Source organism: Methyloversatilis discipulorum (assembly GCF_000527135.1).
Classification (GTDB): Bacteria; Pseudomonadota; Gammaproteobacteria; order Burkholderiales; family Rhodocyclaceae; genus Methyloversatilis; species Methyloversatilis discipulorum.
The window spans coordinates 4,128,160-4,184,180 of the sequence record NZ_AZUP01000001.1 but is presented as its reverse complement, the minus strand read 5'-3'; the positions used below and the strand labels follow the sequence as shown (position 1 = coordinate 4,184,180).

Genomic DNA, 56,021 nt, shown 5'->3' with positions numbered 1-56,021 from the left:
TCGCCGTCGCCACCTTCGTCGGCCTGTTCTCGGGCATGCCGATCGCCTTCGCGCTCGGTGGCGTGGCCCTGCTGTTCATGCTGTTCTTCATGCCGCTGTCGTCACTGACGCTGGTGACCGAAACCATCTACGCCGAGCTCGACAACTTCACGCTGCTCACCATCCCGCTGTTCGTGCTGATGGGCGCGGCGATCGGCAAGTCGCGCGCCGGCGAGGACCTGTACGCCTCGCTCAACCGCTGGCTCTACCGCGTGCCGGGCGGCCTCGGTGTCGCCAACACGCTGGCCTGTTCGGTGTTCTCGGCGATGTGCGGCTCCAGCCCGGCCACCTGCTCAGCCATCGGCAGCTCGGGCATTCCGCAGATGCGCAGCCGCGGCTACTCGGAAGGCCTGTCCACCGGTCTGATCGCCGCCGGCGGCACGCTGGGTATCCTGATCCCGCCCAGCCTGACGCTCATCCTGTACGGTCTGGCCACCGAACAGTCGATCGGCAAGCTGTTCATGGCCGGTGTCGGGCCGGGCCTGCTGCTCACCCTGCTGTTCGCGCTCTACGTGATGTGGCGCTACAAGAAGGAGAAGGCACAGGCGCGCGCTTCGGCCGACGCCAGTGGCGACGGTTCGCACGCGCTGCTGCAGGACGAGCACTACAGCTGGGCCGAGCGCCTGGAATCACTGCCGCGCTTCGCGCCCTTCCTCGCCGTCATCGCCATCGTCATGATCGCGCTGTACGGCGGCTGGGCCACGCCGTCGGAAGTGGCCGGCATCGGCGCCTTCTTCTCGCTGCTGATGGTGATGACCATCTACAAGTGCTACCGCTGGGCCGACCTCAAGGTCATCCTGAACGGCACGGTGAAGGAGAGCTGCATGATCATGATGATCATCGGCATGTCCTTCCTCTACACCTGGGTCATGAGCAACCTGAACATCACCCAGGAAGCCGCGCAGTGGCTGGTGACGCTGCCGATCGGCAAGTGGGGCTTCTTCGTCGCGGTGTGCCTGCTGCTGCTGGTGCTCGGCTTCTTCCTGCCGCCGGTGGCCATCATCCTGATGGTGACGCCCATCATCCTGCCGGCGCTGAATACGCACGGCTTCGACCTGATCTGGTTCGGCGTCATCATGACCATCATGCTGGAGGCCGGTCTGGTCACGCCGCCGGTCGGGCTGAACCTGTTCGTCATCAACGGCATCGCACCCGACATTCCGCTGAAGGCCATCATGAAGGGCGTGCTGCCCTTCATCTGGCTCATGCTGCTGGCGGTGCTGCTGCTGTGCCTGATGCCGGGCATCGCGATGTGGCTGCCCGACCACTACCAGGGGAGCTGAAGATGGGCGCGCCCTGGAATCAACGTGCGGCGCGCCGGGCGCGCCGGCTCGAACGGCTGGCGCCGCTCACCCGCGGCCGCGAGATCGCCGCGGCCGACATCATCGCGGCGCTGGAAGCGGCGATCGAGCCGGGCGATCGCGTCTGCCTCGAAGGCAACAACCAGAAGCAGGCCGACTTCCTCGCCGGATCGCTGGCCGACTGCTCACCCGAGCGCCTGCACGATCTGCACATGGTGCAGTCGGTGCTGGCGCTGCCGGCGCACATCGACGTATTCGAGCGCGGCATCGCGAACCGGCTGGACTTCTCGTTCTCCGGCCCGCAGGCGAACCGGCTGGCGCGGCTGGTCGAGGAGCGGCGCATCGCCATCGGCGCCATCCACACCTATCTCGAACTGTTCGGCCGCTACTTCGTCGATCTCACGCCCGACGTGTGCCTGATCGCCGCCCAGGCGGCCGACGCCGACGGCAATCTCTACCTCGGCCCGAACACCGAGGACACGCCGGCCATCGTCGAAGCCACCGCCTTCCGCCACGGCATCGTCATCGCCCAGGTCAACGAGAAGCTCGACCGCCTGCCGCGCGTCGACATCCCGGCCGACTGGACCGACGCCTTCGTCGTCGCGCCGCGCCCCAACTACATCGAACCGCTGTTCACCCGCGACCCGGCGCAGATCACCGAGATCCAGGTGTTGATGGCGATGATGGCGATCAAGGGCATCTACGCCGAGTACGGCGTGCAGCGCCTGAATCACGGCATCGGTTTCGACACCGCGGCGATCGAACTGCTGCTGCCGACCTATGCCGAATCGCTGGGCCTGCGCGGCAAGATCTGCAGCCACTGGGCGCTGAATCCGCACCCGACGCTGATCCCGGCGATCGAGGCGGGCTTCGTCGAATCGGTTCACAGCTTCGGCTCCGAAGTCGGCATGGAGAACTACGTCGCCGCCCGCTCCGACGTGTTCTTCACCGGCCGCGACGGCAGCATGCGGTCCAACCGCGCCTTCTGCCAGACCGCCGGCCTGTACGCCTGCGACATGTTCATCGGCTCGACGCTGCAGATCGACCTCGCCGGCAACAGCTCGACCGCTACGCTGGGCCGCATCGCCGGCTTCGGCGGCGCGCCGAACATGGGCTCGGACGCGCGCGGGCGGCGTCACGCCAGCCCGGCCTGGCTGCGCGCCGGCCGCGAACGCGCCGGCAATGCCGTCGCCACGCGCGGCCAGAAGCTGGTGGTGCAGACGGTGGAAACCTTCCGCGAGCACATGGCGCCGGCCTTCGTCGAGCGGCTGGACGCCTGGCAGCTGATGGAAGACATGGGCATGGACCTGCCGCCCATCATGATCCACGGCGACGACGTGACCCACATCGTGACCGAGGAAGGCATCGCCAACCTGCTGCTGTGCCGCAGCGCCGCCGAACGCGAACAGGCGATACGCGGCGTCGCCGGCTACACACCGGTGGGCCGCGCGCGCGACACGCGCATGGTGGAGAACCTGCGCGACCGCGGTGTCATCCGCCGCCCCGAAGACATCGGCGTCGACAAGCGCGACGCCACACGCGACCTGCTCGCCGCACGCAGCATCAAGGACCTGGTGCGCGCATCCGGCGGCCTGTACGACCCGCCGCGCCGCTTCCGCAACTGGTGAACGGAGAACCGATATGGAACGCTTCACCCTCTCGCTGCCGAGCGCGCCCTGCGCGCGTGCCGACGCGGCCGCCGCACTGTGCGGCGTCGTGTCCTCCGGCAACCTCGAAATCCTGGTCGACCGCGGCAGCATGGCTGACCGCTGCGACATCGAAGTGAACACCTCGGCGCACGGCTTCCGCGAAACCTGGGAAGCGGTCCTCAGCGACGCCGTCGCCCGCCACGCCGCTGGCGGCCTCGCACTTGCCATCAACGACGCCGGTGCGACACCGGCCGTCGTCAGCCTGCGCCTCGATCAGGCGCTGGAAGCGCTGGAGGACCGCGCATGAGCCGCCTGCAACGACATTCGTGGTTCGAAGCCGACGCCCGCGCGCGCATCGCCGGTCTGGTCGACGCCAACAGCTTCCGCGAACTGTGCGGCCCGCACGAACGGCTCACCAGCCCGCACCTGGCCGTGCTCGACCTGCCGGTCGCCTTCGACGACGGCGTCGTGGTCGGCGAAGCCACGCTCGACGGCCGGCCGGTGCTGGTCGGCGCCCAGCAGGGCGAATTCAATGGCGGCGCCGTCGGCGAAATCCACGGTGCCAAGCTGCGCGGCCTGTTCGAGCGTGCCCGCCGCACGCGCCCGGCGGCGGTGCTGCTGGCCATCGACTCCGGCGGCGTGCGGCTGCATGAGGCCAACGCCGGCCTGATCGCCATTTCCGAACTGATGCGCGCACTGCTCGCCGCGCGTGCCGACGGCATCCCGGTCTATGGCCTGATCGGCGGCTCGTGCGGTGCCTTCGGCGGCATGGGCATCGTCGCCCGGCTGTGCGACGCGCTGGTCATGTCGGAAGAAGGCCGGCTCGGCCTGTCCGGCCCCGAAGTGATCGAGACGGTGAAGGGCGTGGACGAATTCGATTCGAAGGACCGCGCCCTGGTGTGGCGGGTGACCGGCGGCAAGCTCAGGCGCAGCCTGGGTGACGCGACGATGCTGGTGGACGACGACATCGCCGCCTTCCGCGACGCCGCGCGTTCGCTGCTCGCGCGGCCGGTGCCGGCGCGCGACCTCGCCGCGCTCGATGCCGACCAGCGCGCGCTGACGCAGCGCGCCGCACGCCACGCCGACGCGCGCGACGGGCTCGACATCTGGCGCGCACTCGGCCTGCCTGAGCCCGCACTCATTCCGATGCTCGACGCAGCCGATTTCAACCGCCTGCTCGCCCCTCTTTCGCCGACGGAGGCCGCATGAACGCCCTGCTTGACCGCCTCTTTCCGACCGGCCACACGGTCGCCTTCGACGGCCACAACCTGTCCGGCCACGCCGCATCGGCCGCCGGCCGGGTGCACGTGATCGGCACCCGCGACCGCGCCGCGCTCACCACCGACATGGCGCTCAAGCTGTCGCAGGCGGTGCTCGACGCGGTGCGCGCCGACCAGGCGAGCGGCGATCCGCGCCCCATCGTGTTCATCGCCTCGACCCAGGGTCAGGCGCTGTCGCGTCACGAAGAACTGCTCGGCCTGAACGGCTACTTCGCCCACATGGCGCGCTGCGTGGACCTCGCCCGCCGCAGCGGTCACCGGCTGGTGACGCTGATCCACGGCGAAGCGGTCAGCGGCGGCTTTCTCGCCTTCGGCCTGCTGGCCGACCGCATCTGCGCGCTGCCCGAGGCCCAGGTGAAGGTGATGGATCTGCGCGCGATGGCGCGCGTGACCAAGATCGCGCCCGAGCGGCTGGAAGCGCTGGCGCAGACCTCACCGGTGTTCGCGCCGGGCGCCGACAACTACGCACGCATGGGCGCCATCCACGCGCTGTGGTCCGACACCGACGACTGGCCGCAGGCGCTGCGGCAAGCAATTGACGAAGCCGGTGGAGAGGACCGCCGCGCCGAACTCGGCCGCGAACGCGGCGGCCGTACGCTGGCACAGCCGGTGGCCGAGCGCGTGGCCGGCGTTCCACTCGGCGCCTGACATGCACGGCCCGCGCCGTCACGATCTGGTGTGGCTGCGCGCTGGCGCGCCGGTCGAACTCGCCACCTGCTGCGCCAGCGCCGCCGCAGACGTCGAGCGCTGGCGCGCCGCCGGCCGGCCGCTGGTGGGCGCGCGCAGCGACGACCTGCCGGCCGGGCGCATCCGTCTGGGCCTGACGCTGCCCGGCACCGGCGAACGCCGCCGCGTGTCGCTGGTCGCCGCGTGCGCCGACGTCGAGCGCTGCGCACCGCCGCCGTCGCTCGATGCGCTGGTCGACACGCTGCCCGCCGCGCATCGGCCTCCACTGCACGCGCTCGCCGGTCGCTGCGTCGCCCTCGGTTTCACGCCGCGCGTCTATGGCTCGCTGCTGTGGCAGTCCTTGAGTGGCGAACCCTGTCTGCGCGCCAGCAGCGACCTCGACCTGCTGTTCGACATCGAGGACAGCGGCGCTCTGCCGGCACTGCTCACGCTGCTGCAGAACACCGACAGCCCGCTGCGCCTCGACGGCGAAGTGCGCTGCGGCATGTACGCGGTGGCCTGGCGCGAACTGGCGGCCGCGCTCGACGGTCGCGGACCGCGTCGCGTGCTGGCGAAGTCGGACGACGGCGTCGCGCTGATCGACGTCGCCGAACTGTGGACTGCGCGGAGCCGCGCCGCATGAACGCGCCGGCGCGGATCACGCCAGCCCCCGTCGCCGACTGCGAGCGCATCGGCCGGCTCGCCGTGCGCAGCCTCTTCCGCGAGGTGGCGCTGGCGCCCAAGCCCGGCCTGGTCAGCCCGGTCGACAACGGCAGCCACGACGACATGGACATGTCGACCTTCTTCCGCAGCCTGTTCGCACTGCGCCACTACTTCCGCGATATCGCCCGCGCCGGGGCGGAGGGCGCCGCCTTCGCCACGCTGCAGACGCTGGGACAAGCCGCCGAAACGCAGATGCTGGCCGCCACCGGCGGCATCAACACGCACCGCGGTGCCATCTTCAACCTCGGCCTGCTGTGCGCCGCGGCCGCTCGGCTTTCGGCACAGGGCGAACCCACCCGCGCCAAACACGTCGCCCGCACCGTCGCCAACCGCTGGGGCGCCGACATCCTCGCCGCGCGCCCCGCCGACGGCACGCCGCAGGCCGACAGTCATGGTCTCCGCGTCGCCCGCCGTCACGGCACCACGGGTGCGCGCGAACAGGCGGCCGGGGGCTTTCCGGACGTGATCGACGCCGCACTGCCGGCGCTACGCGGGGTACTCGCCGCGCCCGGCGAAGCGCACGAAACGCGCGCCGCGGTACAGGCGCTGTTCGTGCTGATCGCGCGCCTGGACGACAGCAATCTGCTGTGGCGCGGCGGCCGCCTCGGCCTCGACTACGCGCAGGGTGCGGCACGTGCCTTCATCGAAGCGGGCGGCGTGTTCGCCGACGACTGGGCGACACAGGCGCAGGCCACGCACGCGGCCTTCGTCGCCCGCCGGCTCAGCCCGGGCGGCGCGGCAGACCTGCTGGCGGTGACGCTGTTCCTGCACGAACTGGAGGGCGCGGCGTGAGGCTGGTCGTGCTGTTCAGCGGTCAGGGCGGCCAGACGGCAGAGCATCTGTCCGAACTGCGCGCCGACGCGGACACGCGCGCCCTGCTGCCGGCGCTCGACGCATTGCGCGACAACGATCTGGCCAGCAACGTCACTGCGCAGGTCGTGATCAGCGCGCTGCAGGCACTGCGCTGGCGCCGCCTCGCGCCTCGGCTGCCGAGGCCGCTGCTGTTCGCCGGCTACTCGCTGGGCGAACTGAGCGCGTTTGCGATCGCCCGCGGGCTGCCACCGAAGGACTGGTTCGATCTCGCCGCCCGACGCGCCACACTGATGGACGCCGCCACCGCGCAGCCGTCCGGCCTGCTCGCCGTGCAGGGACTGCCCGAAGCGGCGCTGCGCGCAGCGCTCGACGGCAGTGGCTGCAGCATCGCCATCCGCAACGGCGACGCCCACTTCGTTGTCGGCGGCGCAAGCGTCGCGCTGAGCGAACTCGAACACACCTTGCCCGCGCGCGGCGCCCGTCGCTGCGTGCGACTGGCTGTGCACACGCCGTCGCACACACCGCTGCTCGCCGCCGCGCGTGCGCCGCTGGCCGAAGCGCTCGCGCCGTGGGCCGACGGTCGCCTGTCCGTTCCGGTCATCGCCGGCATCGACGGCCGCGTGCAGCGCGACGCCGCCGATGCCGTCTGCGCGCTGGCGGCCCAGGTCGCACAGACCATAGACTGGTCCACCTGCATGGACACCGTGCTCGAATACGCGCCCGACGCCGTGCTCGAAATCGGCCCCTGCAACGCGCTGGCGCGCATGCTGGCCGAGCGCGCACCTGAACTGCCGGTGCGCGCGGTCGACGACTTCAGCGGCGACGCCGCAGTGGTCGACTGGCTGGAGCGGATGGTCGGGTAGGCGCGCCACGAGCGAGCCACCGCCGCTGTCGGGGTCAGATCCCGGCTCTGACGGCGGCAGGGTTGCGCTCTCGTGGGAGCGACCTTTGGTCGCGATGCGGCCTCGACGGGCCTCACGCTCCAATCAAGGCTGCCATCGCGAGCAAGCTCGCTCCCACGAGATCCCCGCTCCCGCCGCGGGTCTAGCGCCCCCTGTGGGAGCGGCCTTGGCCGCGACACGGCCACCACTGTCCGCCGGCATCGATACAGGCCCCTGTCGGGGTCAAGACCCCTCCCACAAACCCCGGCCCCTGCGACCGTACGCGCACGATTCCTCTGCAAGCCATGTAAGGTTGCTCCCTGCCTCCCGGTCTTCAGGGTTGTCAGCGCATACACGGACCATTTCGTGATACTCGGATTCAGCAAACGCAAGAGCTTCGAACAGGCGGTGCGGGCCTTCAGCCCGGATCTGTACCGCTTCGCCTGGTGGTTGTGCCGCGACAAGTTCGTCGCCGAGGACCTGGTGCAGGAGACCTTTGCCCGCGCCTGGAAGTCGTGGGACGACATCAAGGACTCCGCGGCCACCAAGAGCTGGCTCATCACCATCGTGCGCCGCGAACACGCGCGGCTCTACGAGCGCAAGCAGTTCGACTATGTCGACGTCGAACTGGAAGACCTGCAGATCGCCGCCGACCACGAACCGATAGAGCTCTTCGAAATGGAAAACCTGCTCGGCAGCCTGCCGCTGACGCTGCGCGAACCGCTGGTGCTGCAGGCGCTCGGCGGCTTCTCGTGCGCCGAAATCGCCGACATGCTGGACACCACCGAAGGCGCGGTGATGACCCGCCTGACCCGCGCCCGTCAGGCGCTGCGCAGCGCACTGACCGGCCAGCCGGCGCGGAGGGCCGAATCGTGAGCTCCCCTGACGACAAGAACATGACTTTCAACTGCATCGACTTCCGCCGCGAAAAGCTGGCCGACCCCCGCCGCCTGTCGGAAGCGGCCGAGGAACACCTGATCGCCTGCCCGGCCTGCCAGGCCTTCTCGCGCCGCGTGAACGCCGGCGAACGCATGTTGCAGCAGACGGTGGCCGTCGACGTGCCGGACGGTCTGGCCGAGCGCATCCTGGTCGGCAGCCGGGCGCGCACCCGCTCGCCGCTCAAGCTGTGGGCGCTGGCTGCCAGCATGGTGCTCAGCCTCGGACTGGGCGTGCAGTACTGGCACGCCGCGCCTGATCGAGAACATGTCGCGCTGGCGGTCGAGCACGTGATGCACGAGCCGGAGGCGCTGATGAGCACGCGGCTGATCGAACCGCAGCGCGTCGCCCAGGTACTGGAAAGCTTCGGTGCCGAGGTCAAGGTGCCGCTCACCGCGGTGCGCTACGTGAAGCTGTGCCCGGTTCCCGGCGGCACCGGCTGGCACATCGTGTTCGACACGCCGGACGGTCCGGCCACCGTGCTGCTGATGCCGCAGAAGGACAGTCGCGTGCGCACGCTGACCACGCAATACCGCGGCATGGGTGTGCATGTCGAAGCTGGCGGTCAGGGCGTGGTGGCCGTGGTGGCGCGCGACCCCGATCGGGCGCGCGGCGCCGCCGGCCTGCTGCACCAGCACGTCAGCTGGACACCGACGGCGGCGCTGAATACAGACGAGCGGGGTATCCGGCCGCGTAGCTGACACCGCAGTTTCATGGCACGACGGGGCGCAGGGTTTACAATCCTGCGTCCATTTTTTTGGCTGCCGTGCCTCGCCCGCGATGGAACTGACCCGCCTGCTGTCCCAGCTCGACAACCGGATGCTCGGAGAAATGTTCTCCGAAGACACCATCGTGCGCGGCAGCCAGTACGTGACGCGGGTCGGCGACATCGACGTGCAGGGGCCGACGCTGCGCGCGCTGGTGCGCGGCACCCGGCCGCAGCCCTACCAGGTGACGGTGCGGCTGGAGCGGCGCGAATACTTCGGCGAGCGCACGCTGGAAATCGCCACCCGCTGTTCCTGCCCGGTCGGCAACCGCTGCAAGCACGCGGTCGGCCTGCTGCTGGCGGCGAAGAAGCAGGGCGAACTGATCGAGCGCCCGCGCGCCGAGGTGCTGCGCTGGGCGCAGACGCTGCAGAAGCGCCTGAGCGAAGAACCGACGGGCGCATCGCGAAAGCGCGCCGCACCGAAGGAATCGATCGCCTATCTGATCACGCCGCGCGGCAGCCAGCCGGCCGACCTGCGCCTGCTCAAGGCCAAGCTCACCGACCGCGCCGGTCGCGACAGCACGCCTGGCGGTGACAGCCAGCCCTGGTTCAACTTCGAGCAGGCGCTGCTTAAGCCGCCCGCCTTCGTGCAGGACAACGACCTGCCGGTATTCCGCACGCTGCGCGACGCGATACGCAAACGCGCGACCAGCGTGTTCGTGCCCTTCGAACTGCGCGGCAGCGACGGCCTCGCCGTGCTGCGCGCCGCGCTCGACACGGGCCGCTGCTTCGTCCGCGCCGATGAGGGCAGCGACGACGCGCGCCCGCTGAAGCCGGGCGAAGCGCGCGCCGGTCAGCTCGAATGGCAGACCGAAAAACTCGGCGTGCGCGCCCTGCTCGCGTGCACGCCGCCGGCCGACTGGACGCTGCCGACCGACCCGCCCTGGTATCTCGACGTCGCCCGCGGGCTGGCCGGCGAAATCACCCACCCGGCGCGCGAAGCGGTGCAGGCGGTGCTCGAACTGCCGTTGCTCACCACCGCCGAACTGCCGCTGGTGGCCGAGGCGCTGGCCCAGGCCGCACCCGCGCTGCCGTCGCCGCTGGGCCGCGACGCCGCCAGCCTGCCGCTGATCGAAGAAGCACTGCGCCCGGTGCTGAAGTTCACCAGCCTGCCGGTGTGGCACGTGAAGCCGCACCGCCGCTACGACAAGGCGCTCGGCCACGCGCTGTACGACATCGCCACGGTTGCGCTCAGCTACGGCCAGGCGAAGTTCGCCGCCACCGACAGTTCCGACCTCGCGACGCTGCCCAACGGTCGCGCGGTGCGCGTGAAGCGCGACAGTGCGGCCGAACAGGCGGCGCTGGCCCTGCTCGGTGAAGTCGGCTTCGCGCCGGTACAGGCGCGCTGGCTGCAGATGTACGAATCGCTGCCGGTCGGCGCGCTCGGACTGGAGAGCGAAGAAGCCTGGGCACGCTTTTTCGGCGACGCCGCCGGTCGCCTCACGCGCGCCGGCTGGCAGATCGAGTGTCCGCCGGACTTCCGCCACCGCGTGCTGGTGGTCGATGAATGGCACGCCGAACTGGACGAGAACGAGAACGGCTGGCTCGAACTGTCGCTCGGCATCGACGTCGGCGGCCGCCGGCTCGACCTGGCACCCCTGCTGCATGCGCTGTTCAAACGCGACGGCCGCTGGCTGGACCCGATCGCGCTCGACCGCATGCGCGACGAGGACACGACCGATCTCTTCACCGCCGAAGGCGAACGCATCATCGTGCCAGCCGGCCGCATCAAGCCGCTGGCGCGCACCCTGGTCGACCTGTTCGACAGCCCCGCCGGCGGCGCGCTGCAGGTGTCGCGCATGGACGCACCGCGGCTGGCCGAAGCGCTCGACGCGAAATGGACGCGCGAGGGCTTCAAGCCAATCGAACAGTGGGTCGAACGCCTGCGCGGCATGCACGGCGTCGCGCCGGTCGACGCGCCCGAAGGTTTCGGCATCGAACTGCGGCCCTACCAGCGCGAAGGCCTGGCCTGGCTGCAGCACCTGCGCGCGCACGACCTGGGCGGCATCCTGGCCGACGACATGGGCCTGGGCAAGACCGCGCAGACACTGGCCCACCTGCTGACCGAAAAGCGCGCGGGCCGGCTCGACCGCCCGGCGCTGGTCGTGCTGCCGACCTCGCTGGTGTTCAACTGGCAGCGCGAAGCCGCCCGCTTCGCGCCCGAACTGCGCGTACTCAAGCTGCACGGCCCCGATCGCGGCGAGCGCTTCGCCCAGGTGCCCGAGCACGACGTCTGCCTCACCACCTATCCGCTGCTGTGGCGCGACCACGAAAAGCTGGCCGCGCACGACTACCACCTGCTCATCCTCGACGAAGCGCAGACGGTGAAGAACGCCGGCAGCCAGGCCGCGAAAGCGGTGCGCCTGCTGCGTGCCCGCCACCGGCTGTGCCTGACCGGCACGCCGCTGGAAAATCATCTGGGCGAACTGTGGGCGCAGTTCGACTTCCTGCTGCCCGGCTTCCTGGGCGAACAGAAGGACTTCACCCGCGGCTGGCGCACGCCGATCGAAAAGCACGGCGACCCCATCCGCCGCGAACTGCTGGCGCGCCGCGTGGCGCCCTTCATCCTGCGCCGGCGCAAGGACGACGTCGCCGCCGATCTGCCGCCGAAGACCGAAGTGCTGCGCACGGTCGAACTGACCGGCCGCCAGCGCGACCTGTACGAAACCGTGCGGGTGGCGATGGACAAGCGGGTGCGCGAAGAAATCGCCAGCCGCGGTTTCGCCCGCGCGCGCATCGTCATCCTCGACGCGCTGCTCAAGCTGCGCCAGGTGTGCTGCGACCCGCGCCTGCTGAAGTCCGACGCCGCCGCCCGCGTGAAGGAACGCGCCAAGCTCGATCTGCTGATGGACATGCTGGAAAACCTGCTGGCCGAAGGCCGCAAGGTGCTCGTGTTCTCGCAATTCACCGGCATGCTCGACCTGATCCACGAACAGCTGGTCGAGGCCGGCATCGGCTGCGTCATGCTGACCGGCGACACGCAGAACCGCGAAGCCGTCGTGCGCCGCTTCCAGGAAGGCACCGTACCGGTGTTCCTGATCAGCCTGAAGGCCGGCGGCGTCGGCCTCAACCTCACCGCCGCCGACACCGTCATCCACTACGACCCCTGGTGGAACCCCGCCGCCGAGAACCAGGCCAGCGACCGCGCCCACCGCATCGGCCAGGACAAGCCGGTCTTCGTCTACAAGCTCATCGTCGCCGGCAGCATCGAAGAACGCATCGTCGCCCTGCAGGAGAAGAAAGCCGCTCTGGCCGAAGGCATCCTCGGCAACGACGAAGCCGCGCTGGAGAAATTCGGCGAGAACGATCTGGCGGCGCTGCTGGAGCCGCTGGCGGAGTGAGCGGGATCAATCGATCCCGCTGCACGGTTCGGGCTGAAATCCTGCTGGCATCCTCTTCGCGCCTCTGGTAGCGTTCGCCGCCATGTTGTCGGCATCCGGATACGGCCATTGATCGAAGCTTCCCGGCCCACCTCGGTGCGATACGAAGCTGAGCTCCATTCGGCGCCCTCCACTATTCGAACGGGACGTCGACCTCGGGAGTAAAGGCATCACACGGGCGATAGCGAAGTCCAGTTTCGGGGAACGCATACCAACAAACAGGAAATCGATGCGATGAACGCCAAACCGAATCGCTGGGTCGCGGTGCTGCTGGGGATATTCCTGCAGCCGGGGGCCATGCTCTATGTTGCACGGCCCGGGTGGGCGCTTTTCTACTTCCTGCTCGCCCTGACAATGGGCGTGTTGGGCGCGATCTATTCCCGCGCCCAGTCCGGCGAGAACCTGATCGTGTTGATCCAGTTCGCCATCCTTCTCGCGTGCGCGGCACACGCCTACCATCTTGCGAGGACCTATCCGGACGGAAAGCGCCGTCCCGCCTATAGCCGCTGGTACGGCCTGCTCGGCGCGATGGCAGCGGTGTTCCTGATTGTCATCACTGTCCGAGCGTTCGTCGTAGAGCCCAACAGGTATCCGTCTTCGGCAATGCTCCCTACCATTCCGCGGGGCGCCCTGCTGATCACCCAGAAATGGGGTTATGGAAACTACAGCCTCTTCGGCGTAAACGTCCACCGCTCACCGATCACTTCGCCGCTCGTTCGCGGCGACATCATCGTCTTCGAATTTCCGATGGACAGATCCGTGCCCTTCGCTCAGCGCCTGATCGGCCTCCCCGGTGACAAGGTGAGCTACAAGGGCGGCCGTCTGGTGGTGAACGGCGAGGCGCTCGCCTTGCGCCAAATAGCCGACTTCATGGATCCGAAGACTTCCGAGCGGCTGCGCGCCTTCGTGGAATCACAGGGCGACATCGAATATTCGATCATCCGGCAGCAGGAAGCCCGCGACACAGCCTCGATGGTCGTCGACTTTCCGCATCGAGACCGGTGCATCTACGAAGCTGACGGGCTCACCTGCGACGTGCCGCCAGACCACTACTTCGTGATGGGCGATAACCGAGACCAGAGCGCCGACAGCAGGGTGTGGGGTTTTGTACCCGCCGACCACGTCGTCGGAAAAGTACGCTACATCGTGCGCTGAGGTGACCACCACCGAGGTCTGTCGCGACTGCGCGGCGTAGAGAAAGGCTTCGTCGCGCTGCCTGAAACGAAAGCTGCCCTGGCGGAAGGCGTTCTCGACAACGACGAAGCGGCGCTGGAGAAATTCGGCGAGACCGATCTGGCGCCCCTGCGGGGGCCGTTGGCGGAGTATGCCGCCACGAACTCAGCACATAGGCATTTCGACCAATGTCAGCCCGAGCACGGTCACCGGACAATCCGTAAGCCCGATCCCGGCTATCGCGTCTATTGCAGTCAGCGCGGAAACGTCCTGCTTCTCCTGCTGGCCGGCGGCGAAAAGTCAACGCAGCAGAAGGACATCGAACGCTCAATCCGGCTGGCCCGTGCCCAAGGAGAAGAAGCATGACCGCCTCGAAGAAGACCGCACCGCCGCAGCTGCGCACCTCGCCCTATTGCGTGGCAGAGCATCTGCGCACGCCGGAAGAAATGGCCGCCTACCTCGACGCCTGGCTCGAGGATGCCGCCGACGACGTTTCCGGAATCACCCGCGCACTTGGTGACGTCGCCCGCGCCAAAGGCATGAGTCAGGTCGCTCGCCACACCGACCTGAGCCTCGAAAGCCTGTGTCGAGGACCGAGCGAGGATGGCAACCCGAGCTTTGCCACGGTGCAGAAGGTTGCGCGGGCGCTGGGGGTGAGGCTGCATGTGACAGCGATGTGAAGATGCGCGTCAGACCATCGGCGGATGGCGTTGAATCACGCGACAGGCAATCATGCGTCGTACGTCTCGTTTCACGCGCGAAGTTGCATGATCCTCGCGCTGCCCCTCGATATCAGAACCGTGATCTGTTCCCAAAAACCCTGTCCCCACCGTGATGTAAGAGAAAAATGAAAAATATTGTTTTCATTCTTATCGGTCTTGCTAACACAGCAGTTTGCGCCGAGACTGATTTTAATGTCACCGAGATAGGTAATTTTTCCCCTTGGGCCTGGTCATCTCCGAGCGAAATCGTTGGAACCGCGTACTCAGAGAATGGACCATCTTCGCTGGTCGTCTACCAACACGGAAATCTCACGAATCTTGGCAACATTACAGATGCCACTTTAATTTTGCCTCGGGCTATCAACGCTTCAGGACAAATCATCGTGAACGCCTTAACGACACAGGGCACGAATAGCTATCTGATCAATGGGTCATCTTGGACACCAATCCAGATACCACGTCAATCATCGTATGATCCCTATCAGCTCATCGGCTCCACTCATGCTATCGGGCTGACGAGCGATGGAACAGTTTACGGCTGGTATGACGCGACGAACAATATCGGGAGCGCTTCAGTCGGCTTCACCTATCGTGACGGCGTATATCGTGACCTACACGACGAAATTCCCATGCAACACAGTCGGGTCATCGGGGTTGGCAGCGACCATTCAATTCTGATCAATGCGCACAGCGCGTACGGCTTGGATTATTCAGTAATCCGACAAAGCCACCTAGGTTCCACAACGTTCACACACCCAAACCGCAACAATGGAGAAGTAACCGGTGTAGCCATGAATGGGGACGGCGGGTTCGCCGGAAATATAAGTACGACAGAAGGGGGAAGAGTATTTCGTGTCGACGCCGACGGCACTTATCACGAATTCGCCGCCCCAATTTTGCCGACACCTACGGGTTTCGAACCTAATACCACTAGCATGTACCTCAATAATTTTCCGCTCGCAACAAGGCCGATGAACCAATCTGGAGCAATTGCCGGGACCATCGAAAACGCGGTATTCGTCTTTCATTCCGCGCAAGCTCCCGATGGGACGCTGCTTTCAGCGGGTGGCGGAGCGCTAATGCTGGATGGGAGAGCGTTTGTGGAACAGCAAGGCAAGGTGGAAATCTTACCCCTTCCGCTTGATCTGAACGATCCAATGGCAAATCTGAGCTTCAACCATATCCAAACTGCAGGGATTAACAATCTTGGCACGGTGTGGGGAACCATAAGTCACACCGACTACTTCTATCAGGTCGCCCAATCGGGAAGTGTTGGCCAACCGGCCTATTTCTTGACCGTAACTTCCGACAGCCTGAGCACTCCATTTATTCAGATCAATCACAAAGGCTTCGATATCAAGTCCTTGCTTGATGAAGCCACGGGCGTGTCACACTTCTCAGTAGATATTATCGACGTGGACGATCACAACAATGTTCTTATTCAAGCCTGGGAGGACGTCAACACGATCTCTCCTCGGGCATATGTGCTAACCCTCGTTCCCGAACCCGAAACCTACACGCTAATGCTTGCCGGACTCTGCCTGGTGGGCTTCGCTGCCCGTCACAAAAAACAGCACTGCGCCTGATCCCGACAGAAATCCTGAATCGTCCCGGCGTCTTGACTCGTACCGCTTGGGGGGAATAGGGAACAGTCGAAGTTTTTAAGAACGAGACACTATGACGCGAGAACATGCGGCGGATTTATTTTGACTTTCAACTCCGCGCCTCTTTTTTGGCAGCAATCGCCGGGGACGAGCTCCGCCCGCATCAAGAGAACTCATCGAATTTAGCTGGCGCGACGCCTGTTCCCCTTTCATCGCTCACCATGACTCCACTCCTCGAACGATTCCTGGCGGGATTGTTTGTCTTCTGCATTGGTCTCCTGTTGCGCCACTTCGACAAACTCAAGGAAAAAGAAACGCAACGAGAAATTGAGCAGTTCCGCCGAAGCTTAGAGAGCGATCACAAGCGAATCATGTTCATGGATTTCATGCTCGCCATGTTCGGTTCGTACGGACCGCGAATTGCGCAGCTCGTCGTCTCGCCATTGCTCGCATGGATTCTGATCATTGGCGGCGCGGTCAGGATGGGTGACTCCATCATTCTTTTGTACTGGCCGAATCCATGACAGTCTGGCGGGGCTTTTTTGCGTTGAATCCCGGCTGCGCTCAAGCAGCGGATTTTTGCCGCCCGGCAACGCTTCGATACTGAGCGCCGTCCTTTCCTCGAGAACGTAGCCATGCCGACCGAGACCAGAGAACTTCCCGACGATCCGAAGGCTCGGGTTGCAGCAACTGCGAAGCCCGCGAGGGATACGACCGACGCATTCGCCCACGACGCGAACGCCGAGAAGACCTGTCCAGCAGAACAGGAAGCCAGCGCGGTCAACGTGGCGAAGGATCGCTACGCACGCATCCTCGCTTCAGGCGAGACAATTCCGTGGCAGGAACTGCGCCGCTACCTGATCGCTCACATCGCAGGCATGGCACTCCCGCTACCGGCACCGCGCAGACCGGTGCTGTAACCGCTTTCCCCCTCTCGTCTGAGCATTTGCCCCCGGAGCCCCCATGCCCCACCTCCTCCACATCGAATCCTCCCCCCGCAAGCAACGCTCCGCCTCGATCGAGGTCGCGCGCGCCTTCATTGACGCCTGGCAGGCGGCGAACCCGGATGGCACGGTGGATGTGCTCGATGTGTGGTCCGAGTCGATGCCGGAATTCGATGGCGCGGCGCTGGATGCGAAATACGCCGGCCTGACCGGTACGCCGCTGACCGACGCGCAGGCAGCGGCGTGGGCGCAGATCCGCGCGCTGGCGGCGCGGTTCCAGCAGGCGGACCGGCTGCTGATCAGCGCGCCGATGTGGAATTACTCGATTCCGTACAAGCTGAAGCAGCTGATCGACGTGGTGTCGCAGAAGGACCTGCTGTTCACCTTCGACGAGCGCGGTCAGCTCGGCACGCTGGGGCACTGCAAGGCGGTGCTGGTGCTGGCGCGCGGCGTCGAGGTGGGCGACGCGCCGGATGCGCTGAAGTCGGCGGAATGGGATCTGCAGCGCCAGTATCTCGACCTGTGGCTGCGCATGGTCGGCATCACCGAGGTCGAGCACGTCCTCGTGCAGAAGACGCTGTATGGCCCGGAGGTGGATGCCGGCTCGCGTGCCGAGGCAGCAGCGCGGGCCGCCGCGCTGGCGGCGACCTTCTAGCGTCTGTTGCGGCGCGCGATGACCGCTCACGCCCCTCATGTCCGCGCATCGGGAGCCGGCCCGTCGGTGATCTGCCTGCACGCGAACGCCAGCAGTTCGGTGCAGTGGCGAGGCGTGATGGATCTGCTGTCCGCCGACCACCGGGTGCTTGCGCCCGACCTCTACGGCGCCGGGCGCAGCCCGGACTGGCCTTCGGACAGCCGGATCGCGTTGAGCGACGAAGTCGATTTCCTGGCGCCGGTGTTCGACGAGTCGGGCGAGTCCTTCGTGCTGGTCGGCCATTCCTACGGCGCGGCGGTGGCGCTGGTCGCCGCCCTGATCTGGCCCGAGCGCGTGCGCGCGCTGGCGATCTACGAGCCCACGCTGTTCGCCGTTGTCGACGCGCGGCAGCCGCAGCCGAACGGCACCGAGGGCATACACGCCGCCGTGGCGGCGTCGGTGGCCGCGCTGGACGGCGGCGACCTGCACGAGGCGGCCCGCCATTTCATCGACTACTGGATGGGCGACGACAGCTTTGCTGCGATGCCCGAGCCGCGCCGGCAGGCGGTCGCGGAATCGATGCGCAATGTGCGGCGCTGGGCGCACGCGCTGACCACCGAGCCAACGCCGCTTGAGGCCTTCGCCGCGCTGGATATGCCGGTGCTCTACATGCTCGGCGCCTCGTCGCCGGCGTCGGTGCATGCAGTGGCGAATGCACTGATACCGCGACTCCCAAAGGTGGAGGTCGTCGAGTTCGCCGGGCTGGGCCATATGGCGCCGGTAACACATCCCGATCAGGTCAATGCGGAAATCGTGCGCTTCATTGCGGAAGTTGCGCCCTGAGGGTTGCGCCGGGCGCGGTGTCGCGGCCGCGTCGCGGTCAGAAGAAAGCTCCCACAGGGATCGCGCCTGATTCCTGGCTGGAGTCAAGGCGGGTGTTCTGTGGGAGGGGTCTTGACCCCGACAGCGGCCTGCATCGAAGCCCGAGGACTGCAAAGGCCCAGTCGCGGCCAAGGCCGCTCCCACGGGGAAGACGCCCAAGTCACGCCCGGCGCCTGGGCCGGGATTCTGTGGGAGGGGTCTTCTGACCCCGACAGCGGCCTGCAGCGAGGCCGGCGGACGGCATCGGCCCTGTCGCGGCCAAGGCCGCTCCCACAGAGAACCCGCTCCGTCGCCATCATGAGCGCCCGGACCGGGGTACGGCCGATCAGGACGACGTCACCCGGTCGACGCCCATGCCGCTGCTCAGGCCCTGCCGCCGCCCGCACCGATGATCAGGTTGAACACCTCCCGCGCCAGCAGCAGTTCGACCGGCGCGCCGCCGCGCAGCGCGCTGATCGGACGGAACACGCCACCGTGCGGCTCGAGTGCGGCCTTCGGCGACTCGAAGGTGGTGAAGCGCAGCAGATGCACGCGAATCGGACCGGCGTCGGTCGATACCTGGTGATCGAAGTCGACGGCAAGCTCAAGCTCGACCGGGTTCAACCCGAGCCGGGCAACCACCGCCGCCTTCACTGCATCGCCATCCTTGATCGCGGCCGTTCCGCCGGACGGAGCAAGTGCGGCTGCCGACGGTGGCAGCGGGGCCGGCGCCAGCAAGGTGTCGCCCCATTTCGCGAACACCAGCGCCGCACTGTAGCTGTCGAAATGCACCAGCATCGCGCGATTGGCAATCAGTACATCGTCCTGTGTATTCACCGTCTGCTCCCTTGTCGCAGCGGGCGATACGGTGCGCGCGACGTGGGCGCGCCCGACCGCTCTGCCTGTGTCATGACAACTTCGTGCGCCGGCATCGACCAGACGCCGCTTCGACGCTGCGCGGCACTGGCCGGAAGTATGGCCCGCCGACAGAGCTGTGCAGCGTCGCCGTCGCCAATCCGGAGAACATCGGTGCGGCGCGCGCCGCGGGTCCCCGGTTTCATCCACGGCCACGGCTTCGAAGACCCGGACGGCCGCATCCGGGAACTGTCGTACATGAACATGAGCGCGATGCCGGGCGACTGAAGCCAGCGCACCGCAGGGTGACGGTCGACGCGCAAGGCTGTTAGCATGAACCCGCCTGACCCGGCCTCACGCCGGATGCATCGCCCGCCCCCACGCACAGCACCGGGCTCTCCGCCCGGGTTTCACGCGCATCCCCGGGGGCGTCACTCACCCGCCAATAGAAGGAGTCCGCCATGGGCCTGTTCAACACCATTCTGGAAAAGCTCGGTTTCGGCAAGAAGGACGATGCACCTGCGGCTGCCGCGCCCGCACCCGCACCGGCATCGACACCCGTAAGTGCGCCCGCTGCCCCGGTCGCGCCGGCACCGGTCGCCATTTCTCCGGTCGATGTCGTATCGAAGCTCGAGGCGCTGGCCGCGGCCAATACGCAGAAGCTGAACTGGAAGGTGTCCATCGTCGACCTGATGAAGCTGCTCGGTCTGGACAGCAGCCTCGACGCGCGCAAAACACTGGCGACCGAACTGGGCTGCCCGCAGGACAAGATGAGCGACTCGGCGCAGATGAATATGTGGCTGCACAAGACCGTGCTGCAGAAGCTGGCCGAGAACGGTGGAAACATCCCGAAGGAATTGCTCTAAGGTCTGTTGGCATTCAGGCTCATCGGCCCGGCGCTTCGTCGCGAAGATCGGGCCGCACCGCAAGGAGATCTGCATGAACTACACCGGAAGCTGCCACTGCGGGCGGATCGCCTTTGAGGTCGATGGCGAACTCGCTGGCGAACTGACGGGCGTCGTCGCCTGCAACTGTTCGATCTGCCGGCGCAAGGGGGCGCTGATGTGGTTCGTGCCGCGCGCGGCGCTGAAACTGAAGACGTCCGAATCCGACATGGCGAGCTATTCCTTCAACAAGCACGTGATCAAGCACCGCTTCTGTCCGCACTGCGGCATCCATCCCTTCGGCGAGGGCAGGCGGCCGGACGGCGTCGAGAGCGCAGCGATCAATGTGCGCTGCCTCGACGACGTCGACATCGAATCGCTGCCGGTGAAGCACTACGACGGCCGCGCGCTGTGAAGCCACGCATCACGCTGATCACGCTGGGCACCGACGATCTGGCGCGCGCCGTCGCGTTCTTCCGCGACGGGCTGGGCTGGCCGACCAAAGGCATCGTCGGCGCCGAACATGAACACGGCGCGGTGGCCTTCTTCGATCTGCAGCCCGGGCTGAAACTGGCGCTGTGGCCGCGCGCCAGCCTCGCGCACGACGCCGGCATCACCGCGGGCGCAGCCGACCCGGCCGGCTTCTCGCTGGCGCACAATGTCACGTCGAAAGCCAAGGTCGATGCGGTGATGACCGAAGCGAAGGCAGCCGGCGGGCAGATCGTCAAACCGGCGCAGGACACCTTCTGGGGCGGCTACGCCGGCTACTTCGCCGACCCCGATGGCCATCTGTGGGAGGTGGCCTGGAACCCGCACTGGGAACTGCCGGAATGACCGCGCCACTCACCACGCTGCCCGACGACCTGCCGGTGCCTATCGACGACGGCGCCGCCGTCCACCTCGCGGGCCTGTCCCTGCCGGCGCTCGCGCTGCCGGCGACCGACGGCCGCACCGTGCAGCTGGCTGCGCTGCCCGGCCTGCAGGTGATCTACATCTACCCGATGACCGGCCGCCCCGGCGTGCCGCTGCCCGAGGGCTGGGACGCGATACCCGGCGCGCGTGGCTGCACGCCGCAGTCCTGCGCCTTCCGCGACCACCACGCGGAGCTGGCCGCGCTCGGCGCCGGCGTGTTCGGCCTGAGCAGCCAGAACAGCGACTATCAGCGCGAGGCGGCCGAGCGCCTGCACCTGCCTTTCCCGCTGCTCAGCGACGCCGGCCTCGCGCTGCGCGACGCATTGAAGCTGCCGGTGTTCCAGGCGGACGGCCGCACGCTGTACCGCCGGCTCACGCTGATCGCCGAGCAGGCGCGCATCGTCAAGGTGTTCTACCCGGTGTTTCCACCGGACCGCAATGCGGCCGACGTGGTCGACTGGCTGCACACACGGAGACCGTCATGAAGATCGCCGTCGTGCCACTGCTCGCGCTGCTGTCGTCGGTAGCGCTCGCCGCGCCGCCCGCGCCGACGCCCTGCCCCGACAAGCCGAACTGCGTGTCGACCGAAGCGTCCGACAAGGCGCAGATGGCGCCGATACCGTTCTCTGGCACGGTAGCCGAAGCACAGGACGCACTGCGCCGTGCGATCACCGCACAGCCGCGCAGCACGATCACGCGCGACGAGCCGGGCTTCGTCGCCGCGGAGTTCCGCTCGCGCGTGTTCGGCTTTGTCGACGCCGCCGAATTCGTCATCGATGCCGATGCGCGCGTCATCCGCTTCCGCAGCGGTGCACGCAGCGGTCACTACGACTTCGGCGTGAACCGCGAACGGATGGACGCGCTGCGCGCCGCACTCAGCCCGGCGCGTTGAGCGGACGCAACGCCGGTTCGAGCGCGAAACGCACGCAGCCTTCGTGGTTGTGGTCCAGCCGCAGAACGAAGCCTGCCGCCTGCGCGAGCTTCGCCGCCTGGTAGAGCCCGACGCCCAGACCGGCCGCCGAACTGACCGGTTCGCGCAGCAGCGAATCGGCGAGCGCCGGCGCGATCGCGCTGCCGCTGTCCTCGACCGACAGGCGCTCGCCGCCGAGCCGTAGCACCACGGAGATGCCCGGCTCGGCCTGCCGCTTGTGCAGCGCGTTGGCGATCAGGTTTTCGGCGACGGTCGTATACAGCGCGCCGGGCAGCCACAGATCGGGTTCGGTCGCGCCCTCGACCGCCACGCCGTCACCGGCGAAACGGGCGGACATCGATTGCAGCCATTCCGGCGCCGGCATCCATTCGCCGTCGGCCGGTTGCGGCCGGCGCAGTTTTTCGAGCGTCGCTTCGAGCCGCGCGGTGATCACCGGCAGCTGGCGCGCCAGCAGCGCATTGGCGCGCGCCACGGCATCCGGGCCGTCGGCTTCGCGCGCGGCGTAACAGAGCGTATTCAGCGACTGCAGCAGGTTCTTCACGTCGTGCGTCAGGCGTGCGCCGGTGTCGTGGATGGCCGAAAGGTAGCTCAGACGGCGCAGTTCTTCGGCGCGCAGGCGGGCCTGGTAGAACTGGCCGAGCAGTTGCACCAGCAGGTTGAAATGCCACACCAGCCCGCCGGACAGCGGCCGCTGCGTGAAGATGGCCAGTTCGAGCAGCGGGTGCTCGAAGTCGTAGCGCTGCGCACCGCGCCGCCCGAACTGACCTTCATGCGCGCGGCCGCCGCCGCGCGTGCGCCACTCGCCGCCGGCCACCAGCGGTAGCGCCGACAGGCGGTTGGCGGCGCGGGCAACGAAGTCCTCCGGTCGACCGTCTTCCTCCGCCAGCGCAGCCAGGCTTTCCAGCCATCGTTCGTAGGGCAGCGCCAGCGACAGCACGTAGCGGGTGAAAGCCACACCCAGCCCGCCGAAGCCGCCGCGCGGATTCCACGCCCAGCTAAGCAGCATGAGCATTGCGGCCAGCACCGTCAGTGTGCCGAGCAGGGCGCGCAGGTAGTCGACGCCGGCAATCAGCATGGCGGCCAGCGTGCCCAGCGCCAGCACCGCCAGCAGCAGCAGCACGAACAGGCCGGACACGAAATCCAGCACTTCGCGGTCGCGGTCGGCGCGCTCGTGGCCGGGCACGCCGAGCATGACGGTCAGCGCCAGCGGCGACAGCCACAGGCCCAGCGTGTCGATGCCAGCCGGCAGCGACAGCCCGGGCGGCAGTGCGCGCGGCAAGGCGACGGTGAACAGCGCGGTGATCAGATAGGCGAGCGCGCCGAGGTAATAGATGCGCGGCCCGCGCGAGGTCGAAAAGAACACCTTGCCGCCGACCAGACCAGCCAGCAGCAGCATCCACAGGCTCAGCACCGCCGGGCCGTAGAAAATCATCAGCGCCAGCACGACTGCCCCGAGCAGGACCAGCGCGCGCGCGTTGAGCCGGCTCTGCGCGCCAACCAGCGGCTGCCACATCAGCAGCAGCCCGATGTGCGACAGCAGCGCGACGCGCGCCAGCGTCACGTCGTCACCTATCCACAGCAGTCCGTGCAGGCTGGCCAGCACGGACAGCAGCAGCCAGGGCCGTATCCGCGTCAGCCAGTCGAGCAGGCGCGGCGTCGCTTCGCGCGGACTCACCGGCGCGTCCTGCGCAGTCGGCGGCATGCGGCCGCGGCGCGCGGCGGGTGACCGGAACATGACGGAACTGTCGAAATACGGTCAACTTCTGCGCAGCGGGGCGACCGACTCAGGGCGTCCGTACCGCTCCGTTGCGCGGACAAGGAAAAAAACTGTTTCGGATTCAGCACGATGCACACCGCCACCGCTGACACGCCGCAACGGGCACGGATCGTGCAGTGATGTGGCTATCAAGGAGGACTTTCATGAGATCCACGCAAAACGGTTTCACACTGGTCGAAATCGCCATCGTTCTGGTCATTATCGGTCTGCTGCTCGGCGGCGTGCTGAAGGGTCAGGAACTGATCAACAGCGCCAAGGCGAAAAGCCTGGTCAATGATTTCCGCACGATATCGACCGCCGTGTACGCCTACCAGGACCGTTTCCGCTTCATGCCGGGCGACGACCCGGCTGCCACCCAGCATGTCGGCGGCACCAACGCCAGCAGCCCGTCAGGCGAAGCCCGCGGCAACGGCCGCGTCGGCGGCAACTGGAACTCGACCACCACGACCGACGAATCCTTTCTCGTCTGGCAGCACCTGCGCATGGCCAATCTGCTGACCGGCAACAGCAATTTCAGCGACATCAACAGCTACTTCCCGAAAAACGCCGACAACGGCAACATCGGCATCACTGGCGCCGTGCCGATCAGGCCAGCAACGGAGACCGCGACGTCGTCCAGTTCCGCATCGGTGCCGATGACGGGCGCCTTCTTCATCTGCTCGGACGGCATTTCCGCCCGACTTGCCCGCCAGGTCGACGCGACCATGGACGATGGCGCCACCAACACCGGCAATGTGCGCGCAATGGCCCAGGTCGATGGCGCCGGTGCAGCCAGCGGCACCGCGATCGAAATCACCGCCGAACGGGAACGCAACAGCAGCGATCTGTACACGGTCTGCGTCGCCTACTGATCTTGCCGCCGGGTAGCGTCCGCCGCCCGGCCCCCTGACCGACTACCCCTTCAGCAGTTTCGATTCCGCCCGCGCCAGTTCAGCCGGCTCACCGAGCAGCACCACCACGTCGCCGTTCTCGAAGGCCAGATCCGAACTCGGTTCGAGCGCACGGATGCCGCGCCGGCGGATCGCGCTCACCTCGACCCGTACATCCTCGAAATGGAATTCGTCGATGCGGTGGCCGATGGCCCAGGCGCCCGGGGCGAGCGCCACCGAGTGCAGCCGCTTGTGCTGCGCCTCGCTGACCGCCTCCTCGGCCAGATGCTCGGCACCGCGATACAGACCGCGCAGCAGGTGGTAGCGGTCGCCGCGCAACTGGCGGATGCGCTTGAGCACCCGCGCCAGCGGCACGCCCAGCAACACCAGCGCGTGCGTGGCCAGCATCAGCGACGATTCCAGCGACTCCGGCACCACTTCGGTGGCGCCGGCGGCCGACAGCTTGTCGTAGTCGCGCTCGTCGAAGGTGCGTACCACCACCGGTATGTCGGCGCGCAGCTCGTTAGCCAGGCGGATCACCCGCATCGCGGCGTCGGTATCGACGAAGGTGACGACGACGATGGACGCGCGCGCGATACCGGCGGCGATCAGCGTTTCGCGCCGGCCGGCGTCGCCGAACACCACCGTTTCACCGGCCGCCGCCGCTTCGCGCACGCGCTCCGGGTCGAGGTCGAGCGCGATGAATGAAATGCCTTCGTTTTCGAGGAAACGGCCGAGGTACTGGCCGTTGCGGCCGTAACCGCAGACGATGGCATGACCATCGGTGGCCAGTGACTGGGCGGCGATGGACGTGAGCTGCATCGAGCGCAGCAGCCACTCGGACGGCACCAGCCGCAATACGATGCGGTCGGCGTAGTGGGCCAGTATCGGCGCGGTGAGCAGCGTGAGCAGCAGCGAGGCGAGCACGATCTGCAGGATGCGGTCGGGAATCAGGTGGGCGGAATCGGCCAGCGCCATCAGCACGAAGCCGAATTCGCCGCCGGCGCATAGCCACAGGCCGACGCGCAGCGCATTGCCGGGCGACGAGCCGAAGAAGCGCGACGCCGCAGCCGCCACCGCGAACTTGCCGATCAGGATGAACAGCACCGTCACCAGCACGAAGAACAGCTCGGAAAACACCAGCGCGAGGTTGAGCTTCATGCCGATGGTGACGAAGAACAGCCCGAGCAGCACGTCGCGGAAAGGCTTGATGTCCTCTTCCACCTGGTAGCGGTACTGCGTTTCCGAAATCAGCATGCCGGCCAGGAAGGCGCCCAGCGCCAGCGAAAGCCCGGCCACCTCGGTGGCGAAGGCCATGCCTAGCGTCACCAGCAGCACATTGAGCATGAACAGTTCGGGCGACTTGCGCATCGCCACGATGTGGAACCAGCGCTGCATCAGCCGCGGGCCGAGGTAGAGGATGACGGTGAGCGCCACCGCCGCCTTGACCGCCGCCAGGCCAAGCGCCTCGACGCTTTCCTCGGCGCCCAGCGCCAGCACCGGGATGACCACCAGGAAGGGCACGACCGCCAGATCCTGGAACAGCAGCACGCCCACCACCTGCCGGCCGTGCGCGGAATCGAGCTCCAGCCGCTCGACCAGCAGCTTGATCAGCACCGCCGTCGACGACATCGCGATGGCGCCGCCGACCGCGATCGCGCCCTTGAAGCCAAGCCCGAACAGCCAGGCGAAGCTGACCACGCCGAGCACGCTGAAGGCGACCTGGGCAGCGCCCAGGCCGAATACCAGCCGCTTCATCGAGAACAGCTTGGGCAGCGAGAATTCGAGCCCGATGGAGAACATCAGGAAGACGATGCCGTACTCGGCAAAGTGGCGCGCTTCGTCGGTATCGGGAATGAAAGCCAGTGCGTGCGGGCCGGCCAGCGCCCCCACCAGCAGATAGCCCAGTATCGGCGGCAGGCCGATACTGCGGAAGAGGCCGACCACCAGCACCGAGGCGGTGAGCAGCAGTAGAACCAGCTCGAGGGCAGACATGGTGACGATGTGTTCGGCCGTCAGCGCTTTCCGGGAGCGGCCGCCTGTCGGAGCAGGTTGTTATAATCCGCGCCGATCATAACCGATCGCCCTTGCGCCCGTAGTACGGGCGATTACACGCCTTCGCCCACCCCGCCCCGCGCATGACACAGCCTGCCCCACCGAAGAACGAAGACATCCTGGCCTGCGCCCGCCGCGTGCTCGCCATCGAGGGCAGCGCGCTCGAAGCACTGTCGGCGCGCCTGGGCGACGAATTCGCGACGGCGGTGCGCCTGATCCTCGACAGCCCCGGGCGGGTCATCGTCAGCGGGCTGGGCAAGTCCGGCCACATCGCACGCAAGATCGCCGCCACGATGGCCAGCACCGGCACGCCGGCTTATTTCGTTCATGCGGCCGAGGCGCTGCACGGCGACCTCGGCATGATCCACCGCGACGACGTGCTGATCGCGCTGTCCAATTCCGGCGAAACCGCCGAACTGCTGGCCATCGTGCCGCTGGTGCGCCGCCAGGGGGGCCGCACCATCGCGATGACCGGCAAGCCCAGCTCGACGCTGGCCACGCTGGCCGACGTGCATCTGGATGCGGGCGTGGCGATCGAAGCCTGTCCGCTCAACCTCGCCCCGACCGCCAGCACCACCTGCGCGCTGGCGCTGGGCGACGCGCTGGCGGTGGCGCTGCTGGAAGCACGCGGTTTCCGCGAGGACGACTTCGCGCGCAGCCACCCCGGTGGTGCGCTCGGCCGCCGCCTGCTCACCCACGTGCGCGACGTGATGCGCGCGCGCGACGCGGTGCCCAGCGTCGGCGTCGCCGCCACCGTCACCGAAGCGCTGCTGCAGGTGACCCGCGGCGGCATGGGCATGACCGTGGTGCTCGACGACGCCGGCGCTGTGGCCGGCGTGTTCACCGACGGCGATCTGCGCCGCGCCATCGACCGCCTGGGCGACGTGCGGACGGTGCCGGTGGCCGACGTGATGAGCCGCCACCCGCGCACCATTCCGGCCGGCCGGCTGGCCGCCGAAGCGGCCGACCTGATGGAAACACAGCGCGTGAACCAGCTGCTGGTGCTCGACGAACACGGTGCGCTGGCCGGCGCGCTGACCATGCACGACCTGATGCAGGCCAAGGTGATATGAGCGAAACCTCCGTACTCGATGCCGCCCGCAACGTTCGCCTGATGGGCTTCGACGTCGACGGCGTGATGACCGACGGCACCATCTGGTTCGGCCCGGACGGCGACTCGCTGAAGGGCTTCAACACGCTGGACGGCCACGGCCTGAAGATGCTCGCCGGCGCAGGCGTCGAAGTGGTCATCATTTCCGGTCGTTCGTCGCCGGCGGTGCGCCACCGCGCCGTCAACCTCGGCATCACCACCGTACTGCTCGGCGTCGAGAACAAGCGCGAGGCGATGCGCGAACTGGCGGCCGAACGCGGCATCGCGATGGAACATTGTGGCTATATGGGCGACGACATCGTCGACCTGCCGGTGCTGCGCGCCTGCGGCTTCTCGGCCGCGCCGGCCAACGCCCACTTCTTCGTGCGCCAGCACGTCGCCTGGGTGGCCGAAGCCGACGGCGGCCGCGGCGCCGTGCGCGAAGTCTGCGAATACCTGCTCGACGCCCGCGGCGCACTCGACGCACTGCTGCAGGACTGCCTGCGTTGAACCTTCAGCGCAACGTCCAGCAGGCCCTGCCGCTGCTGATCCTGATCCTGCTGGTCGGCCTGACCATGTGGCTGGAGCGCGCCACGCGCGTCGACGACCGCCCGTCCTCGGGCAAGCTCAGGCACGATCCGGACGTGATCGTCGACAACTTCACCGTGCGTCGCTTCGACCCCAGTGGTCAGGTGCAGCACACGCTGACCGCGCAGCAGCTGCGTCACTACCCGGACGACGACACCACCGAACTGGATCAGCCCTTGCTGCTCTACCGCGGCAAGCAGTCGCCGACCCGCATCAGCGCCGACCGTGCCCAGCTGATGAAGGATGGCAAGGAAGCCATCCTGCGCGACAATGTGCGCGTGCTGCGCGAAGCCAGCCCCGGCAATCCGGAAATGACGCTGGAAACCAGCGTGCTCAACGTCTACCCGGACGACGAGATCGCCCGCACCGACAAACCGGTGAAGCTGACGCAGGGCAAATCGGTCGCGCACGGTGTCGGCATGGTCGCCGACCGCGTCAAACAGACCTACATACTCGAATCGCGCGTCAAAGCCACCCTCGAAAGAACCCGCCGCCCATGACTCTGCGCCCTGCCCTCACCGGCCTGATCCTGCTCAACCTCGTGCTGGCCACCGGCCTGAGCACGCCCGCCCGCGCCGAGCGTGCCGACCGCGAAAAACCGGTCAATCTGGAAGCGGACAAGGTGACGGTCGATGACCGCACCCGCACGCACACCTTCGAAGGCAACGTCGTGTTCACGCAGGGCACGCTCACCATCAAGGCCAACCGCGTTGTAGTGACCCAGGACGCCACCGGCTACCAGAAGGGTGTGGCCACTGGCGGCGAAGGCGGTCTCGCACGCTTCCGCCAGAAGCGCGAAGGTCAGGACCTGTGGATGGAAGGCGAGGCGGAACGCATCGAGCACGACGCCAAGACCGAAATCACCCGTTTCTTCGTGCGCGCCCACGTGAAGAGCGGCGGCGACGAAGTGCGCGGCCAGTACATCGAGTACAACTCGATCAGCGAGAACTACACGGTCACCAATTCGGGCGACGCCAAGGCGGTGCCGTCGGCTGGAGACCAGTCCAAGCGCGTGCGCGCCATCATCCAGCCGAAGTCGGCGCCGAAGGAGTGAGGCGTCGCCGGGTCATGAAAATCATGACCCGGTTTTCAGCGGCGGCTGGAGGTCGCACCATCGCTCCCTGTCCATACTCTGATCCAGACACGGCAACCGCTGTGTTTTTCAAGAAGTACAACATGACGGAGAGAGATATGAACTGGGAAACCCCGAAGGCCACCGACCTGCGTTTCGGCTTCGAGATCACGATGTACGTTGCCAACCGCTGATACGCGGCTGCAACAGGAAAAACGGCGGCGTTCCCGCCGTTTTTTTTCGTCCGTACATCCCGTGCGGGGCGGGAACTGCATCGACCGCAGGTGTTCCGATATCACCGAACCGTGATTAACATGCCGAAGGCTTACAGGAGACGACGGTGACGGACGCGGACCACGGCGCAGGGCGGACGACCAGACAGACCATACTGGTTGCCGACGACACGCCGGAAAACATCGACCTGCTGAGCGCCGTGCTGCGCCAGGACTACCGGGTCAAGGTGGCCACCAGCGGCGAGAAGGCGCTGGCCATCGTCAATTCGACGGAGCCGCCCGACCTCATCCTGCTCGACATCATGATGCCCGGCATGAACGGTTACGACGTCTGCCGCCGAATCAAGGCCAACCCGGACCGGCGCGGCATTCCCGTCATCTTCGTCACCGCGATGACGTCGATCGAGGACGAACGCCTCGGGCTGGAGGTCGGCGCCGTCGACTACATCACCAAGCCGATCAGCCCGCCCATCGTCGCCGCGCGGGTGCGTACCCATCTGGCGCTGTACGACCAGACGCGGGTGCTGGAAGACCGCGTACGGGCGCGCACCGCCGAACTGTTCGCGTCGCGCCAGCAGATCATCCGCCGGCTCGGCCGCGCCGCCGAATTCCGCGACAACGAAACCGGCAACCACGTCATCCGGATGAGCTATTACGCGCGGCTGATCGCGCAGGCGATCGGCCTCGGGCCGGAGGCGACCGAACTGCTGTTCAACACGGCGTCGATGCACGACATCGGCAAGATCGGCATTCCCGACGCCGTGCTGCTGAAGCCGGGCCCGCTGACCAAGGCGGAGTGGGCGGTGATGCGGCAGCACCCGGAAATCGGCGCCGAAATCATCGGCGAACACGACGACGAACTGCTGCAGACCGCGCGCACCATCGCCCTCACCCACCACGAACGCTTCGACGGCAGCGGTTACCCGCGCGGCCTGATCGGTGAGGACATTCCGCTGTTCGGCCGCATCGTCGCCATCGCCGACGTGTTCGATGCGCTGATGACCGCGCGCCCCTACAAGCCGGCGATGCCGATCGACGAAACGCTGCAGGTGATGGGCCGCAACACCGGCCTGCACTTCGACCCGGCCCTGATGGAGGTACTGCCGTCGGTACTGCCGGACATGCTGCGCATCAATGCCACCTACGCCGACACGCACGGCCCGATGACCGACGTTGACGTGCCGGTGGCCGAACCGGGCGACAGCGGCGAAGGCGCCGCCCAACCGGCCTGAGGCCTCAGGGCTGGACGCCGGCGCGCTCGTACAGCGCGGTCAGCCAGGCATTCGCCTGTTCGAAGTCGTAGCGCTTCAGCGCATCGCCGAGCGAGGCGGCCAGCGACTCCAGCGTTGATCCGGCCAGCAGGCGCTGCAGATCGAGCGCGCGAGCCAACGCTTCGGCGTCGCTGTCGGCGATCAGTTGCGCCAGTGCGTGCAGAGGCTCAGCCAGCTGGCGAGCGTCGGGCGGTGCGCCGTCGGCGACGGCCTCGTCGGCCACCCACGGATGCGGCAGCAGTGAGGCGATCAGCGCATCGAGCTCGCGGGTGAGCGCCGTCGCCGCGACGTCGATGTCGGCGTCGGCCGACTCGCGCGCCAGCAACCCTTCCAGTTCCGACGCCAGCCCGTGCAGCGCGTGCGCGCCCACGGTTCCGGCCAGGCCGCGCAGCGTGTGCGCCAGCCGCGCCGCCGCCTGCGTGTCCGGCCCGCGGCGCGCCTCGTCAAACTGCGCGGCGAAATCGCGCTGACCGCGCAGGAAGGCGCGCAGCACGCGCCGGTACAGCTGCGGCTTGCCCATGCAGTGCGCCAGCCCGGCCGCGGTATCGATGCCGGGCAGCGCGGGCACCGCGTCGTCGGGCGTCGCCGGAGCCGCCGGGCCGGACTGCCTGTCAGCACCGGGCTGCGGATGGACCCAGCGCGCCAGCGTGGCGAACATCTGCGGTACGTCGAGCGGCTTGGGAATGCAGTCGTTCATGCCGCACTCGTACATGCGCGCGCGGTCCGCCTCCAGCACGCTGGCCGTCATCGCGATCACCGGCAGATTCTGCAGACCAGGCAGGCCGCGCAGCGTGCGGGTGGCGGTATAGCCGTCCATCACCGGCATCTGGCAATCCATCAGCACCGCATCGAAGCGGCTGCCACCAGCGAGCAGGTCTACCGCCTGCTGACCGTCGCCAGCGATCACCACCTCGACGCCGGCGCGCTCGAGCAGGTCGTGCGCCAGTTCCTGGTTCAGTTCGTTGTCCTCGACCAGCAGCACGCGGGCACCGGCTACCGCCGCCATGCTGGCTTCCAGCCGTTCGTCGCCGGGCGTCGGAGCGTGCGCGTCGGCACGCCGGCCGTAGGCCTGCGACACGGCGTCGAGCAGCGCCGACGGGGTGACCGGTTTGTGCAGCACCGCCTCGAACTGGCGCCCGGCCGACTGCGTGGCGACGTCATCCCGACCGAGCGCGGTGACCAGGATGAGGCGCATGCTGCGCTGCGGCCAGCGGCGTCGCAGTTCCTCGGCGAGGCGCACGCCGTCCATGCCGGGCATCTTCCAGTCGACCAGCATGAGACCGTGCCGACCTTCGTCGGCGGCCAGCATGTCCAGCGCCTCCTCGCCGCCGCTCGCGGTGTCGACGTCGAGGCCGATGCCACGACACAGTGCCGCCAGCACCTCGCGCGCGCCCGGGTGGTCGTCCACCACCAGTACGCGCGAACCGGGCACCGTGCCGGGCAGGCGCTCGGGTACGGCGTCGGCGCTGGCCTGCAGGCCGAAGCGGGCGGTGAAGTGAAAGGTCGAGCCGCGGCCGGGTTCGCTGTCCACCCAGATGCGGCCGCCCATCAGTTCGACCAGCTGGCGCGAAATGGTGAGCCCGAGGCCGGTGCCGCCGTAACGGCGGGTGATCGAGCTGTCGGCCTGGGTGAAGGGCTGGAACAGACGGCCGATCTGCGCCTGGTCCATGCCGATGCCGGAATCGCGCACCGTGAAGTGCAGTTCGACCGCGCGTTCGTCGCGCGCCTGCAGTTCGACACCGATGATCACGTCGCCGTGCTCGGTGAACTTGATCGCGTTGCTGCCGAGATTGATCAGCACCTGACCGAGTCGCACCGGGTCGCCGATCAGCGCCGTCGGCAACCCGGGTTCGGCGCTGAACAGCAGTTCCAGCCCCTTCTCCTCCGCCCTGACGCCGATCACGTCCACCATGTGGTTGATCACCGTGTCGAGCCGGAAGTCGATGTGCTCGATATCGAGGCGGCCGGACTCGATCTTCGACAGGTCGAGGATGTCGTTCAGGATGGCGAGCAGGCCGTGCGCCGAGCGGTGCGCCTTCTCGATGTAGTTGCGCTGGCGCGGCGACATGTCGTCGCGCAGCGCCAGGTGCGTCATGCCGAGGATGGCATTCATCGGCGTGCGGATTTCGTGCGACATGTTGGCGAGGAAGCTGGACTTCAGCTGCGCCGCCGCCTCGGCGGCGTCGCGCGCGCGCAGCATCGCCGCCTCGGCCTCCTTCTTCAGCGTCACGTCGTGCGCGATCAGGCAGTACAGCCGGCGCGCGCCCTGCTGGATGGGGATGACCGCCAATTCGACCGTGAAGGCGCGATCGCCGGCGCCGGCAAACTGCCACTCGCGCATCTGCGGTCGCCCCGCCTCGCTGGCCGCCGACAGCAGGCGGCGCGCCGCGACGGCGCTCGATTCGCCGTCCGGCTGGCGCTCCGGCGACAGCGGCGTGTTCCACGGCACGCGGCCACGCAGCGCCTCTTCCGACGGCAGGCCGAACAGCGCCAGCGTGGCCGGATTGCAGCTGATGACGCCGTCCTCCTCGTCGTAGAAGAAATAGCTGTCGAAGGAGTGCTCGAACAGCGCGCGGAACTTGGCTTCACCGAGCTTGCGCTCGGTGATGTCGAGCCAGTAGCCGTTGTAGATCGTGCCGCCGCGGCCGTCGGGCATCGGCGTGCTGTCCACACGCAGCCAGCGCGGACCGGACGGCGTACGCACCTGCAGCTCACGCGAACGCACCGGCGGACAGTCGTCGTCGATGCCGCAGGCGCGCCACAGCGCGCCTGGGTCGTCGGCAACCTGTTCCGGCGTGCGCCCGAACAGCGCCTCGACGCCGTGACCGATAAAGGCGAAGCGTCCGCCGCGGCCCAGCGGGCGGTGATAGCGGAACACGGTGAGCGGCAGCGCATTGGCCAGTTCGAGCAGCTCACGGCGGGCACGCTGGGTGTCGATGTTCTGCCGCTCGCGCCGGAACCACAGCGCGATCAGCGTCAGCCCGAGCAGGCCGACCACGAGGCCGCCGGCGATGTGGCGCCGCCACAGGGCCGCCTCCTCGCGCAGCGGGAGCAGCACCCAGACGGTGTAGGGCGAGTCGTCCATCGCGCGTCCGAGCACCAGATGGCGCAGGCCGTCCACCACCTGCAGATGCGCCGTCGTGCCGTCGCCCAGCCGGGTTTCGTCGCCGCGCCACGGCAGCACCGGCGGTACCACGCCGAAGCGCGACTTCAGGGTGGCATCGTCGATCGGATCTTCGATCGCCGGCGCGAAGCGCTTGAGCACCAGTTCCGGCGGCGACGCCAGCACGACCACGCCGTTGCTGTCGGCCATCAGTGCGAACTGGTCGTAGCCGCCGAACAGATGGCGCATCGTCTCGGCGTCCTGTTTCAGCACGAGTACGCCGGGCGGGCGCCCGACCACGTCCACCCGCGCCGAGAAGTAGAAGCCGGGCACATTCGTCGTGCGCCCCATCAGGTATTGCAGGCCGGTCCCGCCGTCGACCGCCTGACGGAAATACTCGCGATCGGCGTAATTCAGCCCGAGCACCGCGTACGGCAGGTGGAAACCGCTGTCGGCGATGGCGTTACCGTTGGCGTCCAGCAGATAGACCAGCCCGAGATTGAAATCCTGCGCGACGGCGTTGAGCAGGCTGCTGATGCCGAGCGCGTCGCGCCGTTCCATCAGCTGTTCCCTCAACGCCGGGCCGGGCGCCGGCGCTGCGCCGGCACGCTCGCCGGCCTGCGCCGCCAGATACTTCTGCAGCGCATCCTGCCGCGCCAGAGTCACCGGCAAGGCGGCCAGCTGGCGGAAGGTGGAGGACAGCGATTCGTTCAGGCTGTCCAGGCGCAGCGCGCTGCGCGCCTGCGCGTCGAGCAGGTATTCGTCGCTGGCGCTGCGCGCCGCGAACAGCGTGACCAGCGCACAAAGGACGACCCAGATCACGACCAGCGCGACGAAGCGACGCTGGAAGGCAACGGTGTCCTGTTCGAACGGCGGTTCTTGCATCGGCTGTATTCTCTTTGGCGCGGGGCATCCGGCATAGGATCCGTCGATAGGACAGGGCCGCCCGCGTGCGCACCGGTGACCCCTTGTTATCGGCCGCCGGCCGCACATCTTGACCAGGCTGGAGCCTACCCCTTCGAGACCGTCATCGGGGCACGATGACCCCTGTGGCACGGCGCAGGGTGACCTAGGTTACGGATCGGGAGACGGCATAGAGGCTATACATCGTCCCGTACCGCGGCGCTGGACGGCATTCCGGCCGCACTTTTGAAAGAACGGACCATGACCCGAGACAGCCTGCAGATCGAAAGCTTCTTCGACGAAGCGACCAACACGGTGAGCTACATCGTGTTCGACCGCGCCACCCTGGCCTGCGCCGTGGTCGACAGCGTGCTCGACTACGACCCCAAATCGGGGCGCACCTCGACCGCGTCAGCCGACCGCATCGTCGCCCGCGTACGCGAACTGGGCGCACGACTGGAGTGGATACTGGAAACCCACGTCCATGCCGACCACCTGTCGGCCGCACCGTGGATCAAGCAGCAACTGGGTGGCCGACTGGGCATCGGCGAACACATCGTCACCGTGCAGCAGGTGTTCGGCAAGCTGTTCAACGCCGGCACCGAGTTCGAGCGCGACGGCAGCCAGTTCGACCATCTGTTCCGTGATGGCGAGAGCTTCACGATAGGCAGCCTGCAGGCGCGCGCACTGCACACGCCGGGGCACACGCCGGCCTGCATGTCCTACCTGATCGAGGACGCCGCCTTCGTCGGCGACACGCTGTTCATGCCCGACTACGGCACCGCGCGCTGCGACTTCCCGGGCGGTAACGCACGCACGCTCTACCGTTCGATCCGCACGCTGCTGTCGCTGCCGCCGGACACGCGCCTCTTCATGTGCCACGACTACATGCCGGACGGCCGCGCGCCGCGCTGGGAAACGACGGTGGCCGACGAGCGCGCGCACAACATCCACGTGCATGACGGCATATCGGAAGACGACTTCGTCGCCATGCGCACGGCGCGTGACGCGACGCTGGACATGCCGGTGCTCATCCTGCCGTCGGTGCAGGTGAACATGCGCGCCGGCCATCTGCCGCCGCCCGAGGACAACGGCACGCGTTATCTGAAGATTCCGCTCGATGCGCTCTGACGCGAAGGCCAGCGGGCGCGGCACAATCGACGCCGTGAACACCGGAACTTCGCACACCGACGGCCAGACTGCACGGAAGGCCACGCACGCACCGGCCCGCCGCGCCCGCGGGCTGGCGCGCTGGCTGCCGGTGCTCGACTGGGCACCGCGCTACGACCGCCCGGCCTTCGGCGCCGACCTGCTGGCGTCGCTCATCGTGACGCTGATGCTGATCCCGCAGAGTCTGGCCTACGCCCAGCTGGCCGGCCTGCCGCCGCACATCGGTCTGTACGCGAGCATCGCACCGCTGTTCGCCTACGCGCTGTTCGGCAGCAGTCACGCGCTGTCGGTCGGCCCGGTCGCCGTGGTGTCGCTGATGACGGCGGCCGCGGTCGGCGGGCTGGGTTTCGCCGACGAGGCGGCACGACTGCAGGCGGCGCTCACGCTGGCCGCGCTGTCCGGCGTCATGCTCATCGCCATGGGCGTGCTGCGGCTGGGCTTTCTCGCCAGCTTCCTGAGCCACCCGGTGGTGTCTGGCTTCCTCACCGCGTCGGCGTTGCTGATCACGCTGAGCCAGCTCAAGCACCTGCTGGGCATACGCGCCGACGGCGACACGCTGCCGGAACTGCTGCCACCCCTGCTCGCCGGGCTGCCCGCCACCCATCTTCCGACGGCGGCGCTCGGCGCCGGCGTGCTGGCTTTCCTGTACTGGACGCGCACGCGCCTCAAGCCGCTGCTCGTGCGGCTCGGCGCCGGCGCGCGCACCGCCGACACCTGCGCCAAGGCCGGGCCGGTGCTGGCCGTGCTCGGCAGCACGCTGCTGATGTGGGCGCTGAATCTCGACGAAGCGGGCGTGCGCAAGGTGGGCGACATTCCGGCCGGGCTGCCGCCGCTGACCATGCCTTCGCTCGATCCGGCTCTGCTGTCGCAGCTGGCGCTGCCGGCGCTGCTGATCAGCATCATCGGTTTCGTCGAATCGGTTTCGGTGGCGCAGACCTTCGCCGCCAAGCGCCGGCTGCGCATCGAGCCGGACCAGGAACTGATCGGCCTCGGGGCGGCCAATCTGGCGGCAGCGGCGACCGGCGGCTATCCGGTGACCGGCGGGCTATCGCGTTCGGTGGTCAATTTCGACGCCGGGGCGGCCACGCCCGCGGCTGGCGCCTTCACCGCGGTCGGCATCGCACTGGCGTCGCTGACGCTGACGCCGGCCCTGCACTACCTGCCTCAGGCCACGCTGGCCGCCACCATCGTGGTCGCCATCCTGACCCTGGTCGATACCGACACGCTGCGCAGGACATGGCGCAGCTCGCCGCCCGACTTCCTGGCCGCCGCCACGACGCTGGTCGTCACCCTGCTGTTCGGTGTCGAGGCGGGCGTCAGCGCCGGCGTCGTGCTGACGCTGCTGAATCACCTGTGGCACGCCAGCCGCCCGCACATGGCGGTGGTCGGCCGGGTGCTGGGTACCGAGCACTACCGCAACGTCGAGCGGCACGCGGTCGATACCGATCCGTCGCTGATCGGCCTGCGCGTCGACGAAGGTCTGAACTTCATGAACGCACGTCAGGTGGAGGACCGCATCCTGGCGCTGGTGGCGGCGCAGCCGTCGGTGCGCAACGTGGTGCTGATGTGCTCGGCAGTCAATGACATCGACGACAGCGCGCTCGAAATGCTGGAGAGCGTGGTGCACCGGCTCAAGGACATGGGGGTGCTGCTGCACCTGTCGGAGGTGAAGGGCCCGGTGATGGACAAGCTGGAACGCACCGACCTGCTGGCCCATCTGGGCGGCCAGGTGTTCCTGTCGCATCACGCGGCGGTCACCGCCCTCACTGCTTCAGCTTGTCCACCGCGGCCCTGAAACGGCGGCGCAGCTCTTCAGTCGGCTGACCTTTCGCCTGCGCCGCCTGGATGGCGCGCAGGATGTCGACCGCGCCGGCGTCCTCGGCCAGGGTCTGCACCGCCGGCGTCGCCGCGCCGGCGACCAGTTCGGCGCGCTCGGCACCGGCCTTGCCGCGCTTCGCCGAAATGACCAGCGCCGACGGCGGCGTCTTCACCGTCTGTTTCGCCGACGCCTTGCGGTGCCGCTCGACCGCCGCCATGAACTGGCGGCGCAAGGCTTCGGTCGGCTTGCCCTGGGCCTCGGCCTGACGCAGTTTGTTCAGCAGTTCGCTCACTTCGGGCGGCGCCGGGATCGATGCCTGGGGCGGGGGCGGCGGTGCCGCCACCGGCGGTGCGCTGACCGCCTCGGCCACGTTCTCCGGCGGTGCCACCAGCGTCGCGATCTTCAGCCGGTTGTAACGCAGCGCCCAGGCCAGCGCGTTCTCGCCACGGTCGGACACCGCGGTGGTGCTGGCGCCGGCGTCGACCAGCGCCTTCACGATGCCCTCGTTGCCCTCGCGCACCGCCATCATCAGCGGCGTCGCCAGATTCGGCGCACGCGCGTCGAGCTTCGCGCCATTGCGCAGCAACAGATCGACGATGCGCGTCTTGCCGGCGAAGGCGGCGTAGTGCAGCGCGCTCCAGGTCTTGTCCGGCGGATTGAGCGAGGCGCCGCGCTCGATCAGCCACTCGACCGCCTTCTGATGACCTTTCCATGCCGCCAGCGCGATCGCCTGTTCGCCGATGCGGCTGACGTAGTCGATATTGGCGCCGCGCTCGACGAACAGTTCCATCAGCCGGATATTGCCCTCGGCCGCCGCGATCATCAGCCCGCTGCCGGTGACGTCGGCCTCGAAATCGGGCGGCAGGCCTTCGTCCAGCCAGCGGGTGGCGGAACGGATGTCGCCCATTTCCATCGCCCGTCCGAAGCGTGAAGGATCGGGCAGTTCGGCCTGAGCCGATGCCATGAGGAAGGCTGCGCTGATGGTGATCAGCGCGCGTGCGGCCGCTTTCAAATCGTGAGTCCTTGTGAGAGCCGCCGTCGCGCGGGCGCGGCTGCGGCAAAATGGGAGGGAGTTTACCGACCCCGCCCGACGGTTTGTCCCGCCTGAAACTTCCTTTCGCACTTGCACTGTCCGCACTGCTGCACGCCGCTCTGCTGTTCTGGCCCCGCGCGTCCGAGGCGCCGGTGGCGCCGACGGTCGAGCGTCTGCAGGCGCGCCTGCTCGCGCCGCGTCCGGCCGAAGCGCAGCCGGAGCCGCCAGCGGCCACACCGCTGCTGAAGGACACGCGCAGCGAGCGCGCCGACGAGACGCCGCCAGCGCCAGCCGTCGTGCCCGCGCCGCGGGCGGCGCCGGTCGCCAGCGCCAAGGCGCGCGAACGCGCGCAACGGCAGCTGAACAAGCACGTGTTCTATCCGCAGGAAGCGATAGACCGCGGCCTCGAAGGCGAAGTGAAACTGCGACTGGTGCTCGACGACTCGGGCCGCGTGATCGACGCCGCCGTGCTGGCTGGAAGCGGTCACCCGCTGCTCGACCGCGCCGCCCTCAACGCCGCCCGCCAGATCGGCCGCATCGACGCCGGCGGTGCACGCGAACTGCTGCTGCCGGTGGTGTTCAGGCTGGAGTAGATCACTGAGTCGAGGTCCCGCGAGCTTTCGTGGGAGCGACCTCTGGTCGCGATGCGGCTTCTGCAGATTACCTGCTTCGATTCAGGGCGCAATCGCGAGCAAGCTCGCTCCCACGAGAACCTTGCTGCGGCGGCGGACGCGGCCTTTCAGGCCGTGCCGTCGTCCGGTGGCAGTTCAGGCGTGGTGTCGGGGACGCGGTATTCCTCGTTCGCCCAGGCACCGAGGTCGATCTGCTTGCAGCGCATGCTGCAGAAGGGCCGCGCCGGGTTCGACGGCGCGTACAGCGCGGGTTCGCCACAGCGCGGGCAGACCACCATGCGGCCGGCGGGGGGTGTTGCGGACGTGCTCACAGATTGCAGAAGGTCAGTTCGAAGCCGACGTCGGTGTCGGTGACGCGCGGGCGGGCGTGGCCGCCGTGCGCGATGAAGCGGATGTTCAGCGCGTACTTGTTGGCGCTGATCTCGGGTGTGAAGGGCTCGTTCAGCGGCACGCGCAGGCGCAGCATCTGCGCCGACTTGCCGCCCATCATCATCTGGAAGGCGCCGTTGCCGGCGATCTGTCGTTCCGGCCGGCCACTGGCACGCAGCAGGCGCAGCACGATGGTGAGACCGTCACGGATGGGCAGCATCGGGTTCAGCCAGCCGGCCAGGTCGGCCTGGCGCGCCGACGCCTCGCGGTGTCGCCAGTAGTGATATGAAGGCAGATCGAATTCGCACAACCCGCCCGGAATCGCGGCGCGGCTCTTGATGCTCATCAGCCACTCGTTCTCGCGCAGGTACTGGCCGATCTTGCCCGCCATCGCGAGCAGCGCCGCGCTGGCCTGCTCGATCTCGTACAGCGCGCCGGACAGCGCCTCTTCGGAAATGTCGGGGTTGTTGCGGAAGGACATCAGCGTCTGGCGCTGGCGTTCGAGCTCCTGCACCAGATCGACCTTGAGATCGGCCCGTGACGCGACTTCGAGAATTTCAAACAGGCTCACCAGTGCGACATGGTGTTCGTGCGCCCCGTCGCTGCGCATGAAGTGCTGCGTGCGCTCGAACAGATCCTCCAGGCGCAACAGCGTGCGTATGCGCTCGTTCAGAGGATATTCGTAAGTGATCACAGGGGCTTGTCCGGCACAAGTTCAAGCAAATTCTGATGATTCTGACCGAAAAGCCGCACAGTCACAACGCTCCGGCGGGCTTTTCTGCTGCAGCCAGTGCCAGATAGCGGCGATGCAGCGCGTCGACCCGGGCCGGCAGCGTTGCTGCCGGACCGCTGTTGTCGATCACGTCGTCGGCCGCGGCCAGCCGCTGCGCCCGCGTCGCCTGGGCGGCGATGATGCGATCCACCTCCCCGGCCGTCAGGCCGCTGCGCGCCATCGCGCGCGCGCGCTGCTGCTCGACCGGGCAATCGACGACCAGTACGCGGTCGCAGCGTTCGCGCCAGTTGCCGGCCTCGACCAGCAGCGGTACCGCCAGCACGACATAAGGTGCGTCGCTGGCCTCGACCCGGCGGCGGGATTCGGCGCGGATCAGCGGATGCAGCAGCGCTTCGAGCCGGCTGCGGGCAGAGGGATCGGCGAATACGTGGGCACGCATGCGGGCGCGGTCGAGCGCGCCGTCGGCAGCGATGAAGTCGTCGCCGAAGGCCGCGCGCAGCGGCCCGATCGCCGCACCGCCCGGTGCGGTCAGCGCATGCGCGATGGCATCGGTATCGACCAGCGCGGCTCCGTGCGCGACGAACAGATCGGCCACCGTCGACTTGCCGCTGCCGATGCCACCGGTCAGACCGACCACGAAAGTCATGGGCAGTCCGCCGCCTCGACGCCGTCAACGGTCGCCAGCGGCTCCGCCAGCAATGCCGTCAGTTCGGCGTCGCCGCCGCGCAGCTCGAGGCGCAGGCGTCCGGCCTTGCCCTCGCGCATCGCGATGCGCGCGCTGCGCACCCCCAGCCCGTTCAGGCTGGACATCAGCTCCTTCGCCGCCGTTTCGGTCTTGAACAGACCGAGCGAAATGGCGAACTTCTGACCGTCGGCGTCCGGCATCAGCGCCATCTCGCGCACGCCCAGCGCGCGCAGTTCGGCTTGCTTGCGATCGGCCAGCTGGCGTGTCGCGAGATCAGGGATATGCACCCACCACGACGGGCTGCCCGGCTGCTCGCTCTCGGCGAGTTGTACAGTCGGATAGGCCTCGCGCACCCGCGCGATGAATGGGTCGGCCTGTTCGCGGGTGAATCCGGCCAGCACGCGACAGACACCGGCCGGCGCCGCTTCGACGTCCGTCGCCGCCGGCTCGCTGGCGACGACCGGCGCACTGGCCGCCACCGGCGCCGCTGCGCCACCGTCGACCGGCACGATGCGGATGCGCTCGGGATCGATCTGGCTGGTCAGGCGCAAGGGCTCGGCGCCGTCATTGCCCAGCGACAGCATGCCGGACGCAAAGGGCCACAGCGCGATATTGATCAACAGCAGCAGGAGAAAGGCGAGACGCATCGGTATCAGTGCACTGACGGGCGCAGCATGAGGCAGTGATCCGTCATTTCATCACATCCGCCGCGACGCGGGCCAGCCCGCGCAGCACCAGATTGTCGACGCGGCGGTGCGCACAGACCAGATAGGGCGACAGCGCGTCGGCGCCGCCACCCGACAGCAGGATGGTGGCATCGGCGCCAAGCCGCGCCTGCACGCGCTCGATCAACGCCGCCTGCGCGCCGGCGCAGCCGTTGTGGATGGCATCGTCGGTATTGCGCGGCCATTCGACCGGCGCACCCTGGGCGTGCGGCAGACCGGCCGTGTTGCGCGCCAGCGATTCGAGCATCAGGTGCAGGCCAGGCAGGATGTACCCGCCGAGAAAGCGGTCGTCGGCGTCGAGCACGTCGACTGTGGTGGCGGTACCCGCGGTCGCCACCACCAGCGGGCCGGCCGCCAGCGTGCGCGCCCCGATCAGTGCCGCCCAGCGGTCGGCGCCGAGACGCGACGGCGTCGCATACATATTGGTAATGCCGCAGGCCGTCGCCTGTGACTGCACGCGATGCGCCAGACAACCGGGCGGCAGCGCGGCGCGCAGTGCGGCATCGACCGCGTCACCGGCAACGCAGGTATAGACCGCGGCCGTCGCGTTGCGCCAGGCTGAGGCGAGCGGCGCGCCGTCGATGTCGGCGACGTCGATGCCCGATTCAGTACCCGGGGTGTTGCCCTGCAGCCAGGCCCATTTGATCCGGCTGTTGCCCGCATCGATCAGCAGCACCATGGACTCAGTTCCGGACCGGCGCGCGCAGCGACACGTCGCCCGCCAGCACGCGCTCAATGCGGTCGCCGCAGTCGAGCAGCAGCGCGCCGTCGGCGTCGGCACCGACGCACAGGCCGCCCAGCGCACGCATTTCACCTTCGACCTCGACCGCGCATCCGGCATGCAGATTGAGTCGGTTCCAGCGTTCGACGAAGGCCGAGAAACCCTGCGCGGCGAATACCGGCAGCGCTGCGGCCAGCGCGTCGAGTGCGGCGGCGGCAATGCGCAGCCAGTCCTGCTGCGGCGGTGTGCCGTCGAACAGGGCGGCCGGTGGCAGCGCATAGTGGCCGGACGGCGGCGGCGCCAGATTGATTCCGACGCCGATCACGGCGTCGGTGTGTGTTGCCGCCGACGCCAGTTCGATCAGCACGCCGCCCAGCTTGCCGGCGCCCTGCCCGGTGGCGCGCATCAGGTCGTTCGGCCATTTAAGTGACAGCCCATCGAATCCCTGCGCCATCAGCGCCTCGACCAGCGCGACGCCGACCGCCAGGCTGAGACCGGACAGCCGGTCGGCACGACCGTCGAAGCGCACGCGCAGTGAGAAGGTGAGGCTGTCGCCGGGCTGCGCCGTCCAGCTGCGGCCGCGGCGACCGCGGCCACCGGTCTGCGCCAGTGCGAACAGTGCGCAGGGCGCGCCGTCGCGGCGCTCCAGCAGGTCGCTGTTGGTGCTTCCGGTGCGCGCACAGACGTCGACGCGCCAGTCGGCGGGTACGGAGGGTGCGCGGTCGCGCAGTGCTTCGGCGAGAGTGGAGGCGTCGTCGGCAGTCATGCGGCGGATTGTAGCCGCGCCGCCGGGCCGACGCCCGGCTGCGCACTCACTCGCTGTCGCCGTCGGCGTCTCGTCCGCCTTCGATGTTCAGCTCCTGGATCTTGCGCGTGATGGTGTTGCGACCGATGCCCAACAGCTGCGCCGACTCGATGCGGCGACCGCCGGTGCTGGCCAGCGCGCGGCGGATCAGCGTGCGTTCGAACTCCTGCACCAGATGGTCGAACAGCGCCGGCTGCTTCAGCGCGATCAGGCGGTCGACCTCGGCGGCGAGCGAAGCGACCCAGTCGCCGGTCACTTCGCGCGCCGGCTGGGCGCGCAGTTCGGCCGGCAGATCCTTCACGTCCACGGTCTGGCCGGGCGCCATCACGGTGAGCCAGTGGCACAGGTTTTCCAGCTGGCGCACATTGCCCGGGAAATCCAGCCCCTGCAGGTAACGCATCGCCGGCTCGGACAGGCGCTTGGCATCGACGCCCAGTTCCTGCGCGCTCTTCGTCATGAAGTGCTGGGCCAGCAGCACGATGTCCTCGCGCCGCTCGCGCAGCGGCGGAATGCGCAGCCGGATCACGTTCAGCCGGTGGAACAGATCTTCGCGGAACAGGCCCTGCTTCACCCGGTCTTCGAGGTTCTGGTGGGTGGCGGCGATGACGCGCACATTCGACTTGATCGGCGAATGGCCGCCGACGCGGTAGAAGTGGCCGTCGGACAGCACGCGCAGCAGGCGGGTCTGCAGCTCCGGCGGCATGTCGCCGATTTCGTCGAGGAAGAGCGTGCCGCCGTCGGCCTGCTCGAAGCGGCCGCGCCGCGTCGCGGTGGCGCCGGTGAAGGCGCCGCGCTCGTGGCCAAACAGTTCCGATTCGAGCAGGTCGCGCGGGATGGCGGCGGTGTTGATCGCGATGAAGGGCGCTTCGCGGCGCGGGCTGTGCCGGTGCAGCGCGCGCGCCACCAGTTCCTTGCCAGTGCCGGACTCGCCGTTGATCAGCACGGTGGCGTGACTTTGGGCGAGCCGGCCGATGGCGCGGAACACGTCCTGCATCGACGCCGCCTTGCCGAGGATTTCTGGCGCCATGTCGGCTTCCGCCGGCGCCCCACCCTGGTGCATGCTTTCTTCGATTGCTCGCCGCACGAGTTCGATCGCGTGGTCGACGTCGAACGGTTTGGGCAGGTATTCGAAGGCGCCGCCCTGGAAGGCGGCGACCGCGCTGTCGAGATCCGAATACGCGGTCATGATGATGACCGGCAGGCTGGGGTGGCGCGCCTTCACTTTCTCCAGCAGCGACAGGCCGGACTCGCCCGGCATGCGGATGTCGGACACCAGCACCTGCGGCTGGCCGCCGGCGTCGAGCGCGTCGAGCGCCTCCTGCGCGGTCGAATACGCTTCAAAGGGGATGGACTCGCGTGCGAGGGCCTTTTCCAGCACCCATCGTATCGAGCGGTCGTCGTCGACGATCCAGACCGGATTCATGGTTTCTCCGTCGTGCCCTGTTTGAAGGGCAGAAGTATTGTGAAAACTGTATGGCCGGGCCGGCTCTGCACCTCGATGGTGCCGTGGTGCTGGTGCACGAAGCTCTGCGCCAGCGTCAGCCCGAGGCCGGTGCCGCCATCGCGGCCGGACACCAGCGGATAGAAGATGCGATCGAGCAGTTCCTCCGGGATGCCGGGACCGTTGTCGATCACTTGCAATTCGAGTGCCAGCTTGTGCCGCCGCTTCACCAGCGTGGCCTGACGGTAGGCGCGCGTGCGCAGCCGGATCACGCCGTCGCCGTGCATCGCCTGCGCCGCGTTGCGGGCGATGTTGAGCACCACCTGGATCAGCTGTTCGCGGTCGGCCACCAGATCGGGCAGGCTGGTGTCATAGTCGCGCTGCACCGCCACCTTCGGGAATTCGGCGCCGATCAACAGGCGCACGCGCTCCAGCACCTCGTGCACGCTGACCGAACTGACCTGCATCGCGCGGTGCGAGTGCAGCAGCCGGTTCATCAGATCCTGCAGGCGGTCCGATTCCTTGATGATGACCTGCGTGTATTCGCGCTGGTCGGGCCGTTCCAGTTCACCCTCAAGCAGCTGTGCGGCACCGCGGATGCCGCCCAGCGGGTTCTTGATTTCATGCGCGAGGTTGCGGATCAGTTCGCGGTTGGCCTGTTGCTGCTGCAGCAGCTGTTCCTCGCGCGCAACGCGCAGTTGCTGATCGATGGGACGGAACTCGAGCAGGATGCGAGCGGCATCGGCATGCACCGGCGACACCGTGCAGTCAAGCTGCAGCGGACCGCCGAGCAGACGCTGAACCGTGAGGTTGTGGCCGGTATAGCTCCAGTCCTTGGCCAGCGCATTGTCCAGTGCGGTGTCCAGACCGTGATCGGGGCCGATCAGGCGTTCGCAGTGCTTGCCGACCAGCTTTGACGAACTGACCGCGAACAGGTTTTCCGCGGCCGGATTCAGATAGACGATGTTGCGTTCCGCGTCGAGCAGCGCGACCGCACTGGCGAGAAGTTCGAGCCCGTTGAAGCGGTCGGGCCAGACGCGGGTGGGGGTACGGGGCGAAGGCAGGCTCATGGCGCCAGCTCACGCAAGAAGCGCGCCAGGGCCGATGCGCCGGAGCGCGCAGGACGCTCAGGGCAGTTTGGAAATCTCCTTGCGCAGCGCGTCGACGTTGCGTTCGTGCAGAGCGACATTGTCCTTGAGCCCCTGGATGCGATCGAGATACTTCTGGTAGTTGCGCTCATCGCCCAGCCGCACCGCTTCGCCCTCGGTGAGCGCCTTGCGCGCCGCTTCGAGATTCTTCGTTTCGGTGTCGAGCTCGGCTTCGAGTATGCGCCGGCGTTCGCCGTCGCGCGCCTTCTGCTGGTCGCCGCTGACGCTCGGAAATCCGCCCGACGGCGCGGCCGGCTTGGGCATAGTCGCCGCCGGCCCGGGCACCGAGCTGACCGGCATTTCGCTGGACAGCAGCTTGCAGCCGCGCGCACGCGACTTGTCGTTGGTATAGGTGACGTGACCATCGGCATCGACGCACTTGTAGACGTCAGCCGATGCCGGCAACGCTGCAAGCGCGGCCGCGGTGGCAATCAGGATGCGGTTGAAACCTCGGAACATGTGGGTCACCAGAACGGATCGGGTCATTGCCGGGCGAGTGTAGGACGCCCGCCCGCGCAGTGACAATGAAAAAGGACGGCAAGTTGCCGTCCTTTTTCTCGGGCCGGAACGCACATGCCGTCCCGACCTTCAACGCCACGCGTGCGGCTGGCGCCGACACGCGTTCCGGAAAACCGGATCAGAGGCTGTAGTACATCTCGAACTCGACCGGGTGGGTCGTCATGCGGGTGCGGTTGACTTCGCCCATCTTCAGTTCGATGTAGGCAGCGATGAAGTCTTCCGAGAACACGCCACCCTTGGTCAGGAAGGCATGGTCGGCTTCCAGCGCGGCAAGTGCTTCGTCCAGGCTGGCGCAGACGGTCGGGATGAGCTTGTCTTCTTCCGGCGGCAGGTCGTACAGGTTCTTGTCGGCCGGGTCGCCCGGGTGGATCTTGTTCTGCACGCCGTCCAGACCCGCCATCATCAGTGCGGCGAAGCACAGGTAGGGGTTGGCCAGCGGATCCGGGAAGCGGGTTTCGATGCGACGGGCCTTGTCCGAAGCGACGTGCGGGATGCGGATCGAAGCCGAACGGTTGCGCGCCGAGTAGGCCAGCTTGACCGGTGCTTCGTAGTGCGGAACCAGACGCTTGTACGAGTTGGTGCCCGGGTTGGTGATCGCGTTCAGCGCCTTGGCGTGCTTGATGATGCCGCCGATGTAGTACAGCGCGAACTCGGACAGACCGGCGTAGCCGTTGCCCGCGAACAGGTTCTTGCCGTCCTTCCAGATCGACTGGTGAACGTGCATGCCGGAGCCGTTGTCACCGACGATGGGCTTGGGCATGAAGGTCGCGGTCTTGCCGTAGCTGTGGGCGACGTTGTGCACGATGTACTTCAGCGTCTGCGTCCAGTCGGCGCGGCGAACCAGGGTGTTGAACTTGGTGCCGATCTCGTTCTGGCCGGCGGTCGCCACTTCGTGGTGATGCACTTCGACCGGGATGCCGACGGCTTCCAGTGCCAGCACCATGGCGGCACGGATGTCGTTGTGCGAATCGACCGGCGGAACCGGGAAGTAGCCGCCCTTCACTGCCGGACGGTGACCGGTGTTGCCGCTCTCGAACTTCTCGCCCGACGACCAGGCGGCCTCTTCCGAGAAGATCTGCACGCGGCAGCCCGACATGTCGATGTTCCACTCGACGCTGTCGAAGATGAAGAATTCGGGTTCCGGACCGAAGTAGGCGGTGTCGCCCAGGCCGGAGGACTTCAGGTAGGCCTCGGCGCGCTTGGCGATCGAGCGCGGGTCACGGTCGTAGCCCTTGCCGTCCGACGGTTCGACCACGTCGCAGCTGATGACCAGCGTGGTTTCGTCGAAGAACGGGTCGATGAAGGCGGTTTCCGGATCCGGCATCAGCAGCATGTCGGAAGCCTGGATGCCCTTCCAGCCGGCGATCGACGAACCATCAAACGCGTGACCTTCGGTGAACTTGTCTTCGCCGAACGCGCTGATGGGCACGCCGACGTGCTGTTCCTTGCCACGGGTGTCGGTGAAACGGAAGTCGACGAACTTGACTTCCTTTTCCTTGATGATGTCGAGAACCTGCTTCGCGGTGGTCATGAATCTCTCCTACGAGGTATGTATATGCAACAGTCGGCTTGAAGGGTCACGACGAGCCGTCGCCGGTGTCCGACGACAGCTCCGGCGCAGCCATGGCGAACGACCCGATGGAGGGTACGCCCCGGCTGCGACTTTTCCTGCTGCGCGGCCTGAAGCAGAACCCGTGCCACGCGATCATTTCAACCTTGTGATTGTGCCACATGCGGGCTTGCGGCCGGTGACATGCACAAAACAGGCGCAGCGACGCACCAACACAGGGATGTCGACAAACACGATGCACCACTTCGGTGCCCGCCTGTCCGCAGGAATGGCGCGCTATATACTTCTGTCCATTCAATAGATGGGCGTACGCCATGGCAACACTCGGACAAATCCTCGGACTTGCGCGCGAGCGCGCGCAGCAGCTGCAACTGCCCTATGCCGGCGCGGTCACACCGGCCGAAGCACACGAACTGTTGAAACTGGCCCCCGGCGCCCGCATCGTTGACGTGCGCACGTCGGCCGAATGGCAATGGGTCGGCGAGGTGCCGGATTCGGTGCAGATCGAATGGAATATGTCCAACGGCCAGCGCAACCCGGATTTCCTGACCCAGCTGAAGCACCAGGTCGATCCGGAAGCGCTGGTCATGTTCCTGTGCCGCAGCGGCGGACGTTCGCACGGCGCGGCCGCGGCTGCCGCCGAAGCCGGTTACAGCAACGCCTACAACATCCTCGAAGGCTTCGAGGGTGACGCCGACGCCAACGGCCATCGCAATACGGTCGGCGGCTGGCGCAAGGCCGGACTGCCCTGGCACCAGGGCTGAACGCAGTTCAAGGACACCGCATGCAAGTCGCCACCATCAGTTTCGACCGCTTCAACGCACTTGCCGACGATCAGGCGCAGGCGCGCATCCTCGCCGCGCGCGAAAAGCTGGGCAAGCGCGCGGTCATCCTCGGTCACCACTACCAGCGCGAGGACGTGTATCGCCACGCCGATCTGACCGGCGACTCGCTCAAGCTGTCGCGCCTGGCCAGCCAGACCGATGCCGAATACATCGTGTTCTGCGGCGTGCATTTCATGGCCGAGGTGGCGGACATCATGTCCAAGCCGGAGCAGATCGCCATCCTGCCCGACCTCGCCGCCGGCTGTTCGATGGCCGACATGGCCAATCTCGCCAAGGTCGAGCGTTGCTGGCGCGAACTGCGCGGCCTGCTCGGCGACGACCCGGACAACACCTTCACGCCGGTCACCTACATCAACTCGGCGGCCGACCTGAAGGCCTTCTGCGGCGAGCACGGCGGCATCGTGTGCACGTCGTCGAATTGCGGCAGCATTCTCGAATGGTCGCTGGCGCGGCGCGAGAAGGTGCTGTTCTTCCCCGACCAGCACCTCGGCCGCTGGACCGGCTACAACATGGGCATTCCGCTCGACGACATGCTGGTGTGGGACCCCGACCTCGAAAACGGCGGCCTCACCGCCGAACAGGTGGCGAAGGCGAAGATCCTGCTGTGGAAGGGCCACTGTTCGGTGCACCAGATGTTCCAGCCCTCGCACATCCTGCGCTGGCGCAACCAGAATCCGGACGGCATCGTCATCTCCCATCCGGAGAGCGCTTTCGAGGTGTGCCGTCAATCGGATTTCGTCGGCTCGACCGAATACATCCTGAAGACGGTGAAGGCCGGCGCGCCCGGCACCAAGTGGCTGGTCGGCACCGAACTGAATCTGGTGAACCGCCTCGCCGACGAGGTGAAGCACGAGGGCAAGACGGTGCAGTTCATGGCGCCCACCGTCTGCATGTGCTCGACCATGCAGCGCATCGACCCGCAGCATCTGGCGTGGACGCTGGAAAACCTGGTCGAGGGCAATGTCGTGAATCGCATCAGCGTGCCGGCGCACGAAGCCGGGCCCGCCAAGCTGGCGATGGACCGCATGCTGGCTGCTTCGCCATAAGGTCTTCCGCTTCATGGACTGGATGCAGGCCTGGGAACTTGCCAGCTATGTCGTGACGACACTGGGCCTGCCGCTTGCCGTCATCACCTTCATCTATCAGCAGCGGCGCGAGCGCGACAACGAGGACGAAGAGGCGTACCAGATGCTGTCGGACGCCTACATCGACTTCCTGAAGATCGTGCTCGCCAACCCCGACCTGCCGCTGCGCGAGAACCACGCCCCCGAGCAGCTCAGCGAGGAGCAGCGCCGGCGCATGCAGACCATCCACCAGATGCTCATTTCGCTGTTCGAGCGCGCCTATCTGGTCGCCTGGACCGACGAACCCGACGGGCTGGCGGCGCGACGCTGGGCCTCGTGGGACGACTACATGCGCGAGTGGCTGGCGCGTGACGCCTTCCATGCCGAACTGCTGATGCTGCTGCGCGGCGAGGACCCGGCATTCTGCCGCCACATGTTGAAGCTGGCCGACGAAGTGCGCGGCCACCCGCTCACCTCATGACCGAACTGCGCATCTGCACCTGGAACATCCACAAGGGGTTTTCGCAGTTCAATCGCCGCATGGTGATCCACGAACTGCGCGAACGCCTGCACGCATTCGGCGCCGATCTGGTGTTCCTGCAGGAGGTGCAGGGTCAGCACCACGGTCACGCCGAGCGCCACGCCGACTGGCCGACCGAGCCGCAGTACGAATTCCTCGCCGACCAGATGTGGCCGGCCACCGCCTACGGCCGCAACGCGGTCTATGACCACGGCCACCACGGCAACGCCATCCTGTCGCGCCACCCGATCTCGCAGAGCGGCAACGTCGACGTGTCGGCGCATCGCTTCGAACAGCGCGGCCTGCTGCATTGCGTGATCGAACCGGACGGCGCCCACCGCGTGCACGCGCTGTGCGTACACCTCGGCCTGACCGCGCGCGGGCGGCGCCAGCAGTACGCGATGCTGGCCGAGCACATCCGCCGCACCATTCCGGCGGAGGACGGCCTCATCGTCGCCGGCGACTTCAACGACTGGTACAACCGGGCCGAAGAGCAATGGTCGCGCGCACTCGGTCTGCACGAGGCGCACAGCGTGATACACGGTCGCCCGGCGCGCAGCTTTCCGGCCGCCTTTCCACTGCTGCGGCTGGACCGCATCTATGTGCGTGGCGTCGACGTGCGCGAGGTGAAGCTGCACTCCGGCCCGCCCTGGTCGCGCGTGTCCGATCACGCCGCGCTGACCGCACGTCTGGTGCTGCCGCCGCGATGACCCGCCTGCTGCCCGGCAACGAGGTCATGCTGCTGGTGTGCGGCATGCAGTACTTTCCGGCGCTGGAAGAGGCGATCGACCGCGCGCACAGCGAAATCTTCCTCGAAACCTATATCTTCGACGACGACGACACCGGGCGCCGCATCGCCGCCGCACTGGCGCGCGCGGCACGGCGCGGCGTGCGCGTACGCGTGCTGGTCGATGGCTTCGGCGCGCGCGACTTCGAGGACACGCACCAGAGCGCACTCGAAGCCGCCGGCGTACATGTGCTGATGTTCCGCCCGGAAGTCGGCCGCATGAGCTTCCGCCGCAACCGTCTGCGTCGCATGCACCGCAAGATGGCGGTGGTCGACGCGCAGACCGGTTTCGTCGGCGGCATCAACATCATCGACGACATGCATACGCCCGGCCACACGCCGCCGCGCTTCGACTACGCGGTGCGCGTGCGCGGGCCGCTGGTGGCGCGCATGCATCTCGAATGCCAGAAGCTGTGGGAGCGCGTCGCCTGGGCGACGCTGCAGTTCCGGCCGCGCCTGCCGCGTACCAGCCGCTACGCCAACCGGCACACCGGCAAGGTGCGAGCGGCGCTGCTGGTGCGCGACAACCTGCGCCACCGACACGACATCGAGAACGCCTACCTGCAGGCGATAGACGGCGCCTTCGAGGAGGTGCTGATCGCCAACGCCTACTTCCTGCCCGGCCGTCGCTTCCGTCAGGCCTTGATCGCTGCCGCCGCGCGCGGCGTCAAGGTGACGCTCATCCTGCAAGGGCGGGTCGAGTACGCGCTGCTTCATTACGCCTCGCAGGCGCTGTACGGCTCGCTGCTGTCGCAGGGCATACGCATTTTCGAATACCGGCGCAGCTTCCTGCACGCCAAGGCGGCAGTGATCGACCAGCACTGGGCCACCGTCGGCTCCAGCAATATCGACCCCTTCAGCCTGATGCTGGCGCGCGAGGCGAACATCGTCGTGCACGACATCGGCTTCGCCAACGAACTGCGCCAGAGCCTGCGCGCCGCCGCCCGCCACGGCGGACGCGAGTTGCGGCACCGCCAGTGGAAGACCCGTCCGCTGCACGAACGGCTGCTGCGCTGGATCGCCTACGGCATGGTGCGACTGATGATCGGCCTCGCTGGCGAACGGGTGAGCCGGCACATGCTGCGCAAGAAATAGCGCGCTTTCAGCGTGATTTCAGCTTCATTCCCTACACTGGGGTCATGAACCTGAAACGCATCGCACTTTTCGTCTTTCTGCCCGCCGTGATCATCGCCGCGGCCGCCGGCGTCGTGCTGCTGCACGCACCCGACTCCCTGGCCGGCGACGACCACCTTCAGGCGCGTGCGCTGAGCCAGCGCGGCGACATCCTGCCGCTGGAGAAGATCGCCGAGCGCGCGCGCGCCGAGAAGCCGGGCAAGCTGATCGACATCGAACTCGAACAGAAGAAGGGCATCTGGGTGTATGAAGCCGAGATACTCGACGACGCCGGCCGCGTGTGGGAACTGAAGCTGGATGCACGCACCGGCGCACTGCTGAAGATGGAGCAGGACGACTGACATGCGCCTGTTGCTGGCTGAAGACGACGAAACACTGGTTGCCGGACTGAAGCCGCTGCTCGAACGCGCCGGCTACGCGGTCGACGTCGCGACCGACGGCGTGTTCGCGCAGCTGTCGGCAGAAGCCATCGACTACGACCTCGTGATACTCGATCTCGGTCTGCCGCGGCGCAACGGCGTCGACGTACTGCGCCAGTGGCGCGACGCGCGGCGCGCGATGCCGGTAGTCGTGCTGACCGCGCGCGACACCTGGCAGGAAAAGGTCGAGGTGCTCAACGCTGGCGCCGACGACTACGTCTGCAAGCCCTTCCACAGCGAGGAACTGCTGGCGCGCATCGCCGCTGTGCTGAAGCGCAGTGCGGCGCGGCGCGCGCCGGGGCCGCTGGCACGCGGCGCACTGCGGCTCGACGAAGCAACGCAGAGCGCCGCGCTCGATGGCGGCGCCCCGATAGAACTGAGCAGCATCGAATTCCGCCTGCTGCGCTGCTTCATGCTGCACGCCGGCCAGGTGCTGTCGCAGCAACGCCTGAACGAACACCTGTACGACCACGCCACCGATCACGACAGCAATGTGATCGAAGCCCACATCACCCGGCTGCGCCGCAAGATCGGTCGCGACTGGATACAGACGCGGCGCGGTCAGGGCTATGTGTTCGACGCGCCGGAGGCGCCGTGAAGAACGCGCTGCGCACCCGTCTTGCCGCCGGTCTGGCGATCAGCTTCGTAATGCTGGCCGGCCTGCAGTGGCTGCTCGCCGGCATCGCCATCGAACGCCTGCTCAAGGCGCAACTGGCGCAGCGACTGGAGCGCGACGCCGAGAACCTGCTGGCGGCACTCGACGGCGAAGCCGGCGCACCGCTGAAGCTCGACGACGCGCGTGTCGGCGGCGAATACCGACAGCCCTTTTCCGGCCATTACTTCCGCATCGTGATCGACGGCGGTGACGACATTTCATCGCGCTCGCTGTGGGACGGCACGCTGGCCCTGCCGTTCGCCGGCAGCGAACGCATCGCGCAGAGCGAGGCCGCCGGCCCGCAGGGACAGTCGCTGTGGTTGCTGTCGGCGCACTACGAAAAGCGCGGCCAGTCGGTACGCATACTGGTCGCCGAAGACCTGTCGGCACTGCGCGCCGGGCTGCGCGAGTGGCACCTGCTGTACGGCCTGCTGACGCTGGCCGTGGTCGCGCTCGTGCTCGCGGTGCAGCAGTGGGTGGTGCGCCGTTCGCTGGCGCCGCTCGATACGCTGCGCGCGCAGATGCAGGCGCTCGAACGCGGCGAACGCGAACGGCTCGACGTCGCGCTGCCGGACGAGATCGCGCCGCTGGTCGATCAGTTCAACACGCTGCTCGGCATGCTGCTGCGCCGCTCGCAACGCTCGCGCGACGCACTCGGCAACCTGGCGCACGCGCTGAAGACGCGGCTGGCAGTACTGCTGCAGGTGGCCGAATCGCCGGCGATGGCGGCCCACCCCGAACTGCAGCAGCGCATGACCGACAGCACCGAACTGATGCGTCGCGCCATCGAGCGCGAACTGCGCCGCGCCCGGCTGATGGGCGGCACCCACCCGGCCCGTCGCAGCGACCTGCGCGACGCAGCCGAGCGGCTGGCGGGCACGCTGGCCATCCTGCACGGCGAACGCTCGCCGGACATTGCGCTCGACATCGCTGCCGACATCACGCTGGCGATGGACGCGGAAGACCTGATGGAGCTGCTTGGCAACCTGATGGACAACGCCTGCGCCTGGTGCCGCAGCCGCGTGCGGCTGTCGGTCGAACGTGGCGGCGACCTCAAGCTGGTGATCGAGGACGACGGCCCGGGCTGCGCGCCCGAACAACTCGAATCGCTCAGCGCGCGCGGCTTTCGCGCGGACGAGACAAAACCGGGCCACGGCCTCGGCCTGTCCATCGTGCGCGACCTGGTCGACAGCTATGGCGGCGCACTCGAATTCGGACCGTCACCGGTCCTCGGCGGACTGCGCGTCACCGTGCATCTGCCGTCACGCATGGCGCTCGATGCGCCCTCACCCGAAGGAGTACGGCCATGAAGAACGTCCTGATCGCCACCACGCTGCTCGCTGCCCTGCTCGCACCGCCCGCCTTCGCGGACGACGACGATCTGCCGAAGATGCGCGCCATCGCCGAGGCGATGAAGCTCATCTCGCTGGAAGATGCGACCGCCAAGGCGCTCGCCGCCAAGCCGGGCACGGTGATCGAAGCCGACCTCGAACGCCGCTTCATGAGCGACGACTACGATTACGAGTTCGAACTGATCGACACCGCGGGCAAGGAGTGGGACGTGCATATCAACGCGCGCGACGGCTCGGTACGCTCGATGCGACGCGACTGGTTCGACTGAGCGCCGGCGGCAAGGGACGGCTGCGCTGACGCACTGCACGCAGACCGCAGCCGCGCACGGGCGCACAATATCGTCTTTCAACGCAGGCTCCGAAAGACGATGAACACGCCCACCTCCGACACCCTCACCCACTGGATCGACGGCCAGCGCAGCGCGCTGGACAGCACCCGCAGCGCCGACGTGTTCGATCCGGCGCACGGGCAGGTGGCCAGGCAGGTGCTGCTGGCGTCCGATGCGGACGTGAGCCGCGCAGTCGCCAGTGCCGCTGCCGCCCAGCCGGCCTGGGGCGCGCTGGCGCCACAGCGCCGCGCACGCGTGCTGTTCCGGATGAAGGAGCTGGTCGAGCGACATAGCGCCGACATCGCGCGACTGATCACGCGCGAACACGGCAAGACCTTCCCGGACGCACAGGGCGAAGTGCAGCGCGGGCTGGAAGTGATCGAATTCGCCTGCGGCATTCCGCAGTTGCTCAAAGGTCAGTATTCCGACCACGTCGGCGGCGGCATCGCCAACTGGAGCCAGCGCATGCCGCTCGGAGTGGTCGCCGGCATCACGCCCTTCAACTTTCCCTTCATGGTGCCGATGTGGATGGCCCCGGTCGCGCTGGCCTGCGGCAACAGCTTCATCCTGAAGCCGTCCGAACGCGACCCGTCGCCGTCGCTGCTGACGGCCGAACTGTTCCGCGACGCCG

The 56,021-nt window shown here is 67.6% G+C and carries 59 protein-coding genes (2 of these 59 only partly in view); 44 read left to right on the top strand and 15 right to left on the bottom strand.

Translation table 11 applies throughout. The features are described 5' to 3' along the window. The 18 genes from METFAM1_RS0119465 to METFAM1_RS0119380 all read left to right on the top strand — a co-directional run. Window positions 1–1,322 carry the 3' portion of a TRAP transporter large permease gene (locus METFAM1_RS0119465; protein WP_019917240.1) on the top strand. It extends 28 nt beyond the left edge of the window, so only the last 1,322 of its 1,350 coding nucleotides appear in the window; its start codon lies off the left edge, out of view; the stop codon is at window positions 1,320–1,322. A gap of 2 nt (window positions 1,323–1,324) precedes the next feature. After that, entirely contained in the window at window positions 1,325–2,968 is a 1,644-nt protein-coding gene (gene mdcA, locus METFAM1_RS0119460) for a malonate decarboxylase subunit alpha (protein WP_019917239.1), read from the top strand. A gap of 13 nt (window positions 2,969–2,981) precedes the next feature. Further along, window positions 2,982–3,296 (top strand): malonate decarboxylase acyl carrier protein, encoded by a 315-nt coding sequence (gene mdcC / locus METFAM1_RS0119455; protein ID WP_019917238.1) that lies wholly within the window; start codon window positions 2,982–2,984, stop codon window positions 3,294–3,296. Beyond that, complete coding sequence (locus tag METFAM1_RS0119450; RefSeq protein WP_019917237.1) at window positions 3,293–4,198, top strand: biotin-independent malonate decarboxylase subunit beta; 906 nt, start codon at window positions 3,293–3,295, stop codon at window positions 4,196–4,198. Before mdcC ends, METFAM1_RS0119450 begins: the two co-directional genes overlap by 4 nt. Then, window positions 4,195–4,917: a biotin-independent malonate decarboxylase subunit gamma gene (gene mdcE / locus METFAM1_RS0119445; protein ID WP_019917236.1), complete on the top strand. Its 723-nt coding sequence runs from the start codon at window positions 4,195–4,197 to the stop codon at window positions 4,915–4,917. The genes METFAM1_RS0119450 and mdcE overlap by 4 nt, the downstream gene beginning before the upstream one ends. A 1-nt stretch (window position 4,918) precedes the next feature. Then, window positions 4,919–5,578 (top strand): malonate decarboxylase holo-[acyl-carrier-protein] synthase, encoded by a 660-nt coding sequence (gene mdcG / locus METFAM1_RS0119440; protein WP_019917235.1) that lies wholly within the window; start codon window positions 4,919–4,921, stop codon window positions 5,576–5,578. Then, the gene (gene mdcB, locus METFAM1_RS0119435; protein ID WP_024300862.1) at window positions 5,575–6,450 is read left to right on the top strand and encodes a triphosphoribosyl-dephospho-CoA synthase MdcB; all 876 of its coding nucleotides are present in this window, start codon (window positions 5,575–5,577) and stop codon (window positions 6,448–6,450) included. The genes mdcG and mdcB overlap by 4 nt, the downstream gene beginning before the upstream one ends. Beyond that, window positions 6,447–7,334 carry an acyltransferase domain-containing protein gene (locus METFAM1_RS0119430; RefSeq protein WP_019917233.1) on the top strand — a complete coding sequence of 296 codons (888 nt, stop codon included), beginning with the start codon at window positions 6,447–6,449 and terminating at the stop codon, window positions 7,332–7,334. Before mdcB ends, METFAM1_RS0119430 begins: the two co-directional genes overlap by 4 nt. Before the next feature lie 384 nt (window positions 7,335–7,718). Next, window positions 7,719–8,228, top strand: a complete 510-nt coding sequence (locus METFAM1_RS0119425) for a sigma-70 family RNA polymerase sigma factor (protein WP_019917232.1) — start codon at window positions 7,719–7,721, stop codon at window positions 8,226–8,228. Continuing rightward, on the top strand, window positions 8,225–8,989 hold the full coding sequence (locus tag METFAM1_RS0119420) for a DUF3379 family protein (RefSeq protein ID WP_024300861.1): 765 nt from the start codon (window positions 8,225–8,227) through the stop codon (window positions 8,987–8,989). The genes METFAM1_RS0119425 and METFAM1_RS0119420 overlap by 4 nt, the downstream gene beginning before the upstream one ends. A 79-nt stretch (window positions 8,990–9,068) precedes the next feature. Beyond that, window positions 9,069–12,395, top strand: a complete 3,327-nt coding sequence (locus tag METFAM1_RS0119415) for a DEAD/DEAH box helicase (protein ID WP_019917228.1) — start codon at window positions 9,069–9,071, stop codon at window positions 12,393–12,395. Window positions 12,396–12,668: 273 nt separating this feature from the next. Beyond that, window positions 12,669–13,589, top strand: coding sequence for a signal peptidase I (gene lepB / locus METFAM1_RS0119410; protein WP_019917226.1), 921 nt, complete (start codon window positions 12,669–12,671; stop codon window positions 13,587–13,589). 380 nt (window positions 13,590–13,969) lie between these two features. Then, the gene (locus METFAM1_RS0119405; protein ID WP_019917225.1) at window positions 13,970–14,287 is read left to right on the top strand and encodes an addiction module antidote protein; all 318 of its coding nucleotides are present in this window, start codon (window positions 13,970–13,972) and stop codon (window positions 14,285–14,287) included. A 167-nt stretch (window positions 14,288–14,454) separates the two neighbouring features. Beyond that, entirely contained in the window at window positions 14,455–15,915 is a 1,461-nt protein-coding gene (locus tag METFAM1_RS21265) for a PEP-CTERM sorting domain-containing protein (RefSeq protein WP_081627173.1), read from the top strand. 104 nt (window positions 15,916–16,019) lie between these two features. Further along, the gene (locus METFAM1_RS0119395) at window positions 16,020–16,457 is read left to right on the top strand and encodes a hypothetical protein (RefSeq protein ID WP_232419839.1); all 438 of its coding nucleotides are present in this window, start codon (window positions 16,020–16,022) and stop codon (window positions 16,455–16,457) included. 111 nt (window positions 16,458–16,568) lie between these two features. Then, a complete protein-coding gene (locus tag METFAM1_RS0119390; RefSeq protein ID WP_019917222.1) occupies window positions 16,569–16,853 on the top strand; it encodes a hypothetical protein in 285 nt (94 codons plus the stop codon). A gap of 43 nt (window positions 16,854–16,896) precedes the next feature. Then, window positions 16,897–17,532, top strand: a complete 636-nt coding sequence (locus METFAM1_RS0119385) for an FMN-dependent NADH-azoreductase (protein ID WP_019917221.1) — start codon at window positions 16,897–16,899, stop codon at window positions 17,530–17,532. Window positions 17,533–17,550: 18 nt separating this feature from the next. Continuing rightward, window positions 17,551–18,354 carry an alpha/beta fold hydrolase gene (locus METFAM1_RS0119380; RefSeq protein WP_024300860.1) on the top strand — a complete coding sequence of 268 codons (804 nt, stop codon included), beginning with the start codon at window positions 17,551–17,553 and terminating at the stop codon, window positions 18,352–18,354. A gap of 402 nt (window positions 18,355–18,756) precedes the next feature. On the opposite strand, the gene METFAM1_RS0119375 is transcribed toward METFAM1_RS0119380, so the two are convergent. Next, on the bottom strand, window positions 18,757–19,209 hold the full coding sequence (locus METFAM1_RS0119375; protein WP_019917217.1) for a hypothetical protein: 453 nt from the start codon (window positions 19,207–19,209) through the stop codon (window positions 18,757–18,759). A gap of 479 nt (window positions 19,210–19,688) precedes the next feature. Here METFAM1_RS0119375 and METFAM1_RS0119365 point away from each other — a divergent pair, with 479 nt between their 5' ends. The 5 genes from METFAM1_RS0119365 to METFAM1_RS0119345 all read left to right on the top strand — a co-directional run bounded on the left by METFAM1_RS0119365 (window position 19,689) and on the right by METFAM1_RS0119345 (window position 21,915). After that, window positions 19,689–20,093, top strand: coding sequence for a DUF3597 domain-containing protein (locus tag METFAM1_RS0119365; protein ID WP_019917215.1), 405 nt, complete (start codon window positions 19,689–19,691; stop codon window positions 20,091–20,093). A 73-nt stretch (window positions 20,094–20,166) separates the two neighbouring features. Beyond that, window positions 20,167–20,526: a GFA family protein gene (locus METFAM1_RS0119360; protein WP_019917214.1), complete on the top strand. Its 360-nt coding sequence runs from the start codon at window positions 20,167–20,169 to the stop codon at window positions 20,524–20,526. Next, complete coding sequence (locus METFAM1_RS0119355) at window positions 20,523–20,945, top strand: VOC family protein (RefSeq protein WP_019917213.1); 423 nt, start codon at window positions 20,523–20,525, stop codon at window positions 20,943–20,945. Before METFAM1_RS0119360 ends, METFAM1_RS0119355 begins: the two co-directional genes overlap by 4 nt. Next, entirely contained in the window at window positions 20,942–21,508 is a 567-nt protein-coding gene (locus tag METFAM1_RS0119350; protein ID WP_019917211.1) for a peroxiredoxin, read from the top strand. The genes METFAM1_RS0119355 and METFAM1_RS0119350 overlap by 4 nt, the downstream gene beginning before the upstream one ends. Further along, window positions 21,505–21,915, top strand: coding sequence for a DUF1499 domain-containing protein (locus tag METFAM1_RS0119345; protein ID WP_019917210.1), 411 nt, complete (start codon window positions 21,505–21,507; stop codon window positions 21,913–21,915). The genes METFAM1_RS0119350 and METFAM1_RS0119345 overlap by 4 nt, the downstream gene beginning before the upstream one ends. Here the strand turns inward: METFAM1_RS0119345 and METFAM1_RS0119340 are convergent. Next, a complete protein-coding gene (locus tag METFAM1_RS0119340) occupies window positions 21,899–23,689 on the bottom strand; it encodes an ATP-binding protein (RefSeq protein WP_019917209.1) in 1,791 nt (596 codons plus the stop codon). The genes METFAM1_RS0119345 and METFAM1_RS0119340 overlap by 17 nt on opposite strands. A gap of 185 nt (window positions 23,690–23,874) precedes the next feature. Between METFAM1_RS0119340 and METFAM1_RS0119335 the strand changes: the two genes are divergently transcribed. Beyond that, window positions 23,875–24,582 carry a prepilin-type N-terminal cleavage/methylation domain-containing protein gene (locus METFAM1_RS0119335; RefSeq protein WP_019917208.1) on the top strand — a complete coding sequence of 236 codons (708 nt, stop codon included), beginning with the start codon at window positions 23,875–23,877 and terminating at the stop codon, window positions 24,580–24,582. 42 nt (window positions 24,583–24,624) lie between these two features. On the opposite strand, the gene METFAM1_RS0119330 is transcribed toward METFAM1_RS0119335, so the two are convergent. Beyond that, window positions 24,625–26,595, bottom strand: a complete 1,971-nt coding sequence (locus tag METFAM1_RS0119330) for a monovalent cation:proton antiporter family protein (RefSeq protein ID WP_019917207.1) — start codon at window positions 26,593–26,595, stop codon at window positions 24,625–24,627. Between the two features lie 143 nt (window positions 26,596–26,738). Between METFAM1_RS0119330 and METFAM1_RS0119325 the strand changes: the two genes are divergently transcribed. From METFAM1_RS0119325 to METFAM1_RS0119300, 6 genes are all read left to right on the top strand, one after another. Next, the gene (locus METFAM1_RS0119325) at window positions 26,739–27,728 is read left to right on the top strand and encodes a KpsF/GutQ family sugar-phosphate isomerase (RefSeq protein ID WP_019917205.1); all 990 of its coding nucleotides are present in this window, start codon (window positions 26,739–26,741) and stop codon (window positions 27,726–27,728) included. Then, window positions 27,725–28,255, top strand: a complete 531-nt coding sequence (locus METFAM1_RS0119320; protein WP_019917203.1) for a KdsC family phosphatase — start codon at window positions 27,725–27,727, stop codon at window positions 28,253–28,255. Before METFAM1_RS0119325 ends, METFAM1_RS0119320 begins: the two co-directional genes overlap by 4 nt. After that, on the top strand, window positions 28,252–28,833 hold the full coding sequence (gene lptC, locus METFAM1_RS0119315) for an LPS export ABC transporter periplasmic protein LptC (RefSeq protein WP_019917202.1): 582 nt from the start codon (window positions 28,252–28,254) through the stop codon (window positions 28,831–28,833). The genes METFAM1_RS0119320 and lptC overlap by 4 nt, the downstream gene beginning before the upstream one ends. Next, window positions 28,830–29,387 (top strand): lipopolysaccharide transport periplasmic protein LptA, encoded by a 558-nt coding sequence (gene lptA, locus METFAM1_RS0119310; protein WP_019917201.1) that lies wholly within the window; start codon window positions 28,830–28,832, stop codon window positions 29,385–29,387. Before lptC ends, lptA begins: the two co-directional genes overlap by 4 nt. Before the next feature lie 137 nt (window positions 29,388–29,524). Further along, window positions 29,525–29,599 carry a pyrroloquinoline quinone precursor peptide PqqA gene (gene pqqA / locus METFAM1_RS20295; RefSeq protein ID WP_008060153.1) on the top strand — a complete coding sequence of 25 codons (75 nt, stop codon included), beginning with the start codon at window positions 29,525–29,527 and terminating at the stop codon, window positions 29,597–29,599. 146 nt (window positions 29,600–29,745) lie between these two features. Further along, window positions 29,746–30,870 (top strand): response regulator, encoded by a 1,125-nt coding sequence (locus tag METFAM1_RS0119300; RefSeq protein WP_019917199.1) that lies wholly within the window; start codon window positions 29,746–29,748, stop codon window positions 30,868–30,870. Window positions 30,871–30,874: 4 nt separating this feature from the next. Here METFAM1_RS0119300 and METFAM1_RS0119295 read toward each other — a convergent pair whose 3' ends face one another. Next, window positions 30,875–34,897, bottom strand: coding sequence for a PAS domain-containing hybrid sensor histidine kinase/response regulator family protein (locus METFAM1_RS0119295; RefSeq protein WP_019917198.1), 4,023 nt, complete (start codon window positions 34,895–34,897; stop codon window positions 30,875–30,877). A gap of 279 nt (window positions 34,898–35,176) precedes the next feature. Here METFAM1_RS0119295 and METFAM1_RS0119290 point away from each other — a divergent pair, with 279 nt between their 5' ends. Together METFAM1_RS0119290 and METFAM1_RS0119285 are read left to right on the top strand one after the other, a co-directional pair. Next, window positions 35,177–36,046, top strand: coding sequence for an MBL fold metallo-hydrolase (locus tag METFAM1_RS0119290; protein ID WP_019917197.1), 870 nt, complete (start codon window positions 35,177–35,179; stop codon window positions 36,044–36,046). A gap of 34 nt (window positions 36,047–36,080) precedes the next feature. Then, entirely contained in the window at window positions 36,081–37,880 is a 1,800-nt protein-coding gene (locus tag METFAM1_RS0119285; RefSeq protein WP_232419835.1) for a SulP family inorganic anion transporter, read from the top strand. Here the strand turns inward: METFAM1_RS0119285 and METFAM1_RS0119280 are convergent. Beyond that, a complete protein-coding gene (locus METFAM1_RS0119280; protein ID WP_019917195.1) occupies window positions 37,849–38,916 on the bottom strand; it encodes an ankyrin repeat domain-containing protein in 1,068 nt (355 codons plus the stop codon). The genes METFAM1_RS0119285 and METFAM1_RS0119280 overlap by 32 nt on opposite strands. A gap of 83 nt (window positions 38,917–38,999) precedes the next feature. On the opposite strand from METFAM1_RS0119280, the gene METFAM1_RS0119275 reads away from it, so the two are divergent. Next, a complete protein-coding gene (locus tag METFAM1_RS0119275) occupies window positions 39,000–39,530 on the top strand; it encodes an energy transducer TonB (RefSeq protein WP_019917194.1) in 531 nt (176 codons plus the stop codon). Window positions 39,531–39,676: 146 nt separating this feature from the next. On the opposite strand, the gene METFAM1_RS0119270 is transcribed toward METFAM1_RS0119275, so the two are convergent. From METFAM1_RS0119270 to glnA, 10 genes are all read right to left on the bottom strand, one after another. Further along, window positions 39,677–39,847 (bottom strand): DNA gyrase inhibitor YacG, encoded by a 171-nt coding sequence (locus METFAM1_RS0119270; protein ID WP_019917193.1) that lies wholly within the window; start codon window positions 39,845–39,847, stop codon window positions 39,677–39,679. A gap of 29 nt (window positions 39,848–39,876) precedes the next feature. Then, window positions 39,877–40,632 carry a cell division protein ZapD gene (gene zapD / locus METFAM1_RS0119265; RefSeq protein WP_019917192.1) on the bottom strand — a complete coding sequence of 252 codons (756 nt, stop codon included), beginning with the start codon at window positions 40,630–40,632 and terminating at the stop codon, window positions 39,877–39,879. 61 nt (window positions 40,633–40,693) lie between these two features. Then, on the bottom strand, window positions 40,694–41,317 hold the full coding sequence (coaE, locus tag METFAM1_RS0119260; RefSeq protein WP_019917191.1) for a dephospho-CoA kinase: 624 nt from the start codon (window positions 41,315–41,317) through the stop codon (window positions 40,694–40,696). Continuing rightward, a complete protein-coding gene (locus METFAM1_RS0119255) occupies window positions 41,314–42,003 on the bottom strand; it encodes an SPOR domain-containing protein (RefSeq protein WP_019917190.1) in 690 nt (229 codons plus the stop codon). The genes coaE and METFAM1_RS0119255 overlap by 4 nt, the downstream gene beginning before the upstream one ends. 43 nt (window positions 42,004–42,046) lie before the next feature. Beyond that, complete coding sequence (locus tag METFAM1_RS0119250) at window positions 42,047–42,760, bottom strand: type III pantothenate kinase (RefSeq protein WP_019917188.1); 714 nt, start codon at window positions 42,758–42,760, stop codon at window positions 42,047–42,049. 4 nt (window positions 42,761–42,764) lie between these two features. Then, the gene (locus METFAM1_RS0119245) at window positions 42,765–43,568 is read right to left on the bottom strand and encodes a biotin--[acetyl-CoA-carboxylase] ligase (protein ID WP_019917187.1); all 804 of its coding nucleotides are present in this window, start codon (window positions 43,566–43,568) and stop codon (window positions 42,765–42,767) included. A 46-nt stretch (window positions 43,569–43,614) separates the two neighbouring features. Next, the gene (gene ntrC, locus METFAM1_RS0119240; protein ID WP_019917186.1) at window positions 43,615–45,030 is read right to left on the bottom strand and encodes a nitrogen regulation protein NR(I); all 1,416 of its coding nucleotides are present in this window, start codon (window positions 45,028–45,030) and stop codon (window positions 43,615–43,617) included. Next, on the bottom strand, window positions 45,027–46,118 hold the full coding sequence (glnL, locus tag METFAM1_RS0119235) for a nitrogen regulation protein NR(II) (RefSeq protein WP_019917184.1): 1,092 nt from the start codon (window positions 46,116–46,118) through the stop codon (window positions 45,027–45,029). The genes ntrC and glnL overlap by 4 nt, the downstream gene beginning before the upstream one ends. Window positions 46,119–46,175: 57 nt before the next feature. Beyond that, window positions 46,176–46,655, bottom strand: a complete 480-nt coding sequence (locus METFAM1_RS0119230) for a DUF4124 domain-containing protein (protein ID WP_019917182.1) — start codon at window positions 46,653–46,655, stop codon at window positions 46,176–46,178. Window positions 46,656–46,833: 178 nt separating this feature from the next. Then, a complete protein-coding gene (gene glnA / locus METFAM1_RS0119225; RefSeq protein WP_019917181.1) occupies window positions 46,834–48,246 on the bottom strand; it encodes a type I glutamate--ammonia ligase in 1,413 nt (470 codons plus the stop codon). A gap of 38 nt (window positions 48,247–48,284) precedes the next feature. On the opposite strand from glnA, the gene METFAM1_RS21115 reads away from it, so the two are divergent. The 11 genes from METFAM1_RS21115 to METFAM1_RS0119170 form a co-directional block, all read left to right on the top strand. After that, window positions 48,285–48,437: a hypothetical protein gene (locus tag METFAM1_RS21115; RefSeq protein ID WP_019917180.1), complete on the top strand. Its 153-nt coding sequence runs from the start codon at window positions 48,285–48,287 to the stop codon at window positions 48,435–48,437. A gap of 162 nt (window positions 48,438–48,599) precedes the next feature. Next, entirely contained in the window at window positions 48,600–49,049 is a 450-nt protein-coding gene (locus METFAM1_RS0119215; protein ID WP_019917179.1) for a rhodanese-like domain-containing protein, read from the top strand. 20 nt (window positions 49,050–49,069) lie between these two features. Then, window positions 49,070–50,176, top strand: a complete 1,107-nt coding sequence (gene nadA, locus METFAM1_RS0119210) for a quinolinate synthase NadA (protein WP_019917178.1) — start codon at window positions 49,070–49,072, stop codon at window positions 50,174–50,176. 13 nt (window positions 50,177–50,189) lie between these two features. Beyond that, window positions 50,190–50,675, top strand: a complete 486-nt coding sequence (locus tag METFAM1_RS0119205; protein ID WP_019917177.1) for a hypothetical protein — start codon at window positions 50,190–50,192, stop codon at window positions 50,673–50,675. Then, window positions 50,672–51,424: an endonuclease/exonuclease/phosphatase family protein gene (locus tag METFAM1_RS0119200; protein ID WP_019917176.1), complete on the top strand. Its 753-nt coding sequence runs from the start codon at window positions 50,672–50,674 to the stop codon at window positions 51,422–51,424. The genes METFAM1_RS0119205 and METFAM1_RS0119200 overlap by 4 nt, the downstream gene beginning before the upstream one ends. Then, window positions 51,421–52,596: a cardiolipin synthase ClsB gene (clsB, locus tag METFAM1_RS0119195; RefSeq protein WP_019917175.1), complete on the top strand. Its 1,176-nt coding sequence runs from the start codon at window positions 51,421–51,423 to the stop codon at window positions 52,594–52,596. The genes METFAM1_RS0119200 and clsB overlap by 4 nt, the downstream gene beginning before the upstream one ends. A gap of 44 nt (window positions 52,597–52,640) precedes the next feature. Further along, complete coding sequence (locus tag METFAM1_RS0119190) at window positions 52,641–52,976, top strand: PepSY domain-containing protein (protein WP_019917173.1); 336 nt, start codon at window positions 52,641–52,643, stop codon at window positions 52,974–52,976. A gap of 1 nt (window position 52,977) precedes the next feature. After that, window positions 52,978–53,652 carry a response regulator transcription factor gene (locus tag METFAM1_RS0119185; RefSeq protein ID WP_019917171.1) on the top strand — a complete coding sequence of 225 codons (675 nt, stop codon included), beginning with the start codon at window positions 52,978–52,980 and terminating at the stop codon, window positions 53,650–53,652. After that, on the top strand, window positions 53,649–55,019 hold the full coding sequence (locus METFAM1_RS0119180; protein ID WP_019917170.1) for an ATP-binding protein: 1,371 nt from the start codon (window positions 53,649–53,651) through the stop codon (window positions 55,017–55,019). Before METFAM1_RS0119185 ends, METFAM1_RS0119180 begins: the two co-directional genes overlap by 4 nt. Beyond that, window positions 55,016–55,330 (top strand): PepSY domain-containing protein, encoded by a 315-nt coding sequence (locus METFAM1_RS0119175; RefSeq protein WP_019917168.1) that lies wholly within the window; start codon window positions 55,016–55,018, stop codon window positions 55,328–55,330. The genes METFAM1_RS0119180 and METFAM1_RS0119175 overlap by 4 nt, the downstream gene beginning before the upstream one ends. A 99-nt stretch (window positions 55,331–55,429) precedes the next feature. Beyond that, window positions 55,430–56,021: the 5' portion of a CoA-acylating methylmalonate-semialdehyde dehydrogenase gene (locus METFAM1_RS0119170; protein WP_019917167.1), read on the top strand. Its footprint extends 914 nt past the window's final position; 592 of the gene's 1,506 nt are visible here — the first part of the coding sequence; its start codon is at window positions 55,430–55,432; its stop codon lies off the right edge, out of view.

Coding starts and splice junctions, on each gene's coding strand:
- mdcA (WP_019917239.1), top strand. CDS start 1,325: ATGGGCGCGCCCTGGAATCAACGTGCGGCGCGCCGGGCGCGCCGGCTC.
- mdcC (WP_019917238.1), top strand. CDS start 2,982: ATGGAACGCTTCACCCTCTCGCTGCCGAGCGCGCCCTGCGCGCGTGCC.
- METFAM1_RS0119450 (WP_019917237.1), top strand. CDS start 3,293: ATGAGCCGCCTGCAACGACATTCGTGGTTCGAAGCCGACGCCCGCGCG.
- mdcE (WP_019917236.1), top strand. CDS start 4,195: ATGAACGCCCTGCTTGACCGCCTCTTTCCGACCGGCCACACGGTCGCC.
- mdcG (WP_019917235.1), top strand. CDS start 4,919: ATGCACGGCCCGCGCCGTCACGATCTGGTGTGGCTGCGCGCTGGCGCG.
- mdcB (WP_024300862.1), top strand. CDS start 5,575: ATGAACGCGCCGGCGCGGATCACGCCAGCCCCCGTCGCCGACTGCGAG.
- METFAM1_RS0119415 (WP_019917228.1), top strand. CDS start 9,069: ATGGAACTGACCCGCCTGCTGTCCCAGCTCGACAACCGGATGCTCGGA.
- lepB (WP_019917226.1), top strand. CDS start 12,669: ATGAACGCCAAACCGAATCGCTGGGTCGCGGTGCTGCTGGGGATATTC.
- METFAM1_RS0119405 (WP_019917225.1), top strand. CDS start 13,970: ATGACCGCCTCGAAGAAGACCGCACCGCCGCAGCTGCGCACCTCGCCC.
- METFAM1_RS21265 (WP_081627173.1), top strand. CDS start 14,455: ATGAAAAATATTGTTTTCATTCTTATCGGTCTTGCTAACACAGCAGTT.
- METFAM1_RS0119395 (WP_232419839.1), top strand. CDS start 16,020: ATGCGGCGGATTTATTTTGACTTTCAACTCCGCGCCTCTTTTTTGGCA.
- METFAM1_RS0119390 (WP_019917222.1), top strand. CDS start 16,569: ATGCCGACCGAGACCAGAGAACTTCCCGACGATCCGAAGGCTCGGGTT.
- METFAM1_RS0119385 (WP_019917221.1), top strand. CDS start 16,897: ATGCCCCACCTCCTCCACATCGAATCCTCCCCCCGCAAGCAACGCTCC.
- METFAM1_RS0119380 (WP_024300860.1), top strand. CDS start 17,551: ATGACCGCTCACGCCCCTCATGTCCGCGCATCGGGAGCCGGCCCGTCG.
- METFAM1_RS0119365 (WP_019917215.1), top strand. CDS start 19,689: ATGGGCCTGTTCAACACCATTCTGGAAAAGCTCGGTTTCGGCAAGAAG.
- METFAM1_RS0119360 (WP_019917214.1), top strand. CDS start 20,167: ATGAACTACACCGGAAGCTGCCACTGCGGGCGGATCGCCTTTGAGGTC.
- METFAM1_RS0119350 (WP_019917211.1), top strand. CDS start 20,942: ATGACCGCGCCACTCACCACGCTGCCCGACGACCTGCCGGTGCCTATC.
- METFAM1_RS0119345 (WP_019917210.1), top strand. CDS start 21,505: ATGAAGATCGCCGTCGTGCCACTGCTCGCGCTGCTGTCGTCGGTAGCG.
- METFAM1_RS0119340 (WP_019917209.1), bottom strand. CDS start 23,689: ATGTTCCGGTCACCCGCCGCGCGCCGCGGCCGCATGCCGCCGACTGCG.
- METFAM1_RS0119335 (WP_019917208.1), top strand. CDS start 23,875: ATGAGATCCACGCAAAACGGTTTCACACTGGTCGAAATCGCCATCGTT.
- METFAM1_RS0119330 (WP_019917207.1), bottom strand. CDS start 26,595: ATGTCTGCCCTCGAGCTGGTTCTACTGCTGCTCACCGCCTCGGTGCTG.
- METFAM1_RS0119325 (WP_019917205.1), top strand. CDS start 26,739: ATGACACAGCCTGCCCCACCGAAGAACGAAGACATCCTGGCCTGCGCC.
- METFAM1_RS0119320 (WP_019917203.1), top strand. CDS start 27,725: ATGAGCGAAACCTCCGTACTCGATGCCGCCCGCAACGTTCGCCTGATG.
- lptA (WP_019917201.1), top strand. CDS start 28,830: ATGACTCTGCGCCCTGCCCTCACCGGCCTGATCCTGCTCAACCTCGTG.
- METFAM1_RS0119295 (WP_019917198.1), bottom strand. CDS start 34,897: ATGCAAGAACCGCCGTTCGAACAGGACACCGTTGCCTTCCAGCGTCGC.
- METFAM1_RS0119290 (WP_019917197.1), top strand. CDS start 35,177: ATGACCCGAGACAGCCTGCAGATCGAAAGCTTCTTCGACGAAGCGACC.
- METFAM1_RS0119270 (WP_019917193.1), bottom strand. CDS start 39,847: ATGGTGGTCTGCCCGCGCTGTGGCGAACCCGCGCTGTACGCGCCGTCG.
- coaE (WP_019917191.1), bottom strand. CDS start 41,317: ATGACTTTCGTGGTCGGTCTGACCGGTGGCATCGGCAGCGGCAAGTCG.
- METFAM1_RS0119255 (WP_019917190.1), bottom strand. CDS start 42,003: ATGCGTCTCGCCTTTCTCCTGCTGCTGTTGATCAATATCGCGCTGTGG.
- METFAM1_RS0119250 (WP_019917188.1), bottom strand. CDS start 42,760: ATGGTGCTGCTGATCGATGCGGGCAACAGCCGGATCAAATGGGCCTGG.
- METFAM1_RS0119245 (WP_019917187.1), bottom strand. CDS start 43,568: ATGACTGCCGACGACGCCTCCACTCTCGCCGAAGCACTGCGCGACCGC.
- ntrC (WP_019917186.1), bottom strand. CDS start 45,030: ATGAATCCGGTCTGGATCGTCGACGACGACCGCTCGATACGATGGGTG.
- glnL (WP_019917184.1), bottom strand. CDS start 46,118: ATGAGCCTGCCTTCGCCCCGTACCCCCACCCGCGTCTGGCCCGACCGC.
- METFAM1_RS0119230 (WP_019917182.1), bottom strand. CDS start 46,655: ATGTTCCGAGGTTTCAACCGCATCCTGATTGCCACCGCGGCCGCGCTT.
- glnA (WP_019917181.1), bottom strand. CDS start 48,246: ATGACCACCGCGAAGCAGGTTCTCGACATCATCAAGGAAAAGGAAGTC.
- METFAM1_RS0119215 (WP_019917179.1), top strand. CDS start 48,600: ATGGCAACACTCGGACAAATCCTCGGACTTGCGCGCGAGCGCGCGCAG.
- nadA (WP_019917178.1), top strand. CDS start 49,070: ATGCAAGTCGCCACCATCAGTTTCGACCGCTTCAACGCACTTGCCGAC.
- METFAM1_RS0119205 (WP_019917177.1), top strand. CDS start 50,190: ATGGACTGGATGCAGGCCTGGGAACTTGCCAGCTATGTCGTGACGACA.
- METFAM1_RS0119200 (WP_019917176.1), top strand. CDS start 50,672: ATGACCGAACTGCGCATCTGCACCTGGAACATCCACAAGGGGTTTTCG.
- clsB (WP_019917175.1), top strand. CDS start 51,421: ATGACCCGCCTGCTGCCCGGCAACGAGGTCATGCTGCTGGTGTGCGGC.
- METFAM1_RS0119190 (WP_019917173.1), top strand. CDS start 52,641: ATGAACCTGAAACGCATCGCACTTTTCGTCTTTCTGCCCGCCGTGATC.
- METFAM1_RS0119185 (WP_019917171.1), top strand. CDS start 52,978: ATGCGCCTGTTGCTGGCTGAAGACGACGAAACACTGGTTGCCGGACTG.
- METFAM1_RS0119175 (WP_019917168.1), top strand. CDS start 55,016: ATGAAGAACGTCCTGATCGCCACCACGCTGCTCGCTGCCCTGCTCGCA.